The following is a 57,671-nucleotide window of genomic DNA, read 5'->3' as shown; positions in this document are numbered from 1 at the left end:
AAGTGGCTGACAATATCCAGTCTACAGTTCATTATGGTGTCCTAGGTTTTTCAAAATCTAAATATAAATATTTACCTCTTGCATAAAGAACGTGTGTTCGGTCTATAATATATACAAACATACGTTCTCAAATGTACAGGAGTGATTTCAGTGTTGGCTAAGCAGCGAACTATTATGCTCATCGACATGCAGTCGTTTTATGCTTCAGTCGAAAAGGCAAAAATGCCTCAATACAAAAATAGACCATTAGCTGTTGCGGGAGACCCCGCAAGACGCTCTGGAATTATCCTTGCCGCTTGTCCACTAGCCAAAGCGAAGGGTGTGTCTACCGCGGAACCACTCTGGCAGTCTCTTCAGAAGTGCCCTGAACTGATCATTGTGAGACCACACATGCAAGAATATATCGAAGTATCCACTCAAATCATGTCCATTATTGAAGAGTTCACCGATCTGGTCGAACCGTACAGTATAGACGAATTATTCGCTGATTTTACAGGGTCTATGCATCTATTCGGTAATGATCCAGTCGATTTGGCCAAGCAAATTCAAGACAAAATCTATAATGAAACAGGCGTTTACGCGAGAGCTGGCATTGGTGAAAACAAAATCATCAGTAAATTATGTTGCGATATGATCGCTAAAAAAGCAGAGGGGGGCATTTTCCACTTAAAAAAAGAGGAGTTACACCTCCATATTGGAGATAGGCCCATCCGCGATATGTGGGGGATCGGCTCCAGAATGGAAAAACATCTGTGGAAGATGGGCATCCGAACCATTAGAGACCTGGCGAATACGCCTCTTTCCAAATTAAGAAGTAAGTGGGGGGTTAATGGAGAAGTCATTTGGCGAGTCGCAAATGGACTCGACAATTCGCCGGTAACCGTCAGCACGCACAGTACACAAAAAGATATTGGAAACGGAATGACCCTACCTAGAGATTTCACAGAGGCTTGGGAGATCGAAGTGGTTATTCTCGATATCTGCACAGAAGTATGCAGAAGAGCCCGCAAAAAGGGACTGATGAGCAGTGTCGTATCCGTAAGTGTATCTGGAGCGGATTTTGACCACCCCACTGGTTTTCACAGGCAGGTTAAACTGTCTGATCCTACAAACATAACCGTTGATGTATGCAAGATAGCCAAACGCATATTTCATCAACACTGGGATGGGCAACCTGTGCGCCGTGTAGGCGTATCCCTGTCTCAATTATCCAACGCGGATACATATCAACTATCTTTTTTTGATGATCAAGAGCAGAAACGGGCCATTGATCAGGTGATGGACGACATTAAGGATCGATTTGGCGACATTGCCATTCTACGAGCAAGCTCCATTACGGCTGCGGGTCAAGCGATCGATCGAGCATCTAAAATTGGGGGGCATTATAAATGAGCAAAAAACTGGAGGCCAATGGATTATGGGAATCGAGCCGCATGATGCTTCCTCAACATAAAGAACGAATTATACAGCATCGTACTCAAGTTCATTATCTAACGAAACCGCTGATCCATGAAGATGAGTGGGAGATTATTACACAAAATATAGATATGTCGCTCAATTATACATTGCAAGCCACCTTTGAAATATTTACTGAGTCAGGCAATCGGGATATACACGGGATCGTCACTTCAGTCAGTACCTTTGGAAAGAAAATCAAAATTGAAATGGAGAATGGATTTGAATGGGTCGATTTTGATCAATTGGTCGCTGTAAAACTTGAAGAAGGAGGCGTGTAAAGTGCGACAGACTTTCGAGGAACTTTCACTCGTGAAGAGGGTGGTAGAGCTCCCTTATCTTTTAGGTGCTCTGGAGGTAGATAAACATAAAATATACGCTTCAAACTTCAAAATGAAATCTGTGTATGTTGACTACCTGGACGGTACCCAAAAGAAAATTGCTTTAGAAATGTACAAATCAAAACAAAGGCTAAAGGAACATCATATTAAAATCATAGATGAAGTGAGATCTGAGCTGAGTTTAACGGTAGATTATTCGGTGAGAGGTTACATTCATAAAATGACATTATTATGGAGCAAAGTGAAAGTGGATGTAACCTTAATGCTTACCGAACATATGAACGTTGATATTACTGATTTGCTCAAATGAACATAGAAAATAAGAGTCTAACTTATGGGTGCGGCAACAAATACGAGCAGATCTTTCGGTAAACCGGGAATCACAAAAAAGATAAATAAAGAGGCAGAGTAAACTATGTTTGGATGTCAAAGATAAAAAACTTCATTATTATAAATCTGCCCCTGTATTCAGTAAGGACATTCAAAAGAAAAGCCACGAAGGAGGAGGAATAGCAGCAGGTTTAAGACAGTCGAGAAATCAGTAGGATGCCCAATTTCCCGGTTCGCTTGTGGGACGTAATTTTCAAGTCGTCATTTCAAGTAGCATGAGAAATTTTAAGATAAAACTCAAGAGGAGAAGTGGGCGTAAAAGTAATTGAGGGGATGGTAGCGTCATGCCAATTGAAATCAAAGACATTGTGTCTAAGAAAATATTAAGTGAAGTAAAAGGTTATCTAGATATTGGTTTTACTCATTCACTAAATCCCTATACGGGTTGTGCATTTGCTTGCGAATACTGTTACGTCAGAGAAATGCCTATTCAAAAGTTTAAGGATATTCCTTGGGGATCGTGGGTGGATGTCAAGAAAAATGCAGCAGAAAACTATCTAAAGGAAGTCTCTCTTCTAAGACGTAAAAATAAACCCATAAGTATATTCATGTCATCAGCCACAGATCCTTATCAACCTGTAGAGCAGAAGGCAAACATTACAAGAAGCCTGTTGGAAGAAATGGATAAAAACCCACCAGATTCACTTCAAATTCAAACTAGAAGCCCGCTGGTTGCCAGAGACCTTGATATACTGCTGAAATTAAAGGAAAAATGTAGAATTATGGTTTCAATGACAATCGAGACAGATCGCGAAGACGTGAAACGAATTTTTTCGCCCTATGCTCCTGGAATAGATTTACGAGTTAAAGCCTTGAAAAAGATAAATGATGCAGGGATACATACACAAGTATCTATTTCCCCTGTGCTACCTTTTTCACCTAATTTCGCTAACATGTTACAAGGCATAACTGATCGAATTTGGATTGATACGCTATTGATTGGTGATGGTCAAATGGGGATGAGATCTAAGCGGTTAGGGATGCCACAATTATTTGAGGCGAACGGCTGGGAGAAATGGTACGAGAAAAGAATTCATCTGAAAGTCGAAAAATATTTTAAGGCAAGGTTTCCATCTGAAATTATTCATGTATCCAAAAACAGTGCATATCCATTTTGATTTTAAATAGCCATTCATTTAATGAGGATCTTGCCCGTTTTTTCTTCATGCAATAGAAATATTGCAGAAACTGGTGTTCGAAGATCAACTCTCTCATACGAGTCAATGGAGGACGTATGAGTCCTCCATTGATTTAACTTGAAGATGTAGAGGGATTCATTCTATTTTGAAATGACCGTGGAGTAACAATTTGACATCATTCACTCTGATGAATATCGTTTGGAAGTTCATCATTGAGTTTCTGGTACCCGAGCCCCCATGTTTCCATAGAGAATATAATTGGCTTCAGTGAATTTCCTAAATCACTTAAGCTGTATTCGACTCTCGGAGGGACTTCTGCAAAAACAGTACGAATGACAATTCCATCCTCTTCCATTGAACGCAAATTTTCAGTGAGAACCTTTTGACTGATCTCAGGTATACTTTTACGAAGTTCTCCGAATCGATGAGTTCCCTTCAAAAGATCCCTCATAATCAATAACTTCCACTTGTTACCTATCAATCCAACTGTCGTTGCGACGGGACACAACGGCAACTCTTTTTTTGAAATCACTGTATTATCGCCTCCAATAGTTACTATTAGTTTCCTATATAACAAAAAGGTGCCTACTTTCAAAATCAATACATTGCTTATATTATAATTCTGTCGATGAAAAATCAAATGAAAGGAGGAGGGAGTTTGCAAGAGAGTTTATGCAACTGAGTGACTATTTTTTGAATCATATGTTAACGTTCTTGAATTCTTGGAGACAGCATTTAGAGATCAGTTTATTGGCTCTGCAACCTAAAGATAAAATACTAGTTACAAAAAGGTTCCTATGCAACATTAAGGTGCCTACTTACCAATTATCTAAAGTAGAGATAAAATTTTAATGAAGGCATATGCTCACGAAAATAGAAAGGGGTTTAAATATGACGATTACAGAAAACAAACAATTGATGTATCGTTTCACGAACTTCATTAATACGGCAAGCAAGGAACTTGCTGAAGAATTGATTGCTCCAGATGCTGTTTTTTATGTACCTATGCAAAAAGAACCAATGAATGGTCCAAGTGGTTATCTCTCCATAATTCATATGATGAGATCTGGTTTTTCCGATATACAATGGACTGTTAAGGAGCTGGTAGCAGAAGAGGATCTAGTAGCAGCTCATTTTGTCATGAAGGGCACACAAGACGGAGAGTTTCTCGGGTTTCCACCAACGAGCAAAAAAATCGAAGTAAATGCAATGAATTTTTATCGGATCTCTAATGGCCAAATTATTGAAGAGTATGGTCAACCCGATATGCTTGGCTTGCTTCAACAAATAGGGGCAATTCCAAAAGCATAATTAGATTAAAGTAGAAGAGGGACTGCATTTTGCAATCCCTCTTCTTAGTGATTTTACAATTAGGAAATATAAACTACTAGTTTTAGCCTAGTTTTTGCGAACCATTGAACCACACAGATTTGATTGACAAGGTATCTGAAATATTAGTGATCGGATCACCGTTTATGAGAATAAGATCAGCACGTGCACCTTCGGTAATCCGGCCACGATCTTGTAGACCAAAGCAACGGGCCGGTTTGGAAGTAGCCGACTGAAGAGCTTCAATCGGAGTGAACCCAGCCTTCACCAGCAGCTGCATTTCGTGGTGAACACTGGCCCCATGAGCAAGGCCACCAAGGTTCGGAACGGGAACCGGCGCGACATCCGTCCCTACAAGAATATCAACTCCGGCACGGTGAAGATCCATCACATTTTTGAAGCTGTTCTCCATGTTACCTTGTGGGAATGTATTGAAGCTTGAGTTCAAGATATCGATCCAATCCGGACTTAATTTGGAATGAACTCGTGGATCATTAGCCAATTCTGATGCCGGATTACCTATAATCGATGAATTTAACACCAAGCACGGTGTAACAAAAGCTCCAGAATCAGCTATGGATTTAACCAATTCGGACGTGTACTCGGGTCTGTCGATAAACAAGTGGCCCAAACCGTCGACTCCAAAATCGATGGCTGCTTTCGATGAAAGAGCCGTCAAAACGTGGGCAATGACCAACTTATCGAACTTGTGGGCTTCAGTAACGGCTGTTTTTAGAATCTCATCACTTAGAACAGGCAGGCCGGGTGCACCCATAACCGTTCCCTCTTCAATCATGATCTTAATATAGTCGGATCCATTCTCCACTTGGGTATGCACATGTTTGATCGCTTCTTCAACCGACGTCACTTGAGGTATTTCGTCGTGATCGTGAGCGTAGGCGGCCAGCATTGCTTCCCGGTCTTCCTCCGATAACTTCTCTAGTTCCTTTAATACGAATTCAGGTATTTCATCTCCATCAGGTAGTAATTCATCTGGGTGCCCACCAGGAGCGGTAATCGCTGTACCAGCAGATCGGACGTCTGCGATGTCATCGACATTTTTTAGCTGAATTTCGCGCCCTCTTTTCGTAAAATCGCCGTTCATTTCGAGTTCTGTTGTAACACCGAATTTTAAGGCATCTCGTAATCCGCCAATGGAGGTATGGACATGTGCATCAATCAGACCAGGTATTAATGTCGCATTTTCTCCATCGATAATTGTTGCATCACTTGGGATGTCTCCGCCCACTGAAATAATGGACACCCCTTTAATGACAATATGTCTGGGAACAATAATTTGATATCCATCAAAGATTCGTACATTTGTAATCGCCGTAATTTCTTCTGACCCAGCATTCTGATTTAATTTCTCCATCATAACTCCTCCTAATGTGTTTGTAACTGAACACTTCGCAGTATAACTGTTAGATATCTAACAGTCAATATTCTAACTGTTGTTTGACAAGCCTACTGGGATCACTGTATATTTTAGCTACTTACAATTAGATTCCTAACAATTACAGAGGGGAAGATGAACGGTCATGCATTCCCGAGAAGATACGCCTTATATGGATTTGTTTCAAATTATCGGTCTTAAGTTAAAGAAAAGAGCGGATGAGAGTATAAAAGAGCTAGGATTAAGTTCTCAACAAGGAAAAGTAATCGATTATATTTATGAGAATCAAGATAATCATATTATTCAAAAGGATCTTGCAGATCGGTTTCATCTGCGTGGGGCAAGCGTTACAAGCATGCTTCAAGGTCTAGAGCAAAAAGGTTTCATCGAACGTAAAATCCCGGTCAATAATGAACGGCAAAAAAATATTTACGTATTACCAAAAGCGGTTGACTTGATTGAAGACTTCAATAACTCATTTCAAAAAGTGGAGGATGAAATCGTTCAAGCCCTTAATGACAAGGAGAAGCAAATCTTAAAGAAATTACTGATCAGAATTAATGAACGCATATAATAGACTGGACAGGAGAGGTAAATGGTGGCCATAGAACACTGATGACATTGATTTCTCATCAGGAATTATTACTTACAATGGAACGGAAATCTTGGATCAAGAAGATATTTTTCAAGTCAATACTGCATCGTTTGAAAATCTTTCTATTTAAGGCGGTATATTAATGAACAAACTTGAAATTAAAGTATCTAACTATAATCCCAAGTATGCTGAACATACAGTGAAAATGTGGAGAGATAGTAAGGAACGGGCAATTGGTCAGGCTGAAATCCATAACTTCGAAAACCATCTATATTTTTTAAATCATATACTATCTAAACAGTATCAAATAGATTTAGCGTTAATTGATGAAAAAGTAGTTGGAATGATTGCCTATAGTGAAACTGAGATAAGCCAACTTTATATTCATATTGATTATCAAGGGAATGGAATAGGGCGAACCTTGCTTAATAAAGCAAAAGCACAAGCAAATGGAAAATTAACTTTATATACATTTGAAGTGAATAAAAATGCCCAAAGATTTTATGAGGATAATGGATTTGAAATTACTGGTAGAGGACAAGAAAATGAAGAGAATTTACCTGATATACGATATGAATTGAAGTTGTAAAAATCGAATATAAAGTTACATTCAAAAAAGTGAACAGTCTGCAGGTTAGCAGGATGCTTGACCACCCAACCATTTTCACTGGAAATGTAATCCCATGTATTTATCTTGACAGTAATTGAGTCTGACTCGTAATATTTGAAGTGGAGATGTAGGAAAGGGGACTCGCCGGACAATGTGGACTTCCTTGTAATGGTTATCTAAACTGGATCGCACGACTTGGTGTTTTGGTTATAACCACACGCCTGGTTTGTGATGCCGATCCGCAATCATTCAAGGGACGCGAGGAACCGTTTGAATCAAACCCGGGCGCGGATACTTGATGTATCCGCTTTTTGTTATACCTAGGATAATTCCATCTCCAATGAAAAATGGTTTTCTCCCTCCCTTATTAAACGGAGGTAATAAAATGACCAAACTATACGGAAAAACCGCTATTGTGACAGGCACAAGCCGCCCCGGAGGTATTGGAACCGCTGTCTGCCGCACGTTGGCACAAGAAGGCGCTAATGTGTTCTATACCCATCTGTACGATTACGATAAAACAGAGAATCCGGGGGATGCCGACAAAAACTGGCCGGATCTCTTTGCCGAAGAACTTCGCTCCTATGGCGTTAAGGCAGCGCATATGGAGGTCGATCTTACCGATCCCAATTCTCCAGCGCAACTGCTTGATGCATGCCGATCGGCTCTCGGGCTGCCGACCATTCTCGTCAACAACGCTACCTACAGTGTAGCAGCTGATTTCCGTCAATTAAATGCATCATTGATCGATGCGCACTGTGCCATGAACATTCGAGGTACATTCATGCTATCGGCCGAATTTGCGCGTATGCTGGAGGTTGAACTGGCCGTCCATCAGGACCTTTGCGGCGGCCGGATCATCAACCTCACGTCCGGTCAAGGTAAGGGGCCGATGCCTGGCAATCTCGCTTATGCCGCAACAAAAGGCGCTGTCTCCACCTTTACCGAATGTCTATCTGCTGAACTGGCTCAGTTTCACATTACTGTGAATGCGGTTGATCCCGGGCCTACTGATACGGGTTGGATGTCAGAAGAAGTGAAAAAAGCTTTGCTACCGGAATTTCCGATGGGCAGGATCGGTCTTCCTGAAGATGTATCCCGTCTGATTGCTTTTCTGGCAAGCGACGATTCCCAATGGATCACCGGACAAATCATTCATTCTAGAGGTGGTTTCTAATTTCCATAAAACCAAAGGAGGCCGCCGATCAACAGGATCGGCGGCTTTATTCGACTACCGGGTGGATACTATGCTTTGTGAAGAAGTTTATGCAAAGGTGGCGAAAGAAGCTTTACGTCAATACCCAATCAATTGGGTAAAACTTGTCGTCGCCGCCTGTTAACGTCTTCGGAACGCTCCACCGCGCGCCAGAGCATAGAAAATCAAGAGAGCAATGATTGACCCGACGATCGCGGGTATGATATGAAATCCACCCACCACCGGCCCCCTCGGTCCCAACAGTTCATACCCTAACCACGATCCAACAAAGCCAGCAATGATATTTCCAAGTACGCCTCCCGGCACGTCCCGTCCAATCAGATTTCCACTTAACCAGCCAATTAGCCCACCGACAATAAGTATCCAGATTAAATACACGAATTGGTCTCCCTTCCATTGATTTATTACAAGTTATGTTTCGTTAGGGGGAATGTTGCGGATCATCTGCGAATCGACCACTAAACCATTTCCATTTTAATCCAAGGGTAGTAAAATCGGTTGTACCACCACTAGTATGAATGCTGGTGCAGATGGGGGTGAAGATGGCCAGTATAGAAAGGAGGCGCTCAGGTGTTTATGTTTCGAAGTGCTTTTATTACAGCCTTGTTGATGATGTTTCTGATGTCAGGCTTGACTGCTTGTTCTGAGTCAGAGCAAGCGGAAGATAGGGGTGCTTCGACAAAGGCTGACTTCACGGAGCAGATACAGAGCCTTAATCTGAATCTGGAAGAACCGTCATGGAAGCTGGATACCACCCCCGTGAATCTAACGTGGTTCGTTGGAGCCGAATGGTACGGGCATACTTGGGGTGAGAGCCTGACTTCCAAATATGTCACCCAAAAAACAGGGGTCAATATCGAATTTGAAGTATCAACTGGTGAACCAAGCGAGATGTTATCACGAATGTTGACGACCGGTAGTCTGCCGGATCTGATAACTATCGGCTCCTGGGAGAGTGCGGTTAACAAACTTCGGGAGAGTAATCTCGTCTATGCCCTGGATGAGCTAGCCAGCCAGTATGATCCTTACTTTTACAAGGTAGCAGGTGATGGTGCTCTACAATGGTATCGGCAGGAAGACGGCCATACCTATGTCATTCCCAATGATGCGTACAGTCCCGAACAGATGCGTTCAACCGGCTTGACGGGAGCGAACCAAACCTTTCTCGTACGTAAAGATCTGTATGAGTCGATGGGAAAACCGGCCCTTACCACACCAAAAGGTTTTTTAAATGCATTGCAACTGCTGAAGAATCAATATTCTGTTTATAAAGGTCAGCTGATCAGTCCGTTCTGGGCACAGGGGAATGCATCCTATGGGTTGACCGAATATTTGCAAAATCTGCTTGCGATCCCCCATGAACAGAACGGTAAAGTATACGACCGAATGACAGATCCCGATTATATGGAGTGGCTGAAAACATTTCGTACCGCTTACGAGCAGGGCCTGATTAATGTTGATTTTCTGGTCGACTCCAGTGCACAGGTGCAGGAAAAAACCAACCATGCCCAATATTTTATGATGATTCGGGAATGGACAGACATATCGGACCTCAATTCGAAATTGGAAGTCCTTACGAATCAGAATTCATACTATATTGCTGTAGATGGACCCCGGAGCAGCAGGGGAGAGTCCGCGAAACTGTTTCCCGGCAGTATGGATGGCTGGATGGTTACGATGATTAGCAGATCCACGAAAAACCCTGAACGGGCCATCCGATTTTTGACCTATCTGGCCAGCGAAGAAGGCCAAAGGGATTTATTTTTGGGCAAAGAAGGTGAAACCTGGGAGATGAAAAACGGCAAACCGCAGTTGACTGCGGCGATGGTTCAGTTGCATGACACGGACAGGGAGCGGCTGGAAAAGGAATATGGCATTATGGATACCTACTGGATGCTGCGAAACCCTGCTTTCGTTAACAAGTGGAGACCAGAGAATGCCCCATCCATTAAGCAAATGGAGGAGTTCGCCAACCAACAGGCCGATCTGGACAGCGGCATCTATAGGGGACTAGATCCTATAGGGGATTCCGATATCGCGTTAGCCTGGTCACGTATTTCTCAGAATTGGGAAGAAGTACTGCCAGAACTGATTACAGCGAAGGATGAAGCTGCCTTTGACAAAATTTTTGAAAATTTTCTGATACGTCGTGTGAACTACGGCTTTAACCAGGTGATGGAATATCGCCAAGCTGAACTGGAACTGCGGAAAGCCAAGATAGCCAGATAACCATTCCTACTACATTGTTAACTATCAGCTAACTAGTAATATATGGGATAACAAAGGTGGTGAATACATCAGAATGAAATACCTGCTAACGAGATTGAGGAAGCTTTATCGCAATGCCCGTATTTCCCAAAAGCTGTTTCTGGCATTTAGCCTGATGATAGCCATACCTGTTATTTTGATATCCTTTGTGTATATCCGCATGCAAGAAACCCAGCTATATAAGGATGCTATGGCAATGGGCAACAGCCACGTTTCATGGCTGAATGAACAATTGCGCAGAAGAATGGACATGATTGAGAACGCTTCCAATACAGCCCTTACTCAAAAGTCATTTGTGGATTTTATTCATTCCAATATGCTTGTGGATGGACTGCGTCTGGTGAAGTTTAAGCAGAACCAGTTTGAGCAAATGCTTAATATCATTCAAAGCAATGCGATGATCAGTGAGCTTAGCTTTTACGTCGATAACCCAAACTTGTACGAAATCTGGCCTGAAATCTATCACTATAAGAAATTTTGGCCGCAGGATTATTGGGTAAAGCTACGGGACGAAGGGGGTGCGGCTTACCGTTTATTTTCTTTTAGGGATGGTGAACACACATTGTCCTACTATCGTCTGGTTCGCCTTCAAGGGCAGGAGCAAAAACGCCCTAGTATTATGGAAGTGCGAGTCCCGCACAGTATGTTTTTCAGCGATTTGCTCCAGGAGAGCAAGGGGGACTTCTTTTCGGTGTTGATGAACGCAAGCGATCCTCCCCAGTATGTTTACAATCCCCAGCATGAGTTTTCTGAGAAGTATGGACAGGGGATGGAGGAGATCCTTGGCAGTATTTATCACCAGCTGGATATAGTGCCGCAGGAAAGCCCACTTCAGGTTAAGGTGGGTGGTCAGAGCTTCTATGCATTGTATCGATACAACGCTCCGTTGAACACTTATGTGGTCGAGATTGCTTCCCATCAGGCATTGATGAAGGGGCCGCGCAGTTGGTATGCATTTGTGATAACGATTACATTATGTGTATTGCTACTGATTATGCTACTCGTATCCCAAACGACGCGGCGTATTTTCCGGCGGTTGGACAGCGTACTGGTATCCATGCGTCACGTACGTAAAGGCGAGCTGGATGCAATGATTGATACAGGCCTTGATGAGAACGAAAGAGGGGATGAAATCGATGAGGTGGCGGTGAATTACAATAAAATGTTACATGAGGTCAAACGTCTAATGACACAGGTCGTGGATAAGCAGTTAATTGCCAAAAACGCACAGTTGCATTCCCTGCATTCGCAGATTAATTCTCATTTTTTATATAACGCCCTGGAATCGATCCGTATGGTGGCAGAGGTACAGAGGCAGCCTGCTATAGCCAATTCATTGGTGTCGTTGGGTTCCCAGCTACGTTACAGCATGCAGTGGCGTAGCGATACCGTTGCTTTTCGTGAGGAGCTTGCCAATATCAAAAGTTATATTGAATTTATCAACTTTATGGAAGGCGGCAGTATCGTTATGACGGCCGATCTTCCTCAGGAGATACTTCGCTACGCCATTCCCAAGATGTGTATGCAGCCCATCGTTGAAAATGCCGTTCATCACGGGGCACCTTCAGGCGGCAGGGTATCTATAGAGATTACCTTTTCTGTGGAGAATGACAGTCTGCTTTTCATTAACATAAGAGATGACGGAGTGGGGTTAGAGCCTGAGATGTTACACCGTATTCAGGCAGTACTGCGGAGCGAATCGGATACGCCGATGGTTACTAGCAGGAGCGGACTTGGTTTGGAAAACGTGAATAAGCGATTACAGCTTCATTATGGCAAGAATTGCGGTCTTTGGATTGATAGTGTTCAAGGTGCATATACCTGCGTAACGATACGTTTGCCTTGGGAAAATGTAAATCTTGGAGGGTGGTAGAGCATGATTAATATCCTGATTGTGGACGATCAAAAACACATTCGTGACGGCCTGCAGGCCATGCTGCATCAATTTCCTCTGGAGCTGAACAACATATACTGTGCCGCGAGTGGGATTGAGGCGCTGTCCCTATTGCGGCAGCATTGCATTCACATCGTTATTACCGATATTATGATGCCAGATATGGATGGGTTGGCACTCATGGCTCAAACCAAAGAGGAATACAGGGATGTGGAATACCTCATTATCAGCGGTTATAGTGATTTTACATATGCCCAAAAAGCGATCGGGCTTGGGGCAAAGGGTTACTTGCTCAAACCTTTGAAGCGAGAGGATCTGCAACATTCCCTGGAGCATGTATGGCAAGAGATCCAGACACAGCAGGCACTTACGCATAATATGCAGCGTGTATCCCGTCTTGCCCAAGAGACCGATCGTAAAGAATTAAGAATGTTTATGCAAGGTGCGTTATGTGATGACGCATGGATCCTTCAGATTGAGGAACAAAATGATGCGTTATGGCGTAATTATCGCCTAGCCCTGCTGCGGGAAGAAGTTTACATGAACCAGCCCGGAGCCAGCAGCGCCCATAGCATGGAAGCCATTGCTTATCGTGTGTTTGGCAGACAAGGTTGTATTTGCCTGCAACATCGCCCATACCTGATCCTTGCGGTGGATGCGTCCATAGATCCAACTGTTTTGCCTGCAGCGCTCAAGGAAGGAAAGATCAATGTCATAACGGCCATGACTAACCCGATTCAGGGGTTAAAAGAACTACCCGACAGCTATACCCAAGTGCTTGAGCTCTATCGCCACAGTTACCTGTTTCCTGATCAGTATAGTATTTTCCCAGCACATATTGAGCATATGGAACAGCAGTGGCAACTTCCCTATGAAGACTTATATGAACTGTTCCAGTCGATTGGAACAGATAACAGCGGAACAATTACTCAGGGTATTTCTGCAATATTTCACAAAAAGGTGCTGCAACGTTATCCTATTCGCTATACCCAACAGCTCTGCGCCGCCACCGTTCAGATGATGGAGGAATACGAACGAGTTATCCACCCTTATATGGGGGAAGAAGTGCTGGATCTTGAATCATTGCGTAATCTCTTTGATTATCAAGGGATGCGTGATTATATACAAGCACTGCAACAGCAGCTGCTTCGGCTGAATCAGTTATATTATGACTATAAGTGCAGCTATCGCCATTCGCAGGATCTAAATGAAGCCATTCGTTTTATACACGAGAGTTACCACAAACCGCTGGACCTCGCGATGGTATCCAATCATGTATCGCTTAATTATGCTTATTTTTCAAATCTGTTTAAGAAGAATATTGGTAAAGGTTTTGCTGAATACCTACGAGATGTGCGTCTGGATAAAGCGCGGCGGCTTCTCGCCGAAACCGATCATAAAATTGTTGAGGTGGCTGCTATGGTTGGATATGAAAGCTACAAAAGCTTTACACGCGCGTTCCGACTTGTGATGCAGATCCAACCCACAGAGTACCGACAGATGATGCGGCAGAAGGCAGATTGAATCAAAAGCCAAAAAAATGGGATACCACAAAAACAATTGTACCTTTTCAGCGAATTAACCTATTCGATAGAATAAAGATATCCCTTCATGTAAGCGATTTCCTTAATGCACATGGATTGGGAAAAGCTATTATTCTATTAAAGGAGGACAATTATGAAACCATCTCACTTTACGGCGAAACGGTTTATGAAAAAGGTACTCGGTATGTTCCTTGTGGTTGTGATGCTGGCTAGTATTGGCATACTGCCAACTTCAAAGGTTCAGGCAGCGGGAACTACCGTAACCTCAATGGAGTACTTCTCACCAGTAGACGGGCCTGTTATTTCAAAATCGGGGGTTGGCAAGGCCAGCTACGGATTTGTTATGCCTAAGTTCAATGGAGGCTCCGCGACATGGAATGATGTTTACAGTGATGTAGGCGTTAATGTAAAAGTGGGCAACAACTGGGTTGATATCGACCAGGCAGGCGGTTATATCTATAACCAAAACTGGGGGCACTGGAGCGATGGCGGCTTCAATGGTTATTGGTTCACCCTCTCCGCAACAACGGAGATCCAACTGTACTCCAAAGCGAATGGTGTTAAACTGGAGTATCAACTTGTATTCCAAAACATCAACAAAACAACTATCACAGCGATGAATGCGACACAAGGTCCACAAATCACAGCAAGTTTCACAGGCGGTGCAGGCTTTACATATCCAACGTTCAACAATAATCCTGCGGTCACTTATGAAGCTGTTGCGGATGATTTGAAGGTGTATGTCAAACCTGTAAACAGCAACACTTGGATTGATATTGACAATAACGCAGCCAGCGGCTGGATCTACGATCACAATTTTGGCCATTTCACGGATGGCGGAGGTGGGTACTGGTTTAACGTAACGGAGTCGATCAATGTCAAATTAGAATCAAAGACTTCTTCGGCTAATCTTGTTTATACCATTACGTTTAATGAACCTACAAGAAATTCATATGTCATTACGCCATACGAAGGAACAACCTTCACAGCAGATGCGAATGGTTCCATTGGGGTTCCGCTTCCCAAAATTGATGGGGGCGCGCCAATCGCCAAGGAACTAGGCAACTTCGTATACCAGATTAACATCAATGGGCAATGGGTTGATTTGAGTAACTCCAGCCAGAGCAAATTTGCATACTCCGGTAATGGGTATAACAATATGTCCGATGCCGACCAGTGGGGTTACTGGGCCGATTATATCTATGGTCTTTGGTTCCAGCCAATCCAAGAAAATATGCAGATCCGTATCGGATATCCGCTGAACGGACAGGCGGGCGGAAATATTGGCAACAACTTCGTCAACTATACCTTCATCGGTAATCCAAATGCCCCGCGTCCGGATGTATCCGATCAAGAGGATATCTCGCTCGGAACACCAACCGACCCGGCAATCACGGGCATGAACCTCATTTGGCAGGATGAATTCAACGGAACGACGCTGGATACAAGCAAATGGAACTATGAAACAGGATATTATCTTAACAACGATCCCGGTACTTGGGGATGGGGAAATGCAGAACTGCAGCACTACACAAACAGCACCCAAAATGTATATGTACAGGACGGAAAGCTGAATATCAAAGCCATGAACGACAGCAAATCTTTCCCACAAGACCCGAATCGGTATGCACAGTATTCTTCGGGAAAGATTAACACCAAGGATAAGCTGTCCTTGAAATACGGCAGAGTCGATTTTCGTGCCAAGCTTCCTACAGGTGATGGTGTATGGCCAGCACTGTGGATGCTTCCAAAAGATTCAGTATACGGCACTTGGGCTGCATCAGGTGAAATTGATGTTATGGAAGCGAGAGGCCGTCTGCCTGGATCAGTAAGCGGTACCATACACTTTGGTGGACAATGGCCCGGGAACCAGTATTCGGGCGGCGATTACCACTTCCCGGCGGGGCAAACTTTTGCCAATGATTATCATGTATACTCGGTAGTCTGGGAAGAGGACAATATTAAATGGTATGTAGACGGCAAGTTTTACTATAAAGTCACTAACGAGCAGTGGTATTCCGCAGCTGCACCGAATAATCCGAATGCACCTTTCGATGAGCCGTTCTACCTCATTATGAACTTGGCAGTCGGCGGAAACTTTGACGGCGGCCGTACCCCAAACGCCTCCGATATCCCGGCGACGATGCAAGTGGATTATGTGCGCGTGTATAAAGAACAGTAATTTGCGATTTGGGATAGAGCGAATGAAGATCAGATGGAACAGATGCTGGGCAAACCGGAGATCCTGAAATCTCATACTCTATAATTGGCTTACGACCGATTCCCAATATTTCTACCTGGGAATCGGTCGTTTAAATTTAGACTTGATAATGTAGTTCTTCGGCTGCAACTCTTGTCGAAGGACATGAACATTAGGAGGAAATATGAATCAGAAAGAATTTGAATCAGTCATCAATCTCCCTGCAAATATTCGTTATGAATACTTCATCAAAAAAGTAGTGGATTCAGAAGAAGTGTGGGGGCTTTATGAGAATGGTTGGTCAGTTACTGAAGATGATACAGGTAATAAATTACTTCCATTTTGGCCTAAGAAAGAATTCGCGGAATACTGTGCAACTGATGGTTGGGAAATTTACTCAAGTAAAAGTATGGATTTGTACGAGTTCATAGACGATTTTCTACCCAATTTAAAAAAAGAGGGTTTTAAACCTTCAATATTCTTAAATAATGCTGATTCTGCTGTATTAGAAGTCGATATACTAATTGAGGATTTAAAGACAGAACTTGAAAAATACTAACTTAAAACCTCAACGAAGGAGTTTGGAAAACCGTGAAAAATACGAGACGTAAACGAATAAAATTGGGTGATATCTACGCTATCCCTTTGCCTAACGGTAAGTTTGCCTTTGGGAGAAGGCTTAAAGATACCAGCATTGCAATCTATAATCTTATAAGTGACTCTATAGAAGAGATACCTCAAGAAGAAGAATACCAATTTATCGTGGGTGTATATGATGATGTACTGAAATCAGGTGATTGGCGGGTCGTTGAAAATCGTCCGTTCCCGGATGAAGAAGAGGCTTGGCCCCCACCTGCCTGTATCATTGATAAGATATCAGGAGAATATTTGACTTATCATATGGGAGAGATTAGACCTTCTAAAAGCGAAGAATGCGAAGGATTAGAGATTGCGGCTGTTTGGGAAGCCCATCATATTGTTGATAGAATAATGGGAGATGATAAGCGGCACCGAGACCCGAATAAATAGTGTACGAGTATACCATCTATGGTTCCAGAGATCAGGTGTAGCGGTTTAAACCGCTTTTTCACTTTCCAATACTAACATTAAGTCACGGCCTACATACGTTTCTATAGGGGTAACACCAAGCGCTTCAACCATTTGCTCTGTTAAAGTACACTCTTCTGGCATCTTATATAAACAAAATCAACCGAGCCAAGCCCTCCTTTTACAAAGAGGGGTTTGGCTTGTTTTGCATTCAGATGTAAGTAATGCAAAGTGAACTTGACACATAATGCAAAGTGAACTATGCTAAAAATGTAAAGTAAACATTGCAAGGACGTGATCACTTGAAGACAAGAATTGCAGAACTGCGTAAGCAGCATAAGCTGTCACAGGAAGAGCTGGGACGAATTGTTGGTGTTACCCGGCAAACCATTACCTCTCTTGAAAGGGGAAAATACACGGCTTCCCTTATTCTTGCTTACAAAATTGCCAACTTTTTTGGACTCGCCATTGAAGATGTTTTTGATTTCAGCGAAGTGGAGGAAATGTAAATGGACAAGTACAAGATTAAAGTAAAAACTCGCAAAAACGTACTGTCACTGGTAGCGGCTGCTACCCTATTGATCTATGTAGGACTTATATTTTACCGAGGTGGACTACCCGATTTACCTAGTTTTATAAAGGGATTTCACACAGGCGCTTTTATCGGGGTTGAAGTGGCCGTCGCTTTTTTCCTCGTCAGGTATATAAAAGCCAGTAATAATGAAGCCGAGCTGAAGAAGCAGTATATTGAGGAGAATGACGAGCGGAGTGTAATGATACTCCAGAGAGCCGGCACACTCAGCACAGCAATCATTCTCATTGGTATGGGCATTGCCTCCGTGATCGCCGGTTTCTTTAATCCCTTGATATTCTATACCTTACTAACTTGCTTATTATTTGTTTTAATCGTATTTTTTGCACTGTGGATGTTTTATGCGAGAAAAATTTAAGGTTTAGATCAAAGCAGTGGAGAGAGGTGGATGTTTACCGGATATCGATTTACGGACAGGTTATTTTCGGTATATGGTATTATTTGTTTGATGGAGTAAAATAAAGGGTGAGACTAACATGAGTCAGCGTTTCCCAATAAAGGTAAGCATAACGATCAAAGGCTTAAAAGGGAGTGAACTATATTAAAATACAGCATCCCTATTTACGACAAATTCAGCTTAAGAGGCAACAAGTACCCACCTATAATCGTTACCCCTTTGATTTGGCGGTCATTCGAAACCTAAATACTCTTGATTTCCACCCCAAGGTAACCTATATCGTAGGTGAAAATGGGATGGGCAAATCAACACTGATGGAGTCCATTGCTGTCGCATGGGGATTTAACCCGGAGGGTGGGACGATCAACTTTTCCTTTTCAACCCAGGCTACTCACTCGAGCTTATATGAATATATACAATTGATCAGAGGTCCGCGACGCCCGAAGGATGGCTTCTTCTTCCGGGCAGAGAGTTATTATAATTTAGCCACGACGATCGATGAGTTGGACAGCCAACCATCATTCGCTCGCCCTATTATAGAATCTTACGGTGGGAAGTCCTTGCATGAGCAATCGCACGGAGAGTCGTTCTTTTCCACTTTCATTCATCGGTTCGGGGAGAAGGGATTATATATACTGGATGAGCCTGAGGCTGCATTGTCTCCCCTTCGCCAAATGGCGATGCTGACACGAATCCATGAACTTGTTTTGCAAAACTCTCAATTTATAATTGCGACCCACTCCCCAATCCTTATGGCATATCCAGATTCGATTATTTACAATCTAAAGCCAGATGGTGTCGAAGTCCAAGTATTGGAAGAAACCGACCATTATATGATTATGAAAGAGTTTGTGAATAACAAGGATAGGATGCTCAGAGAGTTATTCGAAGAAACTCAAGATTAAATCCACTGCTATCCTATAGAATCTAAAAGCTTAAGAGAGATCGTTACAAAGAAAGCGATCTATTGTCGAGATTAAGCTAACGGGAAACGTTAGCTTAATCAAACTTAATAAGGCATCAAATTGATCATCTGCTGATTTCAACTAGCGGACTGACGACAGGGATCGTTGCAGAAATGCTAACGATCCTTTTTTGTATATGTTTACGTAGGAGTATTTAAATCACGAAAAAGGGCTCCTCCGTAGACTAGGACGCCCCAAGTGCAGGTCAGCGATCACATACCTGGATATAAAGGGAAAACAGTAGGTGTTGCCCGGCAAAGTGATGTTTTTATTTTTCACAGTCCGATCGGTAATTTTGGTGATGCTGAGTATCTTACATGCTGTAGGCTTAGTAGAAGTGATTTTGTAGAACCATTCAAACGCTCTACACAGAGAAACAACGGATCGAACAGGAAGAACGGTACAACTATATTGGACTTTTATGGAAAAATAAGGTATATAAAGCCACTGCTTCTATATATTTTAAAACAGAAGATTCTATTTTCTGGCATGGGTGCTTGTAGGGGGGAATGCATGTTTCATTATTTTCTGAAGATAAGCAGAAACATTGTTAGGATTGCAACTGTGAAGCATTCGTCCTAAATCGAGGAAGTATAAATATACTACTCACTATTTTCATCATCTAATCGCCGACGAAATATCAAAGCCGAAACAGCAAATATAATAAAAGATAATGTTGAAGCAGCAGTAACCATCTTCAACACACTTCCTATTGGAGGGTTAAACAACAGAGCAATTGAGATGATTAAAACAGCACCTGTTAAACCCATTCCCAAAATCGAGATCGCTAAAATCTTGTTCATCAAATCACCTCACAGGTTGAAATAGAGTTTCTCATTGCATAATAATAGTTTAATACATGATGAATTAGTATAGAATGTAACAAAAAGTATAGCAAAGATTTAGTAGCGATTGCTTCCGGGAATGGGGGAAGCAATCGCTATGTTTTTTTTGCGGATTTTTTTATTTTTTGTCCGCCACATGTGTACAAAAAAATAAAAAGATGATACATTAAAATCAATCTAACCCTTTTTATAACAGGTTTTTCCCGGAGAATTATGTGTCTCCTGTACGAGGACATACGTATATCGAGGAGGGAATGGAATGTCAAGTCAAGCATTGGACCAATTTTTAAGTTCGAACATCGAAGATCTAAAGACTAAAGGTCTATATAACGTCATCGATACGCTGCAGGGTGCAAATGGTCCTGTTATTCGTATCGACGGAAAGTCCTTAATCAATTTGTCTTCCAATAACTATTTGGGACTGGCAACAGATCACCGCCTGATTGATGCTTCAGTTAAGGCGTCGCAGACATACGGGGCAGGCGCAGGGGCTGTGAGAACAATTAATGGTACGATGGATCTCCATATTGAGCTTGAAGAAAAACTGGCCCGTTTCAAAAAAACGGAAGCCGTTATCGTGTATCAATCGGGATTTAACTGCAATATGGCTGCTATATCTGCGGTAATGGACCAGCATGATGCGATTTTATCAGATGAGCTGAACCACGCTTCGATTATTGATGGCTGCCGCCTGTCGAGAGCCAAGGTGATTCGCTTTAAGCATTCGGATATGAATGATTTAAGACAGCAGGCGAAAGATGCGAAGGAATCCGGTCAGTACCATAAAATTATGGTCATCACCGACGGGGTTTTCTCCATGGATGGTGATATAGCAAAGCTGCCTGAAATCGTGAAAATAGCAGAAGAATTCGATCTGATTACTTATGTGGATGATGCCCACGGTTCGGGCGTTCTCGGAGCAGGTGCGGGAACCGTGAAGCATTTTGGATTGTCCGACCACATTGACTTTCAAATTGGTACTCTTTCCAAGGCGATTGGCGTTGTCGGCGGTTATGTGGCGGGTAAAAAACAACTGATCGAATGGTTGAAGCTGAGAAGCCGTCCGTTTCTGTTCTCGACATCGCTACCTCCGGCTGCAATCGCTTCTTGTAGCGCTTCTGTCGACATTTTGATGAATGACAAAGAGCTGATCGAGAAGCTGTGGGAGAACGGCAATGATTTGAAAAATGGCTTGAGCCGGCTTGGATATGATGTAGGCCAAAGCGAAACGCCGATCACACCTTGTATCATTGGCGATGAAGTAACCACCCAACAGTTCAGCAAACGGCTTTATGAAGAAGGCGTTTACGCCAAGGCAATCCTGTTTCCGACGGTTCCGAAAGGAACCGGAAGAATACGCAACATGCCGACAGCTGCCCATACCAAGGAGATGCTCGATCAGGTGATCTCCGTTTATGAGAAAGTTGGCAAGGAAATGAAGCTGATTTAGCTGCATTCGCGGGAGTACATTTCGGGAGGAATGTCTTATGAACAAGATTTTGGTGACCGGAGCACTGGGCCAAATCGGTTCTGAGTTAGTTGTTAAATTACGTGAAATTTATGGTGCGGATCACGTCATTGCTACAGATCTCAGGTCATCAGCCCACGAAATTACCCGATCCGGGCCATTCGAGCTGCTGGACGTGACGAATGATAAGGCGATGTTCGAAATCGCCAAGCGGTACGAAGTTGATACCGTCATCCATTTGGCTGCGCTGCTGTCGGCTACCGCAGAGGAGAAACCGCTGCTTGCCTGGAATTTGAATATGGGTGGATTGATGAATGCACTTGAAATATCCAGGGAGCTCGGCTGCCAATTTTTCACTCCAAGCTCCATTGGATCTTTTGGTCCTTTGACTCCGAAAGACAATACCCCTCAGGATACGATCCAGAGGCCCAATACGATGTACGGCGTGAACAAAGTGTCCGGCGAACTGCTTTGTGATTATTATTTTCACAAATACGGCCTGGATACTAGGGGGCTGCGATTCCCGGGTTTGATATCTTATATGACGCCTCCCGGCGGAGGAACGACGGATTACGCCGTGGAAATTTATTACGCAGCCGTGACGGCTGGCCGATATACATCTTATATCGCCAAGGACTCAAACATGGACATGATGTATATGCCGGATGCCCTGAACGCTATCATCGATTTGATGGAAGCGGATTCTTCCCGGTTGATGCACCGAAATTCATTTAATGTCACCGCAATGAGCGTGGATCCGGAGGCGATCGCTGCAGCGATTCGGGATGAGCTTCCCGGCTTTATCCTCGATTATGACGTTGATCCAAAGAGACAGGCGATTGCCGATAGCTGGCCGCATTCCATTGATGCGACGGCAGCGAAAACAGAATGGGGATTTCATGCTCGCTACGACCTGAAGGCCATGACGAAGGATATGCTTTCACATCTAAGCGAGAGACAAATGCTTCGCAAGGCTTAAAGTTATTATGAATTCGATCGAAGAGTGACATCGCTAAAAAAAGCAAGAAAGGGGAACTTATAAAAACAAAAACAGAACGAAATTGTCGAGGGACAAGAACATTGTTCCATTAAAGTCGCTATTACAGCGGCTTTTTTTTGTTTTAAGGACAAGAACGTTGTGTCATTTCGGATTAGGTATCTATCTAAATAGCATCATGATGAAGATCATGTGTCAAGAAAAAAGCACATGAATTTAAGAATTCGCGTGAATAACGATTTTTTTATTAGAAATAACGTTTTTCCGGTAAAGACCAATCAATCTGCGCCAACCATCGGGACGCGAATATGTGCTTAGGGGTTCCACCTAAGATCGTGAATGCAAATTTCATAAGTACAAAAAGACACTTGCTGCATTCAAGCTCAACATCATAAAGGAAGCAACCGATTATTTGCTATTTTGGATTAAGATTAATTTTACAAAATATGGATTATAAATAATCTTCGGTTTAATGAAATCAATTGTATGTAAGTGAGGATTTATACTTAACGGGGATATTCTGATTTGTAGTGGTGGTAATTACCCATTAAGCAAGTTGATTCAAAGTATGGTGAAACAGGCGGGCCATCCTACCAACCTGAACTCTCTCGGCTACAAACATTATTCTATGACTGCCTGGTTCTGACAGATCTAAGCAGGGAGTCGAGCCAGATCAGATTCGGCAAGAATAGCCTTTCTGTTCAGATCATACTAGTTTATTATCAAGTATCCTTCAGCAAGTCAACCATGTTAGAATAGTGAATTTCACTCAGTTGCTCGATAAAGTTATCTACCCTGTAGTTCTCCGGTTCAACTATCCAGAGACAAATTACTCCTACCAATCCAGATATCATGTATTCGATGCCAATTTTTATCTTCTCATCGTAGCGATGATCGCCGATTCCCGAAAAAATGATCGTTTTAAAAGCCTCTTTCAAGTAAACGGAGAAGTTTGGATAAATATTTTGAGTGATCATTGTCTTAAAAAATATCATATTGGCTTCAATATCGTCGAAAATCGTTTTTAACATGGTCGCAAACATATCTTTATCCATCTCATGAATTGAACTCACTTCCAGGCTTAAGCAAGCATTTAAACTCTCCACGTTTTCCTGAAATAACTTCTCCATGAATTGAGGTTTATCTACATAGTGCAAATAAAATGTGTTGCGATTTATCATCGCTTCTTTGGCAATGTCCTGCACAGTAATTCGTTCATAGCCTTTGGTTTGTACTAATCTCAGAAATGCTTCTTTAATGGCTTTCCGCGTTTTGAGAATGCGCAGATCCACTTTATCTTTACCCAATTCTTGCTTCCCCTCCATAAATAATAGTCGGATTTATCAAAAGTGATGTTTAATTAACATATTGAATAATATCAACCATTGAGTCGTTTAAGTGTACGTTTTACAATCAAAACTGTCAATTGAACTCACTAACTCATTCATAAAAGGAGAATCATAAATGAAAACACTGGCGATTATTGGTGCAGGTAAGGGATTAGGATTATCTATTGCGAAGAGCTTTGGCAAGCGCGGCTTCCAAGTGGCATTAATTGCAAGAAATGCTGCAAAGCTGCAAGATATGGTGGATGAACTGAAAGCGGATGGTATCGAGGCATCTTATTTCGTAGCAGATATTTTTAACAAGGAACAGATTGAACAGGCTATGACCAACATGAAAGAAAAGTATGGTCAGATTGATGTGTTGGAATTCAGTCCAACAGCAGGCAATTATCCTCCCACTTCTGTATTGGAGTTAACGGCGGAGAACGCCAGGGACGCATTTGAGGCGAATGTGGTTAGTGCCATCCATGTCGTCAATGCTGTTCTCCCTGATATGCTCGCTAGGAAAGAGGGAGCCTTGCTCTTTACCTCAGGATTATCCGCCATGTACCCTGTGTCCATGATGGGGAATATCGGTATTGCTCTTGCAGGGTTACGCAATTATGTTGCTAATCTTCATACTTCATTGTCTGCTCAAGGGATTTTTGTGGGCCACCGCTCATTAGGTTTATTGATCAAGGAGTCAGGTACCGGCGCAATTAATGATCCGGATGTAATTGCAGAGATGTGGTACCAGGCCTATGTAGAGAAAAACGTATGGGAAGAAGAGTATCCTAAGGGGGTTACCCCCGAAACCATTCTGTTTTAACATTGGTGATGATTTCAGCAGGTCATAACATACAGTTTTAACCAAGTAGATGAGCTTGAGAACTAGGCATATATTTTGTGCTAAGAAACGCTTGAAAGAGATGAAGAAGCCGCTAATTTAGAGGCTTTTTTGTTTTTCGGTACAATTTCTTGTCCCGAGCCAAAGACAAGAAATTGTACCGATTACCGAAATGGACAAGAACATAGTCCGATTGCCGATTAGGCTAATATCTAATTGTTATTTTGCCTGTTAATTCATTAAGCTGACGGGCAGTTGATTTAACTTGAAAGCTCGCTATTATATAATTAAAAAAATCATTTTTCCTGGAAAATAATAATGGAAGAACACAAAGGAAAAGTGTATTACGAACGTGAGACGGTGGAACTTCGAGAAAAAGCTTACGAACTCAAAAACTTGTGAAGACATATAATGGTTGCGATCCAGAGGAGAAGAAATAATATGTGCGACAAGACAACGCAAAAAAGATCACTTCATTGTAGAATATAAGAATTATGAGATGGGCGGGAATTGTACATTTTTTCGGGGGAAGTTCTTTATTATGTGTACTAGGAAAGAATAAGCAGGGCTTATACAATAACATTAGAGATTGTAAACGCTTGCTTTTAATTCTGAGGGTGCAATCAATGAATTTCCGTAATCCCGTATATGAAGGATTCTATTATTCCAATACCAAAGGAGATGCCTTATGAATCAACAACAACTACCTAAGCCCCACCAACCGCTCGTAACCCACATCTTCACTGCTGACCCGTCCGCCCATGTCTACGAGGGCAAAATCTACATCTATCCTTCCCATGACCTCGATCATGACGAGCCGAGCAACGATAACGGCGACCAGTATAAAATGGAAGACTATCATGTCCTCTCGATGAACAACTTCGATTCCCCGGTGGTTGATCACGGCGAAGCGTTGCATCTGAGAGATATTCCGTGGGCCTCCAAGCAGCTCTGGGCACCGGATGCCGCTTATAAGAACAATACCTATTACCTGTTTTTCCCGGCACGGGATCATGACGACATCTTCCGTCTGGGTGTGGCAACATCAGAGTCTCCGGCAGGCCCATTCATGCCGCAACCGAATTATATGGAAGGCAGCTTCAGTATCGATCCGGCCGTACTGGTGGATGACGACAATCAGTCATACATCTATTTCGGCGGACTCTGGGGTGGCCAGTTGGAGAAATGGCAGACTGGCAGCTTCGTGCCAGATGCAGAAGGACCTGCTCCTGACCAGCCGGCGCTTGGACCGCAAGTTGCACTGCTTAGCGACGACATGCTGTCCTTCCAAGGCAAGCCTGCCGAGATATCGATTGTCGATGAAGACGGGAATCCGATTCTGGCTGGGGATGAGGAACGGAGATATTTTGAAGGCCCATGGGTGCATAAATATAACGGCTATTACTACCTGTCCTACTCTACAGGAACCACGCATAAGCTCGTATATGCGATCGGCAAGAACCCGATGGGACCATTCACGTTCAAGGGCGAGATTCTCTCTCCGGTTATCGGCTGGACAACCCATCACTCCATTGTGCAAGTTGAAGACAAGTGGTATCTGTTCTATCACGACAGCTCCCTGTCGGAAGGCGTCAACCACAAGCGCTGCGTTAAATATTCGGAGCTGAACTACAACGAAGATGGAACGATCCAGAAGATCAATCCTTATCCGGGTGCGGAGTAAGTTAGCTGGTTAGCGGAAACAGATAAGATTACAATATAAGGCATAATACATGAGGCAGCTCCTGACGGGGCTGCTTTTTTGATAGGAGGAGGATCAGTTGTTTCACTCAAACTTGGAGAAAATCTCTGCTGAACAAAGAATACTTCAGCAGTATACTGATTGAATTAATAAATTTATCTTAATTAAACATAAAGCCTTCTTTCCTTCGGAGAGAAGGCTTTATGTTTAATTAGAATTTTGTTGACACACATATATCCTAATGGCTTTATCCAGTTGAGTGCGTGAAGCGCGTGTCGACGAGTTTTAGTAGGGAACTTCTTTTCCTGTCGAGGGACAAGAAAATAGTCCGATTAACGATTAGATGAGTATCAAAATAAAAAAGCTATATAGAGGAGAGTGGGTTTTAACTTGGGTCAGTAGCGCTACAGGGAAATACTTAACCCATAGAAAGGGATGAAATAGTTGTTTACTTAGATACGTATTGTGTCTTATAATTTTCACAAAGATACATATCGTATCTTAAAAAAGTTTGTATCGCACAAGTAATGTAAGGGTGCTCGCATCTTGGTTCCAGTTTTTGTAGAAAGAGGGTACGAGCGATGGAAACGAAAAAAACGCCTTGGCAGGCACCGGAATTAGAGGTGCTGGATGTGTAGCAAACGATGGCTGGCTATGGATTCAGGCAAATTGATTGGATCGAAGAACATGATGCAGACCTATATGATCCATCGTCTTGATGATCATACTTCAAATTGAAAATCGTATTCTTGCTCAAAAGGTCGCCTGTGGGCGGCTTTTTCGATGCTCAGATGAGAGACAAGAACATTGTACCATTCCAAACCAAGACGACTATGATTGATATTGAGCAGCAGCTAATTAAGGCGTAGCATCAGCCTCCTGTTGATGTAACATTTGTTAGAATACGTTGCGAAATTCGTTACGCCGCTCGACAAACATTGTCCAATTGAGGCCTCCACGAAAAAATGATTTCTCCAAAAACGGCTTATACAGACAGTTCATAATATATAACGGAACCTGTTCTTTCAAATCCAGTGGTTGAAACACATGTGATGCATCATCGTAAACGGCTCTTCTTTTCTCAGCTTCAAATGGACGGGGGTGAAGGAGTCAAAAAATACTCGTTTATTATGTTAAAGAGGTTCTACACCATTTATAGCGTTGTGAGAGGGGAGTGATCATTTTGAATACTTCTAAACAAATGATGTCTCATAATTCCAATGATCGTTTTAGTAAACTTGGAATTTATAGCGTCCAAAGTGTCTTTATTATTCTGTTCTTGCTGTTAACCCCTGTCTACTATTTGAACAAATGGGACTTTAAACGTCACAAAAAGCGGAATCCTTTCTACACCAGTAAATTGGTTCGATTGCAAGAGCGTTATCCGATTTTCTACGAATTGGCCATGTACGTTCAAAATTTTCCTATTCCTCGTAATGTTTACAAAGTTTTACCCCCTTTAAAGGGCGATGTTCTTCAGGTGGGCTGTGGTACAGGTTTATTGAACAAGTATCTTCGCAAGCAGAAGGATGTTCGTTTTCTCAACATGGATCCGAATATAAATGCTCTAAAACTTGGAAAGAAGTGGGGAAGGTTTAATTCTTATATCCATGCTTTCATTGATAAACCAACTTCTTTACCTGATCATAGTTGCGATATGATTTTGTTTGCAAGAAGCTTTCATCACATTCGCTATCACAAAAAAGCCTTCATAGAGAGCTGCAGACTGTTACGTGACGGTGGATCTATCATTATTGCGGACCCGGTTGTTCTCAAGTCTCTTTCAGGTTCTGTAACGGACGGTGGTTATATGGCGAACTCTTCAATTGATGGTGTAATTTGGAGATTTACCAAAGATACATTAATTACTCACATAGAGCGCTGTCTTCCTCCTGAATTAAAGATAGAATCAGTAACCGAAACGAGACAAGTGCATGTAACGAATTATAATTTATTTGTACCTCAGACAGATATCGTAGTGGTACTGCGAAAAAGGGAGGCTGTATACAATGACAACTAAATTTATTTATGGTGTTTGAAATCTGCAGCATTATTCAATGTTTATCCGTTGCTCAGCCAGAAACATGTCTTGCGGATAATATAGGTAAAGGTATCTCTCCACAGAGGTGCCTTTTTTTGTTTTTAGGAACCAAGTCTTGTCCCAAGCTGAAGACAAGATCATTGTGTAGGCTGCAACGTTTGTCGTGTCAAGGGAAGATGAGTTGCACGGGAATAACGGCGTTCTTAGGAGAATAGATATCATCCATTTGTTCACGTAACAGCTTTACGGCTGTTCGTGCCATTTCCTGTTCATCCTGCTGCACATAAGCTACGCCTGAAAGATGTGGATTATCAAAAGATAGCAAGTCGATATTTGAGTGAACGTTCAGAAGACTGATAGCGGCGGATGTAAGGCGTGCTGTTTCTTCAGTCAAGGAAAAGGCTGCCGAAATTCCACTGTGGTTCTGCAAGAAGTTGCTTACATAGTCCAATGCTTGCTCGCTGCGTAGAATGTCGAGAGGGATGTGACACCACAAGCTCTTGTCAATCGAGATGCCTTGATCTGTGTACGCCTGCTCAAAGCCGAGCGTACGATCCTCGACGGCTGTATTGGCATTTTCAGGTGAGATGAGCGCAATCTGCTGATGACTCTTGGATAACAAATGGGATACAGCTTTATACGCACCGCCGTAATTGTCGGATGTAATGGTGTACGTCTCAATGTTGCGCAGATAGCGGTCGATGAACACACACGGGAATTTATCGAGCGACAGACGCAGTAATGATTCGTTATACTTCTCATCTTCTGTTGGAAAAACGATCAACCCCTTCACACCGAGCTCCGTTAGTGTACGAATGACGTTTGATTCGATAGAGGAGGACTCGCGCGTGATGCTTAGTACCATGCTGAGGCAGGCTTCTTGTAGGAAGTGTTCCGTGTAGTCAACGAGCTTCTGAATGACACGGGTTCTCATCGTCGGAATGATGAAGCCGATGAGCGGCATGGAGCACGCGCTGCGTGGGGATGGCGAGAAATTGATGCTAGAAACAACAAGACTAGAAGAGACGAATGAGCCTTTGCCTTGTACGCGTATAATTAATCCTTCGTCAGCTAGTAGGGTTAGGGCGTTCCTGACGGTTATTTTACTTACTCTGAATTCGTCCATTAGTTCTTGTTCAGAAGGAATGCGGTCCGTTGGCCGAAGCTGCCCTGATTTAATTTTCTGTATAATGTTTTCTCGAATTTGTTTGTAGAGCGCCAGCTTTTTCAAAGAGTAGCATCTCCCCATAAACTTTATGATTTTATAATCAATTGGTTATATAAAGCTTATTTCATATATATTATAATACGGCATGTAAAGCGCTTACAATATGGAATCTGAGAAATTGTTGCGAAGGGGTCTTTTCTTTGAAAGGTTAGAATTATGTTAAGGATGGTGGTGCCAAGATGGATTGTAACCGCTTAAATTAACAGAACTAACTAGTCAGCCGACTTTTCAAATGCATAACAAAAAAGAGAGGATGACGAACAAATGAAAAAACGCAGTGCTTTAATCTCCATCGTTACTCTCCTGATTATGTCACTTGTTTTTACTGCATGTGGTAATCCTTCTGGTTCAAAAACGGAAACACAACAATTAGGCGCTAATGCCGGTGAGAATGCAACAGAATTATCATTTTGGACATTCGCAGATTTGCACGGCAAGCATTTGGATAAAATGCTTGGGTTATGGAACCAACAGAACCCAGACAAACAGATTAAGTTGAATGTAACGGTTATGCCTTACGATGATATGCACAACAAGCTCTTATTGGCAGTTACAAGCGGAAAAGGTGCTCCTGATATCGCGGATATTGAGCTTGGTCAATTCCCTAAATTCTTGGAAGGTGACAACGTTCCCCTGGAATCTTTGAATGATGTATTTACACCATACAAAGACGTTGTTGTTCCTTCACGTGTCGAGATTTACTCCAAAGCCGATCAGGTTTATGGCTTTGATTATCACGTAGGTGCTACGCTTGCTTTCTACAACACTGAAATTCTCGAACAAGCAGGTGTTGACTACAAGACAATCAAAACGTGGGAAGATTACAAACAAGCAGGTATCAAGGTTTACGAAAAGACTGGCAAGTACTTAGGTACTGCTGATACATCAGCTTCGTGGCAAGCATCGCTGCTACTAGCTCAGCAAAATGCCGATTTTACAGATGAAAATGGTAATCCAAAAGTGAACTCGCCTGAAATGATTAAAGCGTATGAAATGTTAGTCGATCTGCAGAAGAACAATGTTATTCATACGATCCCTGGCGGACAACCCGACACAGAAGAAGCAAAAGGTGAATATAACAAAGGCAACTACGCAAGTGCATTGATGCCTGAGTGGTACATGTCCCGCTTTGTAAACGAAATGAAAGACCTTAAAGGTAAGTATGCAATAGCTCCATTGCCTGTATTCGAAGAAGGTAATCCTCGTTCCGTTGGCTTAGGCGGTACTGGCACAGTTGTTACTAAGAATGGTAAAGACGTTCAGTTGGCAAAAGAATTTGTAGCCTTTGCTAAGCTTTCGAAAGAAGCTACTACAGAAATCTGGAATACACTTGGATTTGACCCAATCAACATGGAAGTATGGAAAGATGATGCAGTTACGAAAAACCCTGAAAATGAATACGTCCAATACTTTAAAACAAATGCATTTGATACTTTGAATGAAATCAAAGACGAAATTAGAGCGATTAAGTCCGTTAAAGCTTCACCAACCATCGGCAATATATTCAATACGGTTACTTTGAATGCTATCTTTGAAGATGGCCAAGACGTAAAGGAAGCGTTGGATGAAGCACAAGCAGCAATTGAACAAGAATTGAAATAAATATAATAAGTAAATGATTTGATTAAACCTGTCGGCAGGTACAGTGGTCGGCAGGTTTAACCATAGTCAAGGGAGATTGAGAATATGATAAAGAAATTTGTATACTCTCAAAAAGTTGCACCTTATGTTTTTGTATTGCCATTTATACTCATATTTTTGGTATTCTGGTTTTTTCCGCTTGTAAATTCATTCGTAATGAGCTTTCAAGATAGGATGCTGGGACAGGATCCTAAATGGATTGGTGAAGCAAATTATTCGAAATTACTTACTGATAAAGTGTTTTTGACATCTATTAAAAATAGCATTGTGTACATGTTAGGAACCTTAGTGCTGTTGATTCCTTTTCCCATGTTATTCGCCGTTATGATCAACAGTAAGTTAATGATGGGAAGAGAGTTTTTTAAATCTTCTTTCTTTCTCCCTGCATTGACATCTGTCGCAGTTGCGGGTACCATTTTCCGCCTTACATTCGGTGAGATGGAAGGTTCATTAATGAACAGTTTCCTAGGTCTATTTGGTGTAGAGCCTATCAAATTTTTGAAAGACGGAAATTGGAGTATGGCAGCACTGTTAATCCTCGCATGTTGGAGATGGACAGGCGTTAATATGCTTTACTATCTATCGGGTTTGAAAAGCATTGACAATGAATATTATGAGGCTGCTTCAATTGACGGTGCATCTGCTTGGCAGAAGTTTAGAACGATCACAATGCCATTATTGAAGCCGACCACGGTATATGTTACCACAATTAGTGTTTATGCAGGTTTAGCAATGTTTACCGAGAGCCTGATGATGTTCAACGGTAACAAATCACCCCAAAATATTGGCTTAACCATTGTTGGATATCTGTATAGACAAGGGATTGAGCAGAATAAGCTGGGTTACGCAGCTGCAGTTGGTATCGTTCTGTTAGTCATTGCTATGGTTATCAATTTAACGCAGTTGAAATTTAGTGGAATGTTCAAAAAGGAGGAGGATTAAAGTGGGCAGAAGTCAGACGAGGAGTGATTTCATCTCTAGAATAGTAATTATTTGTTTATTCATTATACTATTCGTTATAATTATGATCCCATTCTACGCAGTGGCCCTATCTTCCTTTAAACCAGGTGAATCATTAGTTAGATATGGTCTTAACCTAAGTTTGGATTTTGAAATCATGAGTTTTGATAATTTCATCTTTCTGTTTACTGGAGAACATGATTATTTTGTGTGGTTTTGGAACAGTATGATTTTAACAATCGTTCAAGTGGTTTTAACACTTTTTGTAAGCGCATTTGTTGCATATGGTTTTGCAGCATATCATTTTAAAGGTAAGAACTTCCTCTTTATATGTGTTTTGCTCATTATGATGGTGCCTTTCGAAATACTGCTGGTTCCTTTGTACAGCCTAATTAATGATTTGGGAATGGTGAATAGCTATACGGCAATCATTCTGCCCGGTATAGCCAATGCCGCGACAATATTTTTCTTCAGGCAATATCTACGAAGCATACCCAAAGAGATTATTCAATCTGGGCGGGTTGATGGCGCAAACGAGTATGCGATTTATTTCAGACTAATTATGCCGATTATGAAGCCATCGTTTGCAGCAATGGCCATATTGAATGGTATGAATAGCTGGAATAATCTATTGTGGCCATTCATGGTGCTCGGAGATCAGAGTAAATATACACTTCCAATCGGTTTGAAAACGTTGTTAACTCCTTATGGCAATAACTATGACTTATTGATCGTGGGCTCCTTCTTCTCCATCATTCCAATTTTCATACTATTCATTGTTTTTCAGAAATATTTCATAGACGGTATGACTGCAGGCGCTGTTAAAGGGTAATCTATATTATGATGAAACAGGTGATAAGATGGAAATTCAACAACGAGCGTCACACGACATTCAACCATTAATTGAACAGAGAGCTGATCCTTTTATTTACAGACATTCGGATGGTTATTATTACTTCGTAGCATCCGTTCCGGAGTATGATCGGATTGAAATCCGTAGAGCCCAGAACCTTGAGAAGCTTGTTACATCAACTCCTGTAGTGATCTGGAGAAAGCGCGAGAATGGTATCCTTAGTGCCAATATTTGGGCACCCGAACTGCATTTTATTGATGACAAATGGTACGTGTATTTCGCTGCCGCATACACGACGGAAACGAATGAAGGTTTGTTCGACCATCGGATGTACGTGCTAGAGAATGAAAATGCCAATCCGCTCGAAGGCAGTTGGATGGAAAGAGGGCAGGTTCGTACCGAGTGGGAAAGCTTCGCCCTCGATGCCACTACCTTTGAGCATAATGGAAGCCGTTATTACGTATGGGCACAAAAGGATCCGAATATTGAAGGTAACTCTAATCTGTATATATCTAAAATGAGCAATCCGTGGACGTTCACTGGGCCGCAAACGATGATTTCGATGCCGGAATATGACTGGGAAATCATTGGTTATAAAGTAAACGAAGGCGCGGCATTTCTTCGCAAGGATAATCGGGTATTCCTCTCTTACTCGGCTAGCGCCACGGATTTCAATTATTGCATGGGCTTACTTGAAGCCGATGCGGATGCTGATTTGCTCGATGCCAACTCATGGCGCAAGTCGCAAACAGCGGTTCTCTCGACAGATGAGAGTATCTCAATGTATGGTCCCGGTCATAATTCCTTCACGGTGTCAGAGGACGGCGAAGAGACGCTATTTGTGTTTCACGCAAGAACGTACAAGAACATTATAGGAGATCCGCTGTACGATCCGAATCGCCATACATTTGTGACGGAGCTTTTGTGGACGGCTGACGGCAGACCCGATTTCCGCGGTTCTGTTGCAGCACTTGCACGTTCTTTACAATGAACGAGTGTCCCAACAAGGTTGGTTGATGGATTTGAGTTCGTTTATCCAACTTGCCAAAGAGAGACAGTTAGAACATCGAAGGCACCCTACTGGGTGCCTTCGACTTCGCTCAACAGATAATACTTCGAACAACAGTTCTGACTAACGACTTGAAATATCTAGGGGAACAAACAAATGTATTGTCTAAAGAAATTGAGGCGAGTTATGGAAGAAGTTGCAATCTAAAGATTCGGGAAACGATAGCTCAATAAAACCGAGGATAGGGCAGGTTATAATCAAACTGCTTAGCAACTTTTTTTGTTTTAAGGAACCAAGTTCTTGTCCCAAGCTAAGGACAAGAACAAACCGACCAGATTTACACATGATAACGGCATCATTTCGATAATAAATCTTTTACCATTAGATAATGCGGAATTCCATCTTCCATAAATACATCGGAGGTAGTCTGGTATCCTAGCTTGTGATAAAATCCCTCTGCATGTGTCTGTCCGTGTAATTTAACTTTGGATATTCCTTTATTTTATGCAATTTCTTCCAGTGATGTAACGATTAATTTACCGAGACCATATTCGCGATAAGGTTTTAAGATACATATTCGATCTAATTTACCTACGCCATCTCGAATAATAATTCTGCCTGTTCCGGCGGGTAGTTCATTAAAATAGACCAGGATGTGCTCACACTGTCCATCTAAATTATCATAATCATCAAACTCATCTTCAATTGGTACATTTTGTTCTTTCACAAACACTTCTTCTCTTATTTGAAAAGCGATGTTGAGCCCCTCAATTGAGTCTATTTTTTTTGATTTCATTTCTTATAATCCTTTCAGAAATTCATTTTGTAATTAAAAACAAATTAAACATACTTTTAGAATGATTAAAAACGATAATTTTTTTGTTGTAAATACAACAAAAAAGAGGAGCTAAAGGACTACGACAGATCATTAAAGACTCCTAGATACCGAGTGTTAAATTACCAGTTGCCTTAACATTTGTAGTGAGCGCTTGAGTGTACAACTCAATAATTTTTAAAGCATACGGCAGGAATTGATGACCATACTGAGTAAGAACGACTTGTTTACCCAAGCGATCAAAGATAGGTTTTCCAAGTTCAGTTTCCAATTCTTTAATATGCGTTGTGACAGAAGACTGAGCATAACCTAGTTGATAAGCTGCTTTCTTAAATCCCCCTTTTTCAACGATGGTCTTTAAGGTAATTAGATGACGAAGTTCCATAATTACATCCTTAATTAATTGCTCTTAATAGGAGGTTTTATTATGATTTTAATTGAACTTTGGAATCATTATAAGGCAGATAAACGAATTCAAGGGTTGAGCCTGAATACATTGCGTGCGTATGCTTTACAACTCAAGATGTTGGTTTCTGATCTAGGGGATGTCGATATTTCGGGAGTAACTCTAAATCTCCTAAAGGAATACTTAGAAAAGCAATCTGATCGTCTAAAACCAAGCAGCCTAGGGCACGGTATCCCTTTTGTACGTTCCTTATTTTGCTTTACACATGAAGAAACCTATCTATCTAGCAATCCTTCTATTAAACTGCATGAGCCAAAACATGGAGAAGCGGGTATTTAAGTTTTTGATGGAAGAAGATGTGATTCATTTAAAGATCTCTTGTCAGACCTTACGGGAAGGAGTTTAAATTAAAATAGTATGCCTTCATAAACTGTTAAGAATTGCTCTCTATAATTCAAACTGTAAGCATTAAAACAAATTATTAGGAGGGCATTAATATGAAAAGAAAGAGTTTGAAGTGGGTTGGATCAACAGCATTATCACTTGTACTGGTAACTAGCATATTACCAGTGGCAGGGGCGACTGGTGTGTCTAAAGTTAATAGAGTTACGGAAGTGAATGGAACTGTGACTACAAAAAGTGAGAAAAACAATGTATATGTAGAGAGTGAGTTCGCCACGCTAAAAAGAGTTGTATTGACACAATCTGAAGCTTTTATGCACTTCAATTTTGATGATTTTCCAGAAGGAGACATGCCTATGCCTGAAGGAGGCATGTCTATAATGAATACGGATCCGGCAGAGGCACAGAAAAAGTGGGAAAAAGAGCGTGAAGATCTTAAAAAGGTTCTTGAAAAATACGGGGTTGAGGTTCAACGTCCACGCCTTTTAACTGAAAAGGAAAAACAACTAGGGGCTGTGAAAGATGGCATTACAGGTGGCGAAGGAGTAACTAATTTCTTTGTCAGAGATCCATTCTTCACAATCGGAAATCATCTAATTGAAGGTTCATTTAAATCGGCTTACCGGAGACTTGAGGTTTTACCTGTTAGAAGTATTCTGGATAAGGAAGCAACCCAAAATAACGTTCCGCATGTAGCTGTCCCACAACCAGACGTTTCTAAAGGAATCAACTCTGCTGCCGGTCCTTACCTTGAAGGTGGAGATATCCTCGTGTATGGAAAGACTGTATTCGTCGGTAATTCTGGTCTAGCTTCAAACAAAGCCGGTATTGATTGGCTCAGAAACTATTTGACACCATCAGGTTATAAGGTGGTTGAGGTGAAGCTAGAGCCTGGCACATTGCACCTGGATTGTGCTATCAGTTTTGTAAGAGATGGATTAATGATTGTTAGCATGGATTCGTTAGCCAATGGTCTCCCAGAAGAACTTAAAAATTGGGACAAAATCGAAGTGAGTTACAAGGATGCTCAAGATTTGGCGGTAAATGGATTGCCAATCAGTAGCACAGTATATGTTACGGACATTGCATTCAAAAATACAATTGGAAAAGAGCTTGAGAAAAGAGGAATCAAAGTAGAATATGTTGATTACGAAATTTCTCGTTCTTTCGGCGGAGCTTTCCGTTGCAGTACACAGCCGTTGCTTCGCACGGATAGCTAAAAGTTAAATCAAGTATGAGGTGAACTATGACAAGCCGGATTTTAGTGGTTGAAGATGATCAGGAAATTCGTGATCTGCTACGTATGTCTCTTGTCCGTGAAGGTTATGAAGTAACAACAGCTAAAGATGGGGAACAGGGAATTGAATTAGTAAATGAGTCATTGGATTTGGTGATTCTGGATATTATGATGCCTGGAATAAACGGACTGGAGGCTTGTATACGAATCAGAGAACGATACAATGTTCCTATTCTTTTTCTAACTGCTAAATCCGGAACTTTGGACAAAACGGAAGGTTTGCTTGCTGGTGGAGATGATTACTTAACTAAACCTTTTTCTGTACAGGAGCTTCTGGCAAGAGTTATTGCTTTGTTGCGTAGGTATACGATTTATCAAGATAAAAAGGATTATGGCGAAACATTTCTTATCGGAGGACGCTTAAAAGTAAGTGAACAATTTAACGATGTATGGAAAGGCAGTCAGAAGATTGAGCTTTCCGATCTGGAGTACGGTCTACTTAAACTGTTGATGACCAGAAGAAATAAAATTTTCTCTGCCCAAAATATTTATGAGAGTATTTGGAAGGAACCTTATTTCTACAGTTCAAATAATACGGTAGTAGTACACATCCGAAAATTACGATTGAAAATCGAAGAAGATCCAGCAAAACCAGCGTATATCTTAACGGAATGGGGAAGAGGTTACCGTTTTGGCCACTCATAAACTTACTATAACTAAAAAGTTGACTGTTTTAATAATTATTGCTCTCACCATAAGTGTTCTTTGTTTTTTACTTTTGCAGTCCATAAGCAATCGGGTTATGGATCATTATTTTACTTCTGATGAGCGTTTAAAGTCCGAATCTCAAGTTTACGTCCAAAAATTTTCAGAATATGTTTCAGCAAACGATCTGTCAACGACAGATCGTATTGCGTTTTCAGACTGGATTAAAAGTCAGAAGAGTAATTTATTTTTATACGTATTTCAGAACCAGGTGCTTCAATATGATTCCTTGTACCATGCTGATGACGAAGGAGCATATGGAAGTCAGCCTGAAACTGATTATGATCGACGGAACTCTTACCCAGTACAATTTAAGGATGGGACAGGTAACGTTTCAATCTATGGATTTTATTTTTCTCACTACTATAATGTGGCCTACATGCTTGAAATATTGCTGTCCGCAATGTTATTTATAACCATTGTTTTATTTGGAATACGTAGAGGGATCAAATATTTACGCACAATTAATAATGAAATTCATATCCTTGAAGGCGGCTCATTAGACTATTCTATAACGGTACGAGGGTATGATGAATTGGCGATGATTGCGGAAAGTATAGAGGAACTACGTAAAGCATTTTTAGGCAGGTTAGAAAGGATAGAAAATTTGCAAAATGAGAGTAGAAATCTTGCAACCGAAATGTCTCACGATATGCGTACGCCACTGACATCTCTCATCATGTATTTAGAGTTTGCCCGTAATACACCAGAAGATTTATGTGTAGAAACAAGGTATCAAATCGAGAGTGCGTATCAAAAGGCTCTCCAACTTAAGAATCGTACAGACGATCTGTTTTCATACTTTTTATTAGATAAAGAGAGGGAGGCAGACTTAGTAACCCTTTCAGTTCGGGAATCAATTCATGATGTATTGTCAGATATTACAGCTGTACTTAGAGCGGAAGGATTTCAGGTACTTGTAAATGCCTCCCCTACGGATGTCATAATTATTGTAGATATGGAAAATATTGGACGTGTATTTGATAATTTTCTGTCGAACATACTAAAATATGCAGATCGAGAGCAAAAAATTTATTTATTTACTTATATAGAAGATAATCATTTTGTGATTTGTGTAGAAAACAAATTAAAAATAAATAATGAATCTGTAGAAAGTTATAAATTGGGTGAAAAAATCATAGAAAAAGTTATGCATCGGATGATAGGACAATTCTCTTCATCTGAAGATCAAGAGAATTACAAGATTATCCTGAAATTTAAAATAAGTCGAGCTTTTAAATAGCTACCTAAAATTGCATGTAACGTGTTTTTGTAAATCTATCACGTTTACTGTATTCAATTCGTTCGACGATGAAGTTATGCACGGAGTGGTTACGACAAAACGGGTAATTCTGTTGGAAGAAGGTACAGCAGAGATGAAAGAGCTAATGGGCAGTAAAGGGGCTCAACGAAGCGAGCACTGGAAATCTGCCATAAAGATCCAGCCACAACTCATGTTCACCTTTATAATTGGAACTGATGAAGTGAAAGAACTGAAGGTACTGGCCCATGCTGAGCGATCGACGACAGGATGCCCTGACATCACGAGAATCAACATTTTTCCAGCCCATTCCAAAATGAATTGTCGAGGGACAAGAACATATTCCCATTGAAGTCGCTATTTTAGCGGCTTTTTTATTTTATCGGTACAAGTTCTTGTCCCAAGCAAAGGATAAGAACTTGTACCGATTGCCGATTAGGTGTATATCTAAATAATCAGCATATGCACTTATTTGGGAGCAACTATAAGAATAATGTTACATTAATTAAATCCAAACCCCCGAGTTAGCTGTCTATATAACAGGAGGTGAACGACAATGATCGATGCACAGCAACAAATCAACGCCGCACAAAACGGAGATCACGATGCCTTCGTATCTCTTATAAAGGATCGAACGGATAAGCTGCACCGAGTGGCTCGCCATTATGTACGGGAGTCCAAAGATGCGGAGGATATCGTTCAGGATGCCCTCGTTAAGGCTTATGAGTCACTGCAAACGCTGCAGCAAGCCGAAGCGTTTGAGAGCTGGCTTACCAGAATTGTGGTGAACCGGGCGCTCAATCATTTGAAGAAATCCAAGCGTGTTCACCTGAGCGAAGACCCGCAGGCGCAAGAGCCATTGGTCGTTAATGATATCGATCAAACCCTGGATCTGGAGCGTGCATTGGCCAGTCTGAATCCGAAGCTGCGTCAGCTCCTGTTCTTAAAATATAAGAAGGACCTGACCCAGCAGCAAATCGCCCATCTCCTGGATATGCCATTAGGTACTGTAAAAACACAATTACGGAAGGGGCTGGAACATTTGCGCAACGAAATGGCTCAAGATTTTCTCGAACGAGACCTGGATACTTTACGCCTGCAGTTAAGACAACAGGCAGAGCACCAGTTTGCCGTTTCACCGGATTATGATCTGATCGTCAATGACTATCAAGAGAACACCGGGAGGGGAACAGGGAAGGGAGAAGCGGGATTCTTATGGGTTAAAACGGGGAGTGATGACGCCGTTTCTGCCACGCTCTCCAGGGACGGCAACTTGCTAGACTATGCCATTTCCTGGGCCTCATTGGACAACGAGACACGGATATCTGAGGAGGAGCTCAAACAGCAGGCAGAGCAATTCCTGGAAGATCATTATCCCGGCGCACTGCGTGATTTTCCGTATTGTGAGATGGAGTGGATGGAAGGGATGTTTGTGTACACACGACAGCAGAAGGCGATGGGGCTGCCACTTCCTGAGACGGGATGCCTGATTATGGTTCATCCCAGCGGTCGCGTGGTCGGATTTAGGTACTTTGGAACCGTTCCAGGGCCAGCACTCCCAACCATGATCACACCAGAAGAGGAACAGATGGCGTGTATGAAGGCGAATTTTTTGCTACATGTGGAATATTGCGTATTGGACAAAGCCGTGTACACGGATGGTGACGATCAGGTCCATCTTGTTTACGCCCCCCGAAGTAGAGGGCTAATCTATACTGCATCATCACAGGAGGAAGTTCCGACAGCCTATAGGGCAGAAGCTGTCCCCTCTGACCCAAGAACTCTGGACGAGTGGCCAGGTGAGTTCCCGCCCGCACGAAGCCTAGAAGAGTGGATTGGCGTAGACAACGACCAATTTCAGTTAGTACAAGACGACAATATTGGCTCGAACACCAAGTTGATGGTGTGGAAGCAACAAAATGAAGAGCGTCCAGCCAAGAATGACCGGTCTTGGAAGGCCTATTGGGCTGATCAGATGGAGGGAGCAGTCAAGGCGCGAGTAGACAGCCAATCCGGACAACTGATTGACTTTGTTTCGCATGGTAAGCCAGATCAACTAGCTCCATTAACCTGGGATCGAGACGCATGTATAGAAGGAGCTATGGACTATGTCCGAGGACTAGCAGCCGAAATGTTGCCGTATCTCAAGCTTCTAACTGAAGAGACCGACGACGAAGATCGTTTGGAAATCATTCGCTTTGGTGTATATGTTCAAGACATATCTGTCAGGGATGAATGCTATCAACTAGCTGTTGACCGCTCTAATGGGAGGGTCAAAAGTTTGATGTCCCCCTCCATAAGGCCAGAACAGTTAAAGAAGCTGGAGACCGTGCCTTCATTTGATTACCAGACAGCCATCCTCCGATGGACGGCACAGGCCAAGCTGCGTCTGCAATGGGAACGGATGCACAATACTAGGGCGGAAGAGGCCCCGTACGAACTAGTGTATCGAATGATTGGTAGCGAGCACGAGCGGACGCCCGAAGTGCTTGATGCGCATACGGGGAAGTTATACGAAAATACTTTTTACTGACAAACAAAAACATCTAGCCCGAAACTAAGGGCTGGAAGGCATTCAAAAGCCTGCGGACGTAGAACAGCATTTTAAAAATAGACGTTTAACACAACGTTCTATAGAAAAACTTGTTGAGAAATATGCAACAGCCTTTGGAAAGCCGGCTTTGACGGTTCATTCTTCTTTGAGGCATTCATTTGCCATTATTTAGACAAAGGGCTTAAATTCATGAATCTGGAGGATGCGAGAGTCGATCAAACCTGCATATTAATTGTGTCCATTGAATTTTAATAACGCCGAACTCGGAATATGAGTTCGGCGTTTTAGGTAGATTATACGACGGAGGGGTGGAGTTAAAACTACAAACTCATGTCGAGGGACAAGAACATCGTCCGATTGCCGATTAGATGTGTACTAAATAAAAAGTACATAAGCCCTCATTAGTACCAAATAATTTTATATAAGAACATTCACATTAAAATATATTACTTATGTAACATTTCTCAAAGAAAGACTTTTAAATTATAGTTCTCTTTTTTGTCTCAGACTCTCAATAAAAACAGGTAGTTATCTGGATAAAATTAATTGAGCGAGTAAATGAAATAATAATTGCTTCTCGATCGTGTATGCGATATATTGCATATAAGAATAATTGTAATGAGGATGAAAACAATGCCAATTCCTAAAGATTTTTCCTTACCAGTCCGTATGACCGCAAAAGAAAGAGCGTTTTCTCAGATTCAGCGATGGATCATTGATGGAACACTGCAACCAGGTGAAAAGCTTATTGATGCGGAAATGGCTGAATCGCTTGGAGTCAGCCGGACACCGATTCGGGAGGCATTTCAGTTACTCGAAGTTCAAGGCCTCGTGTCCATGCATCCAGGAAAAGAAACAAAAGTAACGAATATTGAGAAAAACGATATTTTTAAGATGTATTCAACGATGGCTGCTCTTCAGGCCTTAGCTGCTGAAATCACCGCCCAAACTATTGTTCCAGAACAGATCGAGAAACTAAGATCCATAAATTTGGAATTCGCAAGTTCTATTAAAAATGGACAAGTTTATCAGGCTATGGAGGTGGATGAGCAATTTCATAATTATATTGTGGAGCTCTCAGATAATCCTTATGTAACTACATTTAATACATCTCTTCAGATTCACATTAGGCGATTTAAATACGTATTTTTAAAACAACCTATTACGGCTACACTAGCTTCAGTTGAAGAACATGATCAGATTATTAAAGCTTTTGAAGGCAAAAATAGCAACGATGCCCATAATTTAATGAAACAAAATTTTATTCGACCGATGCAGGAACTGAACGAAATACTTTGAAATGAGGGAAGAAACATGGAAAATAAAAAAGATCTTCGCATTCGAAGCAAGGTAATCAGTGAAGGTGCTAACCGGGTACCGAACAGAGCGATGCTGCGTGCAGTTGGATTTCAAGATGAGGATTTTAAAAAGCCAATGATCGGAATAGCAAGTACGTGGAGTGAAGTAACACCGTGTAATATGCACATCAATGATTTAGCGGTGCAAGCTAAGCTGGGCGCACGTAATAACGGCGGTGCTCCACTAATTTTTAATACGATTACCGTTTCTGATGGGATCTCGATGGGGCATGGCGGGATGTTGTTCTCGCTACCAAGTCGGGAAGCTATAGCTGATTCGATTGAAATTGTGACCGGAGCCGAGCGTTTTGACGGCGTTGTTGCAATCGGTGGGTGTGACAAGAATACGCCTGCATGTTTGATGGCTATTGGACGGATGAATATTCCTTCTGTTTATGTATATGGAGGAACCATTCAACCTGGTAATCTCGACGGTAAAAAAGTGGATATCGTTTCAGCTTTTGAAGCCGTTGGGCAATATCAAGATGGAAAAATAACAGACGAACAATTGCATAAGGTCGAATGCAGTGTTTGTCCAGGTCCAGGGGCTTGTGGGGGGATGTATACCGCTAATACGATGGCCGCAGCTGCAGAAGCAATGGGTATGTGTTTGCCTGGTTCTTCTTCGACATCAGCTATCTCAGCGGATAAAGCATTGGAATGCGAAGCAGCCGGTAAGCAGGTCATCTCACTTCTTGAACAGGAAATCTACCCAAGAGACATTATGACGAAGAAAGCATTTGAGAATGCGATCACCGTTGTTATGGCTCTAGGGGGATCAACCAACGCATTTCTCCATCTGCTAGCTATTGCGCACTCCGTAGAAGTGGATTTAACCTTGGATGATTTTGAACGAATTCGCTTGCGTGTTCCTCATTTGGCAGATCTGAAGCCAAGTGGTCAGTATGTCATGCAGGATTTGAATGATATTGGTGGTGTTTCCGGGGTAATGAAGCTATTGCTCGCTGAGGGATTACTTCATGGGGATTGCCTCACCGTAACTGGTAAAACGTTGGCGGAGAATTTAGCGGAAGCTACTCCACTTCAGAATGATCAAGAGATTATACGTCCACTCAATAATCCGCTTAAACCAAATGGACCACTGGTTGTGCTTCGAGGAAACCTAGCTCCTGAAGGCGCTGTTGCCAAAATGTCAGGCATGAAGATACAACAGTTTTCCGGGCCGACAAAGGTGTACGATAGCGAAGATGAAGCGACAGAAGCGATCATGAATGATGAAATTCAAGAAGGGGACGTATTGGTCATACGCTATTGTGGACCGAAGGGTGGACCAGGTATGCCTGAGATGCTTTCCGTTACAGCACTCATTGTAGGAAAAGGTCTCGGGGGGAAAGTTGCTCTCATAACAGATGGTAGGTTCTCGGGTGGCTCGCATGGATTTGTAGTCGGCCATGTATCCCCTGAGGCACAAGTAGGTGGACCGATCTCTTTGCTCCAAAATGGAGATATTATCACCATTGATAGCGACATTCAGGAAATTAAGGTTGAAGTGCCAGAAGAAGAGTTGGCCGCTCGAGCGCAAGCTTGGGTACAACCGCCACTGAAAGTGAAATCCGGTGTACTTGCCAAATATGCTAAATTAGTTTCCTCTGCTTCAAGAGGTGCAGTAACAGATTTGATGGAATAGACAATTAAACATTGATGCTACATATAAAATGGGAGGGGAGAAGCTACTACAACGAATGCATGAAGCGCGCTAAACAAAAAAACGCCAGTTTTAGAGATCAAGAATGTCGCAAGAAAAAGATGAAGAATTTAGTTTCATCATTCGAAAATGAAGTGCACCCCCTAGAATAGACATTGGAAAAACCCCTGAGTTTAGCCGATGAAATTCTAGGGGGTGTATTTTTGCTTGTACCGTTTCTCGACTTTCATTAATTGGGGGTTCACTACGAATAGCAGGCAGGTTCCGGCTAGTGCAGGAATGTTTGGATGGTCTAAATCTCGAATGTCGAGGGACAAGAACATGTTCCTATTTCCGGTTAGACGCATAACTAATCGTCATCTTGCCCTTCAATTCATTAAACTAACGGACAGGATAGTTCCAATATGTGGTACTATTTGTTTGGGCAATGATGGGAAATTGTAGTCATTAAGGGAGCAGGTATGGCGACCACAATAGGTCTTATTAGACATGGGGTTACTAAATGGAATAATCTTAGCAAGGCTCAAGGAATATCTGATATACCGCTAAACGAAGAAGGAATAGAGCAAGCAACTGCACTGACAAAATGACTTTCAAGCTAAGAATGGGATGTCATATTCTCCAGTAATCTAACGAGAGCTAAGCAAACTGCCGAAATCATTCAGCAATGTTTAGGAGTACTCGTATTCAATGATGAACGTATTAGAGAGATTAATTGCGGCCTAATTGAGGGCACCACAGAGGAAGAGCGTATCACTCGTTGGGGAGCAAATTGGAGTGAGCAAAATCTTGGTATGAAGATTTCAAAATGGTCGCAAAGCGAGGTCTAACTTTTCTCAAAAAACTGATTAAAGAATATGTTGATAAAAGAATATTAGTTATAAGTCATGGAGCATGGATTGGGCTATCATTACAACATCTTTTGCCGCAACATTTCCAAAAAACGTATATAGATAATACTTCTATAACCATATTAGACGCGGTGAACCACACTAAAAGTATCGACGAGTTTATCGTCGTTAGCAACTATTAAGCAGGATAATACAGTTTCTGGGTCGAATTGGGTTGGCGGTAAGTTAGAATGAGGGATAAGATATGGAAAAGTACGGAAGTGACAAGGCACGTTTTCTAAAAGAAATAATGGATTTGATGGTACCCATAGAAGGCGGATCAATTGAACTACGCGATTTTCTTAATACAGATAAATGGCTTAGTACTGATTACACTTTATCTAACCTAGGAAGTAGTAAAAAGACTATAACGTGGACTGAAGCTATAGAGCCATTCCATGTAATGAAGTATCCAGTAACACAGCAGTTCAGGGAAGTATGGCGGAGCGGGGCTTGGCCTGACCATCTGTAAACAATTCGCTGAATTAATGGGGGCATTGTATGGCTTAAAGAGTCCAGTCCCATGGGCAGTCGGTTTGTCTTTAATATTTCCAGCGTTGCACCCTCCGTCCATGCGAAAATTTGAATGATGAATATATTATTCTATCTGAAACAGATAGGAGGTATATACGTTGACACAATTTCTGGATGCAAGATCATCGCAAAATGCTGCGTTGTTTAATTCTATTTCCATACCGATTCCAGTGATTAACACGCCTCAATTATTCGGCCAGATTGGTCTGCAAACGGCTGGAGCCGGAACCAATCTGAGGGTCTCCCTAAAAGGAACCATAACAGTACAACTACCTCTTGCTCTATTTCAAGTGAGAATTATTATTGTAAGAGGCACTGTTGCTACTGATCCGATCGTTTACTCTGCTAACTTCACGTATGGTTTAAGTGGTCTCCTTAACCCCGAAGTTATCATGTTTTCTGCCAACGACTATAATCCACCGATCTCTGCTCAAATAACGTACACTGCATTTATCAGTAGCAACCTGCTCGGAACGGTTCGGGTCGGCCCTGAGAGTTTCGACGGATTTATCGTTTCGAATTAGAATGAATACGTCCACCCCCGTACTTTATCCTGTTTTTACATAGGGTTAAGGTATGGGGGTGTTTCAATTAATTTAAATTAGTTTCCAAAATAAACATCCAGCTTACCCGTGGGTGGCGTTGTCGCCATCCAGACAGCTGCCAAATTATCTGGACTAACTGTAGCCGCAGTAATATAGTCTCCAATGAGTACTGTGGGCATCGGAGAGTTGCCATTCGGATTAAAAGATGTAGTTGTGAGGCGACGATTAGTGAAGCTCGCACCTCCATTAAACGATTCTGCAACAAAAACGTCCAGCAGGAACCCGTTAATTTGATTGCTGTAATATATGACGCGGATCGTCCCGGCAAACGGCGATACGCTTATCGACGGAAAAAAATTCTGTGTACCCGTTGGCGCGCCTGTGATACTGATGGGGTCTGACCATAAAAGGCCATCCGGAGATTCGCAGAGTAAAACATCGGTATATCCGGCACGTGCATCATTCCAGACGGCATATAACGTACCACTGTTGGTTCCATTTGATATATCCGCCCCCATGCTTAAGTTAGTCTGTACTCGAAAGGCATAGTTTGGTACAGGTAAAGGCGAAGGTGCCGGTACAACGGATGAAATAAACGTTGCTTGTCTCTCCAGAGGAGGTTGATAGGTAATGCCCCCATCGTACGAAATACGCAATAACGCAGATGGACTGGCAGGGCCCGTAATGATATAACCCGCATAGACTTGACCTGAGAATCCAACAGCCAGCGCAGCCCGATCGTGTATTCCTCGGGGATTGGACTGCCGATCAGGAGGCTCCCAGGAGATCCCTTGGGTGAGCGACCTTTGCGTAAATATAGCGGAAGAAGCAGTAGCAAGCGGAGTATATCCTACATATGCATTGCCTCGATAAGGGCTACCTGGAGAACGATCAACAGCTATGTAAGGCTCATCATTATGAACAATAGTACCGAACCCTGCTTGGACGATAACCGGTGGCTGCCACGTGAGTCCATTATCAAAAGAAGTATAACTCGCAATCGTCCCATCATTGATCCCGTTAAACAAATGCACGGTAACGATAAAGGTATTCGGAAACGTATAGTCTATCGTAGGCGCCTCTGCTCCTGCATAGCCTGCCGGTTGAGGAAGCACAGTGGTGGACCAGGTACTGCCTCCATTAATGGAACGATAGAAACCAGTCAATGTTGGTCCGGTACTGGTATCCACAGCTACCACGCACAGAATATTCGGGTTCAACGTATTAACTGCAATTGAAGGTTCAAATTGATTGCCTGCTAATGCTCCAGTAATATTCACAACTACCATCTGCTCACCTCGATTCTTTAAGGGATATTTGTGAATCGGTCAATTAATGTCATCTCCGATTGAAGCACACGCTGGATGATCTGACCTGTGGAATTAACACCGTATACATGGATGACCGTACTTGTAGCACTAAAATAATCGCTTTGTACCTCGTAAAAAGCAGCATTGATCAATGGATAGATTAAGCTTCTGGTCGCTTGAGGTAGTAATTCAAATAGATCATGAGCAATGGGTATACGTGCAGCCTGGGTAGTGTCCCATCTGAATACCTCAAGCTCAACATTGACAGGCACATTAAGGGAATCATTAATGCAAGTCACGATGAGCTGAGTGGATTGGGTCTCACCCGAAGTTGGATTGTAAATAAAGCCTGTAGAGTTTGGCAAAAAGCACACTCCTTCCGCAATATATAGTAAAGTATATTACGATTCCTGCTGCCAGTATGACTAAACTTCGACTCTTATATTGGAACGATATGAAAATTTTGTTGTGATACATATGCTAGATTACTAGATATTTCTATTATTATGTACAAAGTTGGAGGAGACATACGATGCTTATTAAACGTGTAGGAAAAATCTCAGCGGTTACTATAATTGACAATAAATAAATGATCGTTTATTATTAGTTCATGAGATATAGAGATGATAACAAAGTCGAAGCAATATATGACGCGACCATACAGCTAATTAATGAGATCGGTTTCTCTGACACGTCGATATCAAAAATTGCCAAAAGAGCGAGTGTATCGGCAGCGACGATTTATATTTACCATGAGAACAAAGAGGATCTGCTCTATAAGACCTACTTGAAGATTAAAGGCAAGATGAGCGAGGAAATGTTTCAGGGAGTGGATCATACCCGAACAGTTTACGAACGATTTGAGGCTATCATCCGCAACTATGTTGATTTTATTCAATCCTTCAAAGAATATTTTTTGTTTCTGGAGCAAATAATGAATTCGCCTCTGCCCCAGAAATGGTGCCTAGAGGATACGGCAAGTCAGTTTCAACCGATCTTCGAGATGTTTGAAGTCGGCATCCGACAGGAGATCTTGAAGAAAGAGGATATTAACATGCTAGTTGCTTACTCCATCTTGCCAATAGCCGAATTGTTGAAAACACATTTGAAGAACGGGACCATATTGAATAGTAAACAATTAGATTCTGCCATCAAGATGAGTTGGGACGCTATTAAGGCATAATAAAGTATTTTTAAGCGATGCTACGCATCGTTGTTCTTTTCACCAATAATAAACGAATATTCACTTATTACCGGAAATATAGATAAAAGAGAGGCAAAAAATAATGAAGTTTACCATCTTTGGAGCTAGCGGAGGTACGGGCTTACAGCTAATTGACCAAGCGATCAACAAGGGACATACCGTAAAAGCCTTTGTACGTTCCGCAGATCGAATCCCGTTTACCCGGGAGGGATTAACAGTTGTAGAAGGTAATGTATTTAGTGAAGAGGATGTAGGATCGGCTGTTGAGGGGCAAGACACGGTGTTTGTAGCTATAGGAGCCACAGCAGGAAGTCCTTCAGATCTATGCTTACGTGGGACTCGTTCAATTGTGAACGCGATGAGAAGGCATAAAGTAAAAAGACTGGTCGTTCTTACGGGCTTTGGCACCAGCAGAGAAAGCAGGAATCAGCTTGGAATTAGGATGAGAATGATTGTAAAACTAGTTTCTTTAATAACGTTCCGAGAGTTTTACGATAAGGAAAGGCAGGATGGTATTGTACGGAAAAGTGGATTGGACTGGACTATCGTTCAGCCTTCAAGGCTCACCGATGAGCCGGGCAAAGGGCGATATAAGCACGGCGCTTTTACTCCTTCCATGCTAGCTAAAATTTCTCGTGTCGACGTGGCTAGATTCATGATCGATTCAGTCGAACATGCGCGATATATCAAACAATCCTCGTTTATTCACGACTGACTGAAACAGCTTTGCTGCAGTAATGACCCAATTACATTTTAAAATATAAGCTTTCGGAGGAATAAACCATGAGACCAAACTGGACGCCTGACGATCTCCCAAACTTAAGAGGAAAAACCGCTATCGTGACGGGAGGCAATGGCGGGGTAGGCTATTATACGGCATTAGAGCTAGCGATGCACGGTGCCAAAGTGATCATTGGAAGCCGTGATCCTAGGCGCGGCGAAGAAGCAATCATAAAGATGAAACAAACGGCACCGAATATAGATGTGACAGTGGAGCCATTAAACTTGGCTGATCTGAAGTCAGTTCGAAGCTTTGCCGACACGATCCACGGGAAAGTGAAAGGAATAGACGTCCTTATAAACAATGCTGGGGTAATGGCAGTTCCCACTCGTGAACTGACGGCCGATGGTTTTGAAATGCACTTTGGAACCAATCATCTTGGACACTTCGCGTTGACAGGTCTGTTATTTCCATTAATTGAAAAGAACCACGGTCGAATCGTTACAGTTAGCGCACAGTCAGCTCAAATGGGTGATATAGATTTTTCTGATTTAAAAATGGATAAGAAATACAGACCAATGGCAGGATACAACCGCTCGAAACTTTCAAACATACTGTTTGCCCGAGAATTAAATCGACGTGCGAAGAAGAAAGGTATCACTTCTATAGCAGTACATCCTGGTACAAGTCCTACAGGAATCGGGAGAAACGCACCGAAGGGAACCAAAGCATTCGGACTGCTATTAATGAAAATATTCGGAACTCCTACTGATCAATCTTCTTGGCCATCACTTATTGCGGCGACGGATTCGACAATCACCGGAGATATTTACGTAGGGCTAGGAATGAATCCTCTAAAGGCTAAGAAACCGAAGTTTGTAGATTTCCCCAAAAAGGCATTGGATGTGCAGCTTGCAGAAAGACTTTGGTTATTATCCGAGAAGTTAACCGGAGTACATTATAACTTGTGAAAAAATATCAAAGATAACTCCTTTTTTTCGCCTATAGACCCGTTAAGATGAACCGTATCACATATGCCAGGTCATTACGCAAGCGGGAGACATTAATTCTAAATAGTATGGAGCAGTTCGCCGGTTGGCAGCTGCTCCTTTTTCGTTAAGCTAACGGGCGGGTTAGTTTAATGGATGATAGAATAAAGGAAATCCAGATAACTGGAGGACCCACATGTTGCCTTTTCCAGCTGAAACTAGTCGTAAAGAAAAATTAGATTTTATACATGAGATAAAGAACAAGTTAGAGGACATTGAGGCTATCGGTATTTATGGATCACTTGCTCAAGTAAAAGAAGGACCTTATTGAGATTTAGAATTGCACATAATTAGTAAAGATGGAGCGAGTATACCTACTTTGACCGTGAATTAATATTTCATCCGTTTAGATTAGAGATTTCTACAAAGCAGAAATCCGAATGGTTTCATCAAGCAAGCGTGGTGGACGATGGATGGGCCATTAGAACGGGTAGTTTCATACATATTACCTCTCTGTACGATCCACATGGCATATTTAATAAGGCGAAGGAGGTTGCGCTTTCAGTACCTAACGAAGAGTTTAGAGAAGTAATAGCAGAATTTATGGTTTGGGAGCCGTATAAAACTATAGGAAAAATTCGAAAAATGACATAAAGTCGCCAACCAAGAAACCTCATATAAAACAAGGGGGGGTTAATTTTTGGTAGGAACTTCTTGGAACTGCTGTATGCATGTAAGACAAAAGAGATCGACTTTGGAAACTCTCGCACGCTATAAACTATACAATGCATTGCATTTAAGCTAATAGCTATATGGAGAAATCCTCAGACATATACATATGTACAAAATACGAGTTTTGTGAAACAGTACTAATGATTTAAAAGCTGTACAGTGATTTTTACCCCTGTACAGCAATTCTTTATAATCTTCGAGTTAATCCCAAACTACTTCTGTTCCTGCTACAAAGTCATGAATCGCACGTCGATCCTCACGCAAACCGACCATAAAAGCACTCACAATAACTCCGATACCCAAAGTTAATACGTACACAAGTCCAGCTACAACAACTCGCATCAGCATCGTACCAATTTTTGGCGGTTCGTGTGTATCGTATTGGCGGATTCGAATTCCACATATACGTTTGCCTATGGTTCGACCATACCAGTAAACTGGTAATAAAATTGAGTATAACGCACTAAGCAGTTTGGCAATCGGCTCATCCGTATCAAAGTTGCCCGTCAGCACACCTGCAATAATCACTAACGGAATTGAAATAATAAGACTATCCAATACACCTGCTCCTAATCTAATCCAAAAACCTGCTTTATACAAAATGCTTTCCTCCAAGCTACAATTTTAAACTACACGGCTAATTTATTTCATGAACTCCCTTCATTAAAATATCTAACTTTATGTACACAACCCAAATAGTATAACAGAAAATTTTACCTTTTTACGATAAAACTCCTATTTCATTTTAATTGCATCCTTTGTGAATTTTATAACAAACTATCGAATCAACTTAACCGCTGTTCATGTTTACTACTTACTATTACATAATCCTTTTTAATATATTTAACTTCTGAGTCTCTAATGAAAACACCATAATAATTATGTAAACCAAGAAAGCTACTCAACATTTGTTAAGTAGCCTTCTGTTCGTTCTGCATCTGCCCTCTTCGCCAAATCTTATTCTCCACAATGGCATAAACTAAACCGGCGATGGCAAATATCCATATCGATGTCATTCGGTTCAGATGGTATCCATTCACGAAATATGGATTGTACATGAGATCAAAAACCCACAGCCCGCCCCATCCAAACCCAATCATATAGATGAAAGTTCTCACCATAGGAAAGCATACATATTTCCGCAACAACCATGAGATCGGGCTAATAATAACAACATAAAAAGCGACTAAATAGTGACCGAATCCCAGGATAAGCGAAAGAATATATATTAATCCCCCTGCATTGCGTAAGCCGTAATACTCTGTCGTTGTAATATGGTACCCTTCAACCCTTTCAAGAACGAGATATGCAGTCAAGCTTATCCCTATAAATATAAGTCCTAATACCATGTACCGTTGAACCGCGTTCACCAACATCAGATCACCCCAATGTCTAAACGCAGCCAGAACCGCTCAAGTTACATGATTTCGAACAAATTCCACAATTCCACAATTAACATAGGCGTTGTTAGGTTCTGTTAAAAGTTAAATTTAATCTATCGTTTCAATTGCTCTAATCCAACGACTACTTCTGTCCTTCCAGAATCATCGTACCCAGGCGGTCCATAAGCTCCATTCTCCCCATCGCTGTGTATGAATAATTATAATTATCGACATTGGAGATTTTATAGATCTTGCCATTCTTCACTGCGTTCATGTTATTCCACACCTTACTATCGACCATCTTGTTCTCACTATTTTCCATCAATAGCAGACGATCCGGATTAACGGTAGCCAGAGCCTCCAGTGCGATCTGTTTACCGCCCCAGCCCTCTGGATCAGGGATACCCTCTGTGCGCTTCACGCCCCATTCACCGTATAACATCTCAGCTGCCCCTTTATTGGAATAGATGACCAGGTTGTTTGGATATGTCTCAATTACGGCAAAGGATTCACCATTTACAGCTGCCTCCATCTTTTGTTTCCACTCTGCAGATTTCGCATCATATTTGGCCAGATATTCATTTTTCTTGCTTTCTTCTCCAAACGTATCTGCCAAGAATGTCAGGCGTTCTCTCCAATCATAGTAAGAGTAAGGCAATGCAATTGTAGGTGCAATTTTAGATAAAGTTTCATATTGATCCGTGTTAAAATCCTTTCCCAGAATAATCAGATCCGGATTGGCACCCGCTATAGCTTCAATACTGAACGGGAAACCATACCAGCCCAGATTAACGGTATCTGCACTCAGCTGATCCTTAATGGTTGGAGTGATTTCCTCCGGGTTACCGTAATCCGCACTCATCGTGGCCACAGGTGTTTTCCCAATGATCAGTAGCTCTTCTGTAGAGCCTGATAGATCAACAATGCGCTCTGGATTCAAAGGGATCGTAATCTCTTCTCCATTTGGGTTGGTAATCAATTTGGTCGTTGCTTGTGCAGTCCCCTCTGAGGAGCTGGCCACTTCACTGGTGGTCTGGGTCGTTCCACAGGCCGCCAAGGTGAGCATACAGCATAGTGCAATCCATACAGGAATTCGTTTAAACATCGTTGTCATTCTCCTTTTATGTCAGTTCATTAGCCACATTAGGCTTATTTGCTTCAGTTACTTTATCTATCTCATCGAACTCATTATCCGTTTACTTTTACCTGCCAGCCTTCTGCATCCTGTTGTAATTGCCACAACCGAGCGTAGATGCCTGAGTGATCTAACAAATGCGCATGCGTTCCTTGCTCTACGAGCTGACCTTGGTCCAATACGATAATCTGATCGGCATTCTGAATGGTCTTTAATCGGTGCGCAATCAAAATAACCGTCTTGTCCGCGACCAATTCATTAATCGCTTGCTGCACGGCGGCTTCGTTCTCCGGATCAAGTGAAGCTGTAGCTTCATCGAGCAATACGATTGATGCATTTTTCAACAAGGCACGTGCAATAGAAATCCGTTGCTTCTCCCCACCAGATAACGTCGATCCACCCTCGCCAACGAGCGTATCGTACCCTTGAGGCAGACTGGAGATAAACTCATGACAACAAGCTCTGCGTGCTGCCTCTTCAATCTCGAATTGCGTAGCGTCTTTCTTTCCTACACGGATGTTGTTGCCGATCGTATCCTGGAACAGATACACGTCCTGGAAGACCACAGAGATATCCTGTAACAGCTTCTCGGGGTCCATCTGATCAACGGGTCTGCCACCAATGCGAATGGTGCCTTGCTGTACATCCCAGAAGCGGGCAATGAGACGTGTGACTGTACTCTTACCACTACCGGATGGGCCAACCAAGGCAGTAATGGTATGCGGCTCAATCGTAAAGGACAAGTCTTTCAAGACCGGCTGCCGGTCATCATATCCAAAGGTCACCTGGTCGAATGAAATCGCCTGATTGGGCTGTACATCTCCCGTTCCTGCCATCGGGGCCTCCTGCTGCACATCCATAATGCGTCTTGCACTATATGCAGAGTACCGCATCTCCCCATAACTCATCAGTACAACCGTTAACGGTTCGAATACCTTTGTACCTACCAGCAAAAATAACAGAAATACCGGTAGGGACAACTCACCACCAGCAAGCAAATAACTGCCCACTAGAATCATCCATGTCATCCCTGATCGTGCAAGCAACATCGCGCCCATGATCATCGGTCCCATAATACCTTCTAACCGAATGGAAGCTGATTTCAATTCGTCAAAAGAACGACGTAGCCGTTCAAAACGTTTGCCCCCCATATTGTGGGCCTTAATCTCACGAATACCGCTCAGATACTCCTGTAGCCGACTGGCGGCTTCGTTTTTGGCTCGAACATGGTTCTCACTCAGTCGTGCCTGAATCGAATCCGTAAGCCATAACAGAGCCACACCTAAGGGAACCGCAACAAACATGGCTACGGCCATTCTCCAATCCACCAACAGAAGTCCGCCAAAAGCAAGTACCGGAAGCACAATCGCGCTGATCAGCTGCGACAGATTGTGAGAAATCGTATGCTCGACCTGACCATAATCACTCAGGATCAGGTTCGTCAGATCCCCAGGATCACGTTTTCCGAAGAATCCTAGCGACAGATGGCGAATATGTTCGGCCAGCTTTAACCTTCCTGAGGCCGCGAGGCTGTATGCTGCCCGATAGGTCTTGTCATAGAGCGAAGCATAAGCCACATACTCCACCAGAAGCCAGGCAAACAGGATGCAGCATACAACCCACATTCGGTTGATATCCAGTCCTTTGTCTGGTTCAGCAAAAGACTTATAGATCGTATTGAATATATCCACAAGCAGCGCCGCAGGAACAATCTTTGCAATCCCGTCCAGAATCGCTGCAATTACCGAAGGAAGCAGACTACGCGGGTTACCGCCAGATATATTGTATAAATATTTCTTCATCGTCCTGCACCTCCAAGCTTCCAGGAAGCTGCACTGATATGGGCTTGCCACATGTGCTCATATACTCCGCCTAATGCACGTAATTGATCATGTGTCCCACGCTCGGTAATCGTTCCCTTTCGGATCACGAGTATTTGCTCAGCTGCACGAATCGTTGTTAGACGATGAGCAATAATCAGTACCGTTTTGCCTTGAACCAATTGGGCCAGACCTTGCTGGATCTTGTGTTCATTCTCTGCATCCGCGTAGGCTGTCGCTTCATCCAGGACCAGAATGGGAGCATTTTTGAGCAACGCCCGTGCAATCGCAATTCGCTGTGCTTCACCGCCGGACAGGTACGTGCCGCCTTCTCCGATTTTAGTGTCATATCCAGCATCCAGTTTCTCAATAAACTCATGACAGCAAGCAGTTTGAGCCGCAGCTATAACGTCCTGTAATGAAGCTGATGTATTGCCCATCCGAATATTTTCTTCAATCGTATCGTAGAACAGATGTACATCCTGAAATACAAAGGACACGGTATCCATCAGTTTCTCCGTACCCATCTCCTGAATCGGAATTCCACCAATCGTAATCTCACCTTCCTGTACATCCCAGAAACGAAGCAATAGATTCGCAATGGTTGACTTTCCTCCACCAGAAGGTCCGACAAGTGCGGTCATCTCTCCTGCGTTGGCTACAAAATCAACCTGTTCAAGTACAGGTTTATATGCTTCGCTCTCCTTACGCTCATAAGCAAAAGATACCTGCCGAAAGGCAACCTCATATGTATCCGGAACTTTGGGCAACTCAGGTTCTTGTACAACCGGCTCGGCAAACACCGATTCTATCCGTTTCTGTCCTTCCACAATCTCGCGCATTCCACTGCCCAGATACATTAACTTCAATAACGGAGCAGATAGACTCGGGGTAATGATCAGAAACAGAATAAACGTGATCGCAAACGACTGATTGCCCGCATTTCCACTCGACAGCAGAATACCCACCGGAACGATGAAGGTAAATAACGAGATCATGATTACAAAAAACAGCCCGTAGGATGTTTTACACAAATCTGTTATTTTCAATGAAATATCCCGATACCGCGTCACCGCCTGTTTAAACGTCAGAAACGAATCAGCTGTAATGCCAAATACTTTCACCGCCGGCATACCTCTCACGTATTCAACACCCGTCGCATTCATCTCTTCAATGGCAAGTTGAAAATCACGATAAGCCTGACGGCCTTTTTCGCTGCGGAAGAGGCGACTTTGGAGCCAGAACCCGATTCCGATTGGAACCAACAGCGCCAGCGCCATCCGATAATCGAGCCAGAACAGATATCCCAAGAGCATCAGTGGAATAACGATCGCACTTACCAGATCCGGCAACTGATGAGCGATAAACTTCTCAATTTTCTCCACACTGACTTCGATGATCTTCTTCAGCTCACCGGTTGCCGTCCGGGTGTGATACCCCATGGGTACTTTGGCAACATGTTCCGCAAGTCTCACTCTGAGCTGGTACAAAATGTTGAACGCAGCGATGTGTGAGCACATCCCTCCGATATAGAGCGCAACAAGCCCTGCAATCAGGGCTACGAATGCGACGATCCCCCAATAGATCAACAGATCTTTGTCCATGGCAGAGGGTTGCCCCGCATGCGTTAG

General features: G+C 42.3%; 52 protein-coding genes and 5 pseudogenes (1 of these 57 only partly in view). 43 read left to right on the top strand and 14 right to left on the bottom strand.

The features are described 5' to 3' along the window. Positions 1-153: 153 nt before the first annotated feature. The 4 genes from MHB71_RS08485 to MHB71_RS08470 all read left to right on the top strand — a co-directional run bounded on the left by MHB71_RS08485 (position 154) and on the right by MHB71_RS08470 (position 3,304). On the top strand, positions 154-1,392 hold the full coding sequence (locus tag MHB71_RS08485) for a DNA polymerase IV (RefSeq protein WP_340029301.1): 1,239 nt from the start codon (positions 154-156) through the stop codon (positions 1,390-1,392). Then, on the top strand, positions 1,389-1,736 hold the full coding sequence (locus tag MHB71_RS08480; RefSeq protein ID WP_100527527.1) for a YolD-like family protein: 348 nt from the start codon (positions 1,389-1,391) through the stop codon (positions 1,734-1,736). Before MHB71_RS08485 ends, MHB71_RS08480 begins: the two co-directional genes overlap by 4 nt. A 1-nt stretch (position 1,737) precedes the next feature. Then, the gene (locus MHB71_RS08475; RefSeq protein ID WP_091029878.1) at positions 1,738-2,106 is read left to right on the top strand and encodes a hypothetical protein; all 369 of its coding nucleotides are present in this window, start codon (positions 1,738-1,740) and stop codon (positions 2,104-2,106) included. A 364-nt stretch (positions 2,107-2,470) separates the two neighbouring features. Next, positions 2,471-3,304 carry a radical SAM protein gene (locus MHB71_RS08470; protein WP_076250537.1) on the top strand — a complete coding sequence of 278 codons (834 nt, stop codon included), beginning with the start codon at positions 2,471-2,473 and terminating at the stop codon, positions 3,302-3,304. A gap of 196 nt (positions 3,305-3,500) precedes the next feature. Here MHB71_RS08470 and MHB71_RS08465 read toward each other — a convergent pair whose 3' ends face one another. Then, entirely contained in the window at positions 3,501-3,857 is a 357-nt protein-coding gene (locus MHB71_RS08465; protein WP_282321241.1) for a helix-turn-helix domain-containing protein, read from the bottom strand. A 359-nt stretch (positions 3,858-4,216) separates the two neighbouring features. On the opposite strand from MHB71_RS08465, the gene MHB71_RS08460 reads away from it, so the two are divergent. Continuing rightward, positions 4,217-4,636, top strand: coding sequence for an ester cyclase (locus MHB71_RS08460; RefSeq protein WP_076317746.1), 420 nt, complete (start codon positions 4,217-4,219; stop codon positions 4,634-4,636). Between the two features lie 82 nt (positions 4,637-4,718). Here MHB71_RS08460 and MHB71_RS08455 read toward each other — a convergent pair whose 3' ends face one another. After that, on the bottom strand, positions 4,719-6,029 hold the full coding sequence (locus MHB71_RS08455) for an amidohydrolase family protein (protein WP_340030142.1): 1,311 nt from the start codon (positions 6,027-6,029) through the stop codon (positions 4,719-4,721). Between the two features lie 166 nt (positions 6,030-6,195). Between MHB71_RS08455 and MHB71_RS08450 the strand changes: the two genes are divergently transcribed. The 3 genes from MHB71_RS08450 (at position 6,196) to MHB71_RS08440 (ending at position 8,432) form a co-directional block, all read left to right on the top strand. Continuing rightward, positions 6,196-6,624, top strand: coding sequence for a MarR family transcriptional regulator (locus tag MHB71_RS08450; protein ID WP_340029300.1), 429 nt, complete (start codon positions 6,196-6,198; stop codon positions 6,622-6,624). Positions 6,625-6,787: 163 nt separating this feature from the next. Next, positions 6,788-7,234, top strand: coding sequence for a GNAT family N-acetyltransferase (locus tag MHB71_RS08445; RefSeq protein ID WP_340029299.1), 447 nt, complete (start codon positions 6,788-6,790; stop codon positions 7,232-7,234). Between the two features lie 406 nt (positions 7,235-7,640). Beyond that, on the top strand, positions 7,641-8,432 hold the full coding sequence (locus tag MHB71_RS08440) for an SDR family oxidoreductase (protein ID WP_340029298.1): 792 nt from the start codon (positions 7,641-7,643) through the stop codon (positions 8,430-8,432). A 159-nt stretch (positions 8,433-8,591) separates the two neighbouring features. Here MHB71_RS08440 and MHB71_RS08435 read toward each other — a convergent pair whose 3' ends face one another. Further along, positions 8,592-8,849: a GlsB/YeaQ/YmgE family stress response membrane protein gene (locus tag MHB71_RS08435; protein WP_074095306.1), complete on the bottom strand. Its 258-nt coding sequence runs from the start codon at positions 8,847-8,849 to the stop codon at positions 8,592-8,594. A 198-nt stretch (positions 8,850-9,047) separates the two neighbouring features. On the opposite strand from MHB71_RS08435, the gene MHB71_RS08430 reads away from it, so the two are divergent. From MHB71_RS08430 to MHB71_RS08390, 9 genes are all read left to right on the top strand, one after another. Further along, complete coding sequence (locus tag MHB71_RS08430; protein WP_340030140.1) at positions 9,048-10,700, top strand: extracellular solute-binding protein; 1,653 nt, start codon at positions 9,048-9,050, stop codon at positions 10,698-10,700. A 235-nt stretch (positions 10,701-10,935) separates the two neighbouring features. After that, on the top strand, positions 10,936-12,612 hold the full coding sequence (locus MHB71_RS08425) for a histidine kinase (protein WP_340029297.1): 1,677 nt from the start codon (positions 10,936-10,938) through the stop codon (positions 12,610-12,612). 3 nt (positions 12,613-12,615) lie between these two features. Next, a complete protein-coding gene (locus MHB71_RS08420) occupies positions 12,616-14,157 on the top strand; it encodes a response regulator (RefSeq protein ID WP_340029296.1) in 1,542 nt (513 codons plus the stop codon). Positions 14,158-14,310: 153 nt separating this feature from the next. Then, positions 14,311-16,359: a glycoside hydrolase family 16 protein gene (locus MHB71_RS08415; protein WP_340029295.1), complete on the top strand. Its 2,049-nt coding sequence runs from the start codon at positions 14,311-14,313 to the stop codon at positions 16,357-16,359. Between the two features lie 202 nt (positions 16,360-16,561). Then, positions 16,562-16,936 carry a DUF2750 domain-containing protein gene (locus MHB71_RS08410; protein WP_340029294.1) on the top strand — a complete coding sequence of 125 codons (375 nt, stop codon included), beginning with the start codon at positions 16,562-16,564 and terminating at the stop codon, positions 16,934-16,936. A 32-nt stretch (positions 16,937-16,968) separates the two neighbouring features. Then, a complete protein-coding gene (locus tag MHB71_RS08405; RefSeq protein ID WP_340029293.1) occupies positions 16,969-17,406 on the top strand; it encodes an Imm26 family immunity protein in 438 nt (145 codons plus the stop codon). 320 nt (positions 17,407-17,726) lie between these two features. Further along, the gene (locus MHB71_RS08400; protein ID WP_036613900.1) at positions 17,727-17,933 is read left to right on the top strand and encodes a helix-turn-helix transcriptional regulator; all 207 of its coding nucleotides are present in this window, start codon (positions 17,727-17,729) and stop codon (positions 17,931-17,933) included. Continuing rightward, the gene (locus MHB71_RS08395) at positions 17,934-18,374 is read left to right on the top strand and encodes a hypothetical protein (protein WP_036613899.1); all 441 of its coding nucleotides are present in this window, start codon (positions 17,934-17,936) and stop codon (positions 18,372-18,374) included. It begins immediately after the preceding gene. Positions 18,375-18,547: 173 nt separating this feature from the next. Beyond that, positions 18,548-19,318, top strand: a complete 771-nt coding sequence (locus MHB71_RS08390; protein WP_340029292.1) for an AAA family ATPase — start codon at positions 18,548-18,550, stop codon at positions 19,316-19,318. A gap of 662 nt (positions 19,319-19,980) precedes the next feature. Here MHB71_RS08390 and MHB71_RS08385 read toward each other — a convergent pair. Then, positions 19,981-20,181, bottom strand: a complete 201-nt coding sequence (locus tag MHB71_RS08385) for a hypothetical protein (protein ID WP_237175103.1) — start codon at positions 20,179-20,181, stop codon at positions 19,981-19,983. Positions 20,182-20,482: 301 nt separating this feature from the next. Here MHB71_RS08385 and MHB71_RS08380 point away from each other — a divergent pair, with 301 nt between their 5' ends. Further along, complete coding sequence (locus tag MHB71_RS08380; protein WP_340029291.1) at positions 20,483-21,673, top strand: glycine C-acetyltransferase; 1,191 nt, start codon at positions 20,483-20,485, stop codon at positions 21,671-21,673. A 37-nt stretch (positions 21,674-21,710) separates the two neighbouring features. Continuing rightward, positions 21,711-22,670 carry an L-threonine 3-dehydrogenase gene (locus MHB71_RS08375; RefSeq protein WP_076250511.1) on the top strand — a complete coding sequence of 320 codons (960 nt, stop codon included), beginning with the start codon at positions 21,711-21,713 and terminating at the stop codon, positions 22,668-22,670. Between the two features lie 740 nt (positions 22,671-23,410). Here MHB71_RS08375 and MHB71_RS08370 read toward each other — a convergent pair. Further along, positions 23,411-23,995: a TetR/AcrR family transcriptional regulator gene (locus MHB71_RS08370; RefSeq protein ID WP_340029290.1), complete on the bottom strand. Its 585-nt coding sequence runs from the start codon at positions 23,993-23,995 to the stop codon at positions 23,411-23,413. A gap of 157 nt (positions 23,996-24,152) precedes the next feature. Between MHB71_RS08370 and MHB71_RS08365 the strand changes: the two genes are divergently transcribed. From MHB71_RS08365 to MHB71_RS08350, 4 genes and pseudogenes are all read left to right on the top strand, one after another. Next, positions 24,153-24,842, top strand: a complete 690-nt coding sequence (locus tag MHB71_RS08365) for an SDR family NAD(P)-dependent oxidoreductase (RefSeq protein ID WP_100527513.1) — start codon at positions 24,153-24,155, stop codon at positions 24,840-24,842. 706 nt (positions 24,843-25,548) lie between these two features. Further along, a complete protein-coding gene (locus tag MHB71_RS08360) occupies positions 25,549-26,544 on the top strand; it encodes a glycoside hydrolase family 43 protein (RefSeq protein ID WP_036613892.1) in 996 nt (331 codons plus the stop codon). 599 nt (positions 26,545-27,143) lie between these two features. Further along, positions 27,144-27,281, top strand: a pseudogene (locus MHB71_RS08355) (paeninodin family lasso peptide). A 464-nt stretch (positions 27,282-27,745) separates the two neighbouring features. Continuing rightward, positions 27,746-28,582, top strand: a complete 837-nt coding sequence (locus MHB71_RS08350; RefSeq protein WP_017688250.1) for a class I SAM-dependent methyltransferase — start codon at positions 27,746-27,748, stop codon at positions 28,580-28,582. Positions 28,583-28,769: 187 nt separating this feature from the next. Here the strand turns inward: MHB71_RS08350 and MHB71_RS08345 are convergent, their stop codons facing one another. Then, complete coding sequence (locus MHB71_RS08345) at positions 28,770-29,834, bottom strand: GntR family transcriptional regulator (RefSeq protein ID WP_047843252.1); 1,065 nt, start codon at positions 29,832-29,834, stop codon at positions 28,770-28,772. A gap of 261 nt (positions 29,835-30,095) precedes the next feature. On the opposite strand from MHB71_RS08345, the gene MHB71_RS08340 reads away from it, so the two are divergent. The 4 genes from MHB71_RS08340 to MHB71_RS08325 all read left to right on the top strand — a co-directional run bounded on the left by MHB71_RS08340 (position 30,096) and on the right by MHB71_RS08325 (position 34,276). Further along, positions 30,096-31,433 (top strand): extracellular solute-binding protein, encoded by a 1,338-nt coding sequence (locus MHB71_RS08340; protein WP_076317732.1) that lies wholly within the window; start codon positions 30,096-30,098, stop codon positions 31,431-31,433. 84 nt (positions 31,434-31,517) lie between these two features. Continuing rightward, positions 31,518-32,414 (top strand): sugar ABC transporter permease, encoded by an 897-nt coding sequence (locus tag MHB71_RS08335; protein WP_340029289.1) that lies wholly within the window; start codon positions 31,518-31,520, stop codon positions 32,412-32,414. 1 nt (position 32,415) lies between these two features. Next, complete coding sequence (locus tag MHB71_RS08330; protein WP_340029288.1) at positions 32,416-33,264, top strand: carbohydrate ABC transporter permease; 849 nt, start codon at positions 32,416-32,418, stop codon at positions 33,262-33,264. 28 nt (positions 33,265-33,292) lie between these two features. Then, positions 33,293-34,276, top strand: a complete 984-nt coding sequence (locus MHB71_RS08325; protein WP_340029287.1) for a family 43 glycosylhydrolase — start codon at positions 33,293-33,295, stop codon at positions 34,274-34,276. Between the two features lie 373 nt (positions 34,277-34,649). Here the strand turns inward: MHB71_RS08325 and MHB71_RS08320 are convergent. Further along, a pseudogene (locus MHB71_RS08320) lies at positions 34,650-35,090 on the bottom strand (GNAT family N-acetyltransferase). Positions 35,091-35,235: 145 nt separating this feature from the next. Further along, positions 35,236-35,514: pseudogene (locus MHB71_RS08315) on the bottom strand (LysR family transcriptional regulator); the annotation flags it as partial. Between the two features lie 42 nt (positions 35,515-35,556). Here MHB71_RS08315 and MHB71_RS08310 point away from each other — a divergent pair. The 12 genes and pseudogenes from MHB71_RS08310 (at position 35,557) to MHB71_RS08255 (ending at position 46,726) form a co-directional block, all read left to right on the top strand. Then, positions 35,557-35,874: a site-specific integrase gene (locus MHB71_RS08310; protein ID WP_340029286.1), complete on the top strand. Its 318-nt coding sequence runs from the start codon at positions 35,557-35,559 to the stop codon at positions 35,872-35,874. Between the two features lie 158 nt (positions 35,875-36,032). Beyond that, on the top strand, positions 36,033-37,157 hold the full coding sequence (locus MHB71_RS08305) for an arginine deiminase family protein (protein WP_340029285.1): 1,125 nt from the start codon (positions 36,033-36,035) through the stop codon (positions 37,155-37,157). 26 nt (positions 37,158-37,183) lie between these two features. Beyond that, complete coding sequence (locus MHB71_RS08300; protein WP_036673666.1) at positions 37,184-37,879, top strand: response regulator transcription factor; 696 nt, start codon at positions 37,184-37,186, stop codon at positions 37,877-37,879. Next, complete coding sequence (locus tag MHB71_RS08295; RefSeq protein WP_340029284.1) at positions 37,866-39,182, top strand: HAMP domain-containing sensor histidine kinase; 1,317 nt, start codon at positions 37,866-37,868, stop codon at positions 39,180-39,182. The genes MHB71_RS08300 and MHB71_RS08295 overlap by 14 nt, the downstream gene beginning before the upstream one ends. A 574-nt stretch (positions 39,183-39,756) precedes the next feature. Next, the gene (locus MHB71_RS08290) at positions 39,757-41,733 is read left to right on the top strand and encodes a sigma-70 family RNA polymerase sigma factor (protein WP_340029283.1); all 1,977 of its coding nucleotides are present in this window, start codon (positions 39,757-39,759) and stop codon (positions 41,731-41,733) included. A gap of 73 nt (positions 41,734-41,806) precedes the next feature. Further along, positions 41,807-41,917 (top strand): annotated as a pseudogene (locus tag MHB71_RS08285) (tyrosine recombinase XerS); the annotation flags it as partial. A gap of 470 nt (positions 41,918-42,387) precedes the next feature. After that, positions 42,388-43,053 carry a GntR family transcriptional regulator gene (locus MHB71_RS08280; protein WP_340029282.1) on the top strand — a complete coding sequence of 222 codons (666 nt, stop codon included), beginning with the start codon at positions 42,388-42,390 and terminating at the stop codon, positions 43,051-43,053. A 15-nt stretch (positions 43,054-43,068) separates the two neighbouring features. Continuing rightward, positions 43,069-44,760, top strand: coding sequence for a dihydroxy-acid dehydratase (gene ilvD, locus MHB71_RS08275; RefSeq protein WP_340029281.1), 1,692 nt, complete (start codon positions 43,069-43,071; stop codon positions 44,758-44,760). A gap of 479 nt (positions 44,761-45,239) precedes the next feature. Next, positions 45,240-45,608: pseudogene (locus MHB71_RS08270) on the top strand (histidine phosphatase family protein). Further along, complete coding sequence (locus MHB71_RS08265; protein ID WP_340029280.1) at positions 45,587-45,811, top strand: histidine phosphatase family protein; 225 nt, start codon at positions 45,587-45,589, stop codon at positions 45,809-45,811. Before MHB71_RS08270 ends, MHB71_RS08265 begins: the two are co-directional and overlap by 22 nt. A gap of 62 nt (positions 45,812-45,873) precedes the next feature. Further along, the gene (locus MHB71_RS08260) at positions 45,874-46,140 is read left to right on the top strand and encodes a hypothetical protein (protein ID WP_340029279.1); all 267 of its coding nucleotides are present in this window, start codon (positions 45,874-45,876) and stop codon (positions 46,138-46,140) included. Between the two features lie 160 nt (positions 46,141-46,300). Further along, complete coding sequence (locus MHB71_RS08255) at positions 46,301-46,726, top strand: hypothetical protein (RefSeq protein WP_062329837.1); 426 nt, start codon at positions 46,301-46,303, stop codon at positions 46,724-46,726. 77 nt (positions 46,727-46,803) lie between these two features. Here the strand turns inward: MHB71_RS08255 and MHB71_RS08250 are convergent, their stop codons facing one another. After that, positions 46,804-48,036, bottom strand: coding sequence for an exo-alpha-sialidase (locus tag MHB71_RS08250; RefSeq protein ID WP_340029278.1), 1,233 nt, complete (start codon positions 48,034-48,036; stop codon positions 46,804-46,806). A gap of 17 nt (positions 48,037-48,053) precedes the next feature. Then, positions 48,054-48,422, bottom strand: coding sequence for a hypothetical protein (locus MHB71_RS08245; protein WP_062329841.1), 369 nt, complete (start codon positions 48,420-48,422; stop codon positions 48,054-48,056). A 245-nt stretch (positions 48,423-48,667) separates the two neighbouring features. Here MHB71_RS08245 and MHB71_RS08240 point away from each other — a divergent pair, with 245 nt between their 5' ends. The 4 genes from MHB71_RS08240 to MHB71_RS08225 all read left to right on the top strand — a co-directional run bounded on the left by MHB71_RS08240 (position 48,668) and on the right by MHB71_RS08225 (position 51,302). Next, the gene (locus MHB71_RS08240) at positions 48,668-49,240 is read left to right on the top strand and encodes a TetR/AcrR family transcriptional regulator (RefSeq protein ID WP_076327897.1); all 573 of its coding nucleotides are present in this window, start codon (positions 48,668-48,670) and stop codon (positions 49,238-49,240) included. Positions 49,241-49,343: 103 nt separating this feature from the next. Then, the gene (locus MHB71_RS08235; protein ID WP_340029277.1) at positions 49,344-49,976 is read left to right on the top strand and encodes an SDR family oxidoreductase; all 633 of its coding nucleotides are present in this window, start codon (positions 49,344-49,346) and stop codon (positions 49,974-49,976) included. 68 nt (positions 49,977-50,044) lie between these two features. Continuing rightward, a complete protein-coding gene (locus tag MHB71_RS08230; protein WP_340029276.1) occupies positions 50,045-50,953 on the top strand; it encodes an oxidoreductase in 909 nt (302 codons plus the stop codon). Between the two features lie 214 nt (positions 50,954-51,167). Continuing rightward, positions 51,168-51,302 (top strand): hypothetical protein, encoded by a 135-nt coding sequence (locus MHB71_RS08225; RefSeq protein WP_340029275.1) that lies wholly within the window; start codon positions 51,168-51,170, stop codon positions 51,300-51,302. Positions 51,303-51,904: 602 nt separating this feature from the next. Here MHB71_RS08225 and MHB71_RS08220 read toward each other — a convergent pair. The 4 genes from MHB71_RS08220 to MHB71_RS08205 all read right to left on the bottom strand — a co-directional run. Further along, positions 51,905-52,303, bottom strand: coding sequence for an RDD family protein (locus MHB71_RS08220; RefSeq protein WP_081746009.1), 399 nt, complete (start codon positions 52,301-52,303; stop codon positions 51,905-51,907). 924 nt (positions 52,304-53,227) lie between these two features. Then, positions 53,228-54,190, bottom strand: coding sequence for an ABC transporter substrate-binding protein (locus MHB71_RS08215; RefSeq protein ID WP_340029274.1), 963 nt, complete (start codon positions 54,188-54,190; stop codon positions 53,228-53,230). A gap of 83 nt (positions 54,191-54,273) precedes the next feature. Continuing rightward, positions 54,274-56,022 (bottom strand): ABC transporter ATP-binding protein, encoded by a 1,749-nt coding sequence (locus MHB71_RS08210; RefSeq protein WP_340029273.1) that lies wholly within the window; start codon positions 56,020-56,022, stop codon positions 54,274-54,276. Next, positions 56,019-57,671 carry the 3' portion of an ABC transporter ATP-binding protein gene (locus tag MHB71_RS08205; protein WP_340029272.1) on the bottom strand. It continues 147 nt past the right edge of the window, so only the last 1,653 of its 1,800 coding nucleotides appear in the window; its start codon lies off the right edge, out of view; it ends in the stop codon at positions 56,019-56,021. The genes MHB71_RS08210 and MHB71_RS08205 overlap by 4 nt, the downstream gene beginning before the upstream one ends.

This window comes from Paenibacillus sp. FSL H7-0940 (genome assembly GCF_037979415.1).
Lineage (GTDB): Bacteria > Bacillota > Bacilli > Paenibacillales > Paenibacillaceae > Paenibacillus > Paenibacillus amylolyticus.
The sequence above is the reverse complement of the archived record's forward strand: the minus strand, read 5'-3'. Positions and strand labels throughout refer to the sequence as shown.

What these genes read in the sequence shown, in the direction of transcription:
- MHB71_RS08230 (WP_340029276.1), top strand. Translation starts at nt 50,045, where the DNA reads ATGAGACCAAACTGGACGCCTGACGATCTCCCAAACTTAAGAGGAAAA.
- MHB71_RS08415 (WP_340029295.1), top strand. Translation starts at nt 14,311, where the DNA reads ATGAAACCATCTCACTTTACGGCGAAACGGTTTATGAAAAAGGTACTC.
- MHB71_RS08365 (WP_100527513.1), top strand. Translation starts at nt 24,153, where the DNA reads ATGAAAACACTGGCGATTATTGGTGCAGGTAAGGGATTAGGATTATCT.
- MHB71_RS08280 (WP_340029282.1), top strand. Translation starts at nt 42,388, where the DNA reads ATGCCAATTCCTAAAGATTTTTCCTTACCAGTCCGTATGACCGCAAAA.
- MHB71_RS08215 (WP_340029274.1), bottom strand. Translation starts at nt 54,190, where the DNA reads ATGTTTAAACGAATTCCTGTATGGATTGCACTATGCTGTATGCTCACC.
- MHB71_RS08250 (WP_340029278.1), bottom strand. Translation starts at nt 48,036, where the DNA reads ATGGTAGTTGTGAATATTACTGGAGCATTAGCAGGCAATCAATTTGAA.
- MHB71_RS08410 (WP_340029294.1), top strand. Translation starts at nt 16,562, where the DNA reads ATGAATCAGAAAGAATTTGAATCAGTCATCAATCTCCCTGCAAATATT.
- MHB71_RS08420 (WP_340029296.1), top strand. Translation starts at nt 12,616, where the DNA reads ATGATTAATATCCTGATTGTGGACGATCAAAAACACATTCGTGACGGC.
- MHB71_RS08360 (WP_036613892.1), top strand. Translation starts at nt 25,549, where the DNA reads ATGAATCAACAACAACTACCTAAGCCCCACCAACCGCTCGTAACCCAC.
- MHB71_RS08290 (WP_340029283.1), top strand. Translation starts at nt 39,757, where the DNA reads ATGATCGATGCACAGCAACAAATCAACGCCGCACAAAACGGAGATCAC.
- MHB71_RS08480 (WP_100527527.1), top strand. Translation starts at nt 1,389, where the DNA reads ATGAGCAAAAAACTGGAGGCCAATGGATTATGGGAATCGAGCCGCATG.
- MHB71_RS08425 (WP_340029297.1), top strand. Translation starts at nt 10,936, where the DNA reads ATGGGCAACAGCCACGTTTCATGGCTGAATGAACAATTGCGCAGAAGA.
- MHB71_RS08375 (WP_076250511.1), top strand. Translation starts at nt 21,711, where the DNA reads ATGAACAAGATTTTGGTGACCGGAGCACTGGGCCAAATCGGTTCTGAG.
- MHB71_RS08440 (WP_340029298.1), top strand. Translation starts at nt 7,641, where the DNA reads ATGACCAAACTATACGGAAAAACCGCTATTGTGACAGGCACAAGCCGC.
- MHB71_RS08325 (WP_340029287.1), top strand. Translation starts at nt 33,293, where the DNA reads ATGGAAATTCAACAACGAGCGTCACACGACATTCAACCATTAATTGAA.
- MHB71_RS08260 (WP_340029279.1), top strand. Translation starts at nt 45,874, where the DNA reads ATGGAAAAGTACGGAAGTGACAAGGCACGTTTTCTAAAAGAAATAATG.
- ilvD (WP_340029281.1), top strand. Translation starts at nt 43,069, where the DNA reads ATGGAAAATAAAAAAGATCTTCGCATTCGAAGCAAGGTAATCAGTGAA.
- MHB71_RS08460 (WP_076317746.1), top strand. Translation starts at nt 4,217, where the DNA reads ATGACGATTACAGAAAACAAACAATTGATGTATCGTTTCACGAACTTC.
- MHB71_RS08225 (WP_340029275.1), top strand. Translation starts at nt 51,168, where the DNA reads ATGTTGCCTTTTCCAGCTGAAACTAGTCGTAAAGAAAAATTAGATTTT.
- MHB71_RS08240 (WP_076327897.1), top strand. Translation starts at nt 48,668, where the DNA reads ATGAGATATAGAGATGATAACAAAGTCGAAGCAATATATGACGCGACC.
- MHB71_RS08340 (WP_076317732.1), top strand. Translation starts at nt 30,096, where the DNA reads ATGAAAAAACGCAGTGCTTTAATCTCCATCGTTACTCTCCTGATTATG.
- MHB71_RS08380 (WP_340029291.1), top strand. Translation starts at nt 20,483, where the DNA reads ATGTCAAGTCAAGCATTGGACCAATTTTTAAGTTCGAACATCGAAGAT.
- MHB71_RS08430 (WP_340030140.1), top strand. Translation starts at nt 9,048, where the DNA reads ATGTTTCGAAGTGCTTTTATTACAGCCTTGTTGATGATGTTTCTGATG.
- MHB71_RS08305 (WP_340029285.1), top strand. Translation starts at nt 36,033, where the DNA reads ATGAAAAGAAAGAGTTTGAAGTGGGTTGGATCAACAGCATTATCACTT.
- MHB71_RS08335 (WP_340029289.1), top strand. Translation starts at nt 31,518, where the DNA reads ATGATAAAGAAATTTGTATACTCTCAAAAAGTTGCACCTTATGTTTTT.
- MHB71_RS08395 (WP_036613899.1), top strand. Translation starts at nt 17,934, where the DNA reads ATGGACAAGTACAAGATTAAAGTAAAAACTCGCAAAAACGTACTGTCA.
- MHB71_RS08445 (WP_340029299.1), top strand. Translation starts at nt 6,788, where the DNA reads ATGAACAAACTTGAAATTAAAGTATCTAACTATAATCCCAAGTATGCT.
- MHB71_RS08455 (WP_340030142.1), bottom strand. Translation starts at nt 6,029, where the DNA reads ATGGAGAAATTAAATCAGAATGCTGGGTCAGAAGAAATTACGGCGATT.
- MHB71_RS08470 (WP_076250537.1), top strand. Translation starts at nt 2,471, where the DNA reads ATGCCAATTGAAATCAAAGACATTGTGTCTAAGAAAATATTAAGTGAA.
- MHB71_RS08450 (WP_340029300.1), top strand. Translation starts at nt 6,196, where the DNA reads ATGCATTCCCGAGAAGATACGCCTTATATGGATTTGTTTCAAATTATC.
- MHB71_RS08235 (WP_340029277.1), top strand. Translation starts at nt 49,344, where the DNA reads ATGAAGTTTACCATCTTTGGAGCTAGCGGAGGTACGGGCTTACAGCTA.
- MHB71_RS08265 (WP_340029280.1), top strand. Translation starts at nt 45,587, where the DNA reads ATGGTCGCAAAGCGAGGTCTAACTTTTCTCAAAAAACTGATTAAAGAA.
- MHB71_RS08385 (WP_237175103.1), bottom strand. Translation starts at nt 20,181, where the DNA reads ATGAACAAGATTTTAGCGATCTCGATTTTGGGAATGGGTTTAACAGGT.
- MHB71_RS08300 (WP_036673666.1), top strand. Translation starts at nt 37,184, where the DNA reads ATGACAAGCCGGATTTTAGTGGTTGAAGATGATCAGGAAATTCGTGAT.
- MHB71_RS08310 (WP_340029286.1), top strand. Translation starts at nt 35,557, where the DNA reads ATGATTTTAATTGAACTTTGGAATCATTATAAGGCAGATAAACGAATT.
- MHB71_RS08210 (WP_340029273.1), bottom strand. Translation starts at nt 56,022, where the DNA reads ATGAAGAAATATTTATACAATATATCTGGCGGTAACCCGCGTAGTCTG.